The following is a 57,671-nucleotide window of genomic DNA, read 5'->3' as shown; positions in this document are numbered from 1 at the left end:
ATGCTTAAATCCGGCGGCTTTGATGTCATTGATGTGGGGGTTGATGCCAAACCGGAAGTGTTTGTGGACGCCTTAAAGGAATCCGGCGCCCCGATTCTGGCGTTGTCGTGTCTGCTCACCACCTGCTATGATTCAATTCTGAATACCGTCAAAGCCGTTGAAGCCGCAGGCTTGAGAGATCAGGTGAAAATTATAATTGGCGGCGGCCCGACGGATGAATCGGTTGTCAGCTATACCGGTGCCGATGCCGTCGGCGATGATGCCCAGTCGGCAGTGCGATTATGTAAGGAGATGTTGTAAGATGGCAAGTCAATTATATGAAGATCGATCACAGAAGATAAAAGATACGGTTAATTTTAAAAATGAACGTGTTACCACCTGTTTTATGGGACAAGCCGCACCGGCTGCCCACATGAATGTGAAAATGAAAGATTTTGCAATGGATGCGGACATTATGATCAAAACAACACTGGACTATATCAATGAAATCGATGCGATTACGCCAGTCGATTGCCTGAACATTGGTGTCAACGGAATGCGTTCAGATCATAGTCTGCCAATGGCTTGGCTGTCAAAGATAAAAATGCCAGGTAGAGAATTGCCGGATGATTCATTATGGCAAGTCGTTGAAACAAATGTCCTCACGCCGGAAGATTATGATGTGATCATTGAACAGGGGTTTGAAACAGTATTTAATCGGATTTTCCCGACTCTTGTGGATATGAATGAATTTCAGGAAAGCATCGCATATCAGCAGAAAAATGGACAGAAAAATGTTGAATTGTTTATAAATAGTGATCTTCCTGTTGTTAATAGCGGCTTTGCAAGTCCACCTTTTGAAGTGTTATGTGGTGGGCGATCCATGTCTCAGTTTTTTATGGACTGCTATAAAATGCCGGATAAAATTGAAAAAGCCATTGAAGTGATGTTGCCGGGTTCAATTCAAAGCATGTTGGCAAGCATCAATCCTCTGAGCGGGACCGGTGCCTGGGTTGGCGGCTGGCGGGGTGCCAGTGCATTGGTGTCACCAAAAATATGGAATCGACTGGTTTGGCCGGGAATGAAAGCCATGGGACTTGCACTCATTGAAACGGATAATATTGCGACCTTCCATCTCGACCAATGCTGGGATCGTGATATTGAGCGGTTTTTGGAAATCCCCGAAAAGAAATCCATCATCAATACTGATGGTATGACCGATCTGCGAAACGCCCGAAAAATACTCGGCGACCATGTGGCGATTATGGGCGATGTGCCAGCACCTTTGTTGGCAACTGGGACAACTCAGGAAGTAAAAGATTATGTTACAAAATTAATTGATGACATTGGTCCCAAAGGGCTGTTTATCACTGCTGGCTGTGATGCTCCGGCCAATACAAAATTTGAAAATATGGTAGCCATGTTTGAGGCCGCCAATGACTGGAAATAGATCGGAGACACCATGATATTTATCGGAGAAAAAATAAACGGCACCCGCAAAGCCATCCAGGAAGCTATCTTAAACCGGGATGCCGACTTCATCAAAAAAACAGCCCTGGATCAGGCCAATGCCGGGGCTGACTATCTGGATGTGAACGCTGGCACCGACCCCTCCCGGGAGCAAGCGGACATGCTGTGGCTGCTGGAGGTCGTCCAGTCCGTCACGGATACTCCCATCTGCATTGACAGTTCAACCCCGGAAGTGATCAAAGAAGCCATTCACGTCGTTAACAAGACGCCAATGATTAATTCCATCAATGGTGATCCTGCTCGTCTGAAGAGTTTTATTCCGTTTATTCGGGAACGGGATTGCGATGTCATCGCACTGGCATTGGATGAATCACAATCCGGGATGCCAAAAACCGTGGCCGAACGGATGGCAGTTTTGGAACGGATTTTTGAGGCCACCCGGGCAGCCGGGATCGCCGATGATAAAGTCTATGTCGATCCGTTGATTATGGCCGTGGCCACCGATCAGCAGGCGGGTCTGGTGGCCTTTGAATCGATCCGGGCCATCCGGGAAACCTATCCGCAAGCCCATATCACCGGGGGGCTGAGCAATATTTCCTTTGGTCTGCCCAACCGGGCCCTGATCAATCGCACCTTTTTGACTCTGGCGGTAGCCGCTGGCATGGACTCGGCGGTGGTCAACCCGGAAAACGTGGCGCTGATCGAATCGCTAAAAGCGACCGAACTGCTGCTGGGTCGGGATCGTTTCTGCCGACACTACACCACTGCAGCAAAAGTTGAATTCAGTAAAAAATAAATAGGCAGAGCCTGGCCCTTTTCCTGGTTACAGGAAGAGGGCCAAACTGCTTAAGCGGGCCAGCAAATGCCGGTAGGCTGATAAAAGCAAATGTGATATAATCATGAATACAAAGTGGAACAGAAGCGTTGAGGGGAAGAAATGAAGGAAAAACTGATTGAACTGATTGCCGACTTAAAACTAAATGAGGCCGAAGAGCTGGCTGACCAACTGATCAAAGAGGGGATTGCCGTCCAGGAGCTATATGATCTGGTGATGGAAGGTCTGGCTGAAATCGGAAAGAAGTATGAAAATGGTGAATGTTATATTGCCGATCTGATTGTTTCGGGGATGATTGCCAAAAATATTTTTGCGGCGGCGAATCTCAAGCAGGGGACCGGTCCAGCAGACAAATCGCTGGGCACGGTTCTGTTTGGAACGATTTTTGACGACATCCACGACATTGGCAAGGATCTGATGATCGATGCCCTGAAAAACCGGAGTATTCACGTTATCGATCTGGGGGTCGATGTGCGGGTGTCAAAATTTGTGGAAGCAGTCAAACGGCATCAGCCGGATATCATTGCCGTCAGCTGCGTCATGACCAATTCGATCCCCTATCTGCAGGAGTTGGGCAAGGCTCTGGAAGCGGAAAACCTGCTTGCCAATCGTCGGTTTTTGTTGGGCGGAGCGGTGGTCAATCAGGATTATGTCAAAATTCCGCAGATTGATTTCATGACCAATAACTTCTATGAGGGCATCCAGTATTGTGAGGTCTACCTGAAGGCGAAAAAGGGAGCGATGGAGGTATGAGTGATGTTTTGTATCTGGCGATCGTGGCCAGTTTAAAAGACAAAATTTTAAAAAGTCAGCTCAAACCGGGTGACATGCTCAATTCCGAAACAGCCCTGATGCAGGAATATTCGGCCAGTCGGATGACCATCCGCAAAAGCCTGTCACTGCTTTCCAACGAAGGTTATATTTATTCGGTTCCCGGCAAGGGTAATTTTGTCTGCAAGCCGGAAGTGGATATTTTTCAGTTCAAGTTCAACAAGTACGATGGCCTCAATATCCACATTGACAATGTCAAGCTGATTTCGGTTAAGGTGCTGCTGCCAGCCAAACAGATCGACCGGATTTTGAAGCTGGAGGACAATCAGAAAGCGGTGGAAGTTAAGCGGATACTCTATTCGGATGACCGGGAAATTGCCATGGAGATTATTTACCTGCCCTACGTTCATCACCAGCCGGTTATTGAAGACATGCTGAAATTTGCCAATTATATGAAGCCGGTGGAAGAAAAGCTGGCCTTCGTGCTGGATAAATCCCTTGACATCACCGTGGTTATGCCTAGTGACGAAGTCCGGGAAACCCTGAATCTGGGGCAAAATGAACCGGTCTTTGAAATCACGGAGCTGATTCGCAATGAGGCGACCCAGCAAATGTTGCAGTATGCCTGGTTTTATGTGAGTCCCCGATACTTGAGCATCAAGGCGGCTACTCCCAAAGACAGCGAAGACAAACGGATATTTTAGGTAGTATCAGCAACTGGCTGCGGCCGCATGCTGGCCAGTAGCCTGGCCTGCGCTTTAAATGCGGCAATTACGGCAGTAATTTAGAATCGAATCAGGAGGAATGAAATGAAAGAATATCTTAAACAGGGTGAATTTACTGAAATTGCAGCACTGAGAGATCGGTGTGACATTCAGATCACTGAAGAGGTCCGGGATCGCTGTGCCGACAATTACTGCGGGTTTTACGGCAAAAACCACATGTGTCCGCCAGCAGTGGGCGATCTTGATTATTACCGCCAGCTGATTGCCAGCTACGACCAGGGACTGGTCTTTTCCAAAGCCTATCCGGTGATGTCCCGAAACGATTACCAGGGGATGCTGGCTGCCGGGATGGCCTTTCGGGAGATCATTCAGGATATTAACCGGCAAGCTAAAGCCGATCATCAGGATTGTCTTTTTTTTACGGCCGGAACCTGCGGTATCTGTAAAAAATGTGCCATCCTCGATGACAAACCCTGCCGGTTCCCGGATCAGGCCATTCCCTCGCTGGAAGCGGCCGGAATTGATGTGGTGGGACTGAGTCGGGATCTGGGGATGAAGTATAATAACGGCGCCGACAAGGTGACCTATTTCGGCCTGGTTTTGTATCGGTAGCGGGAACTTTGACTGGCGGGATCACGCCCCAGTCTTTTGTAGAGGCCCTGAGCCGTCAGGCTGACGACGAAAATGATTGATAAAACTAAAAAACCATGCGATGATAAGCCTAGTAAAAGGATGGAGGAAAAAGTATGAGTAAATCAAAAGCAAGAAAGATCTGGTTTAACCGGGTCTTTCTTGCGTTTTGTGATCGCTTGATGATGAGGCGGTTTGAAGGATCAGTGGCTCAGCTTTGTTCATGATATGATTTAGTATAATCGATATAAATAAGAAAAGCTGTTACCATGGTAACACAGTTGGGATGAAAATAAGAAAAAATGACACACTTGACTTATTATCCAGCCCCGTAAGATTTTGATGTCCGGTTCGTTACAAAATACTGCGACCGTGATATAATAAGAATTAAATTTTGTTAAACGTTATAAAGCTCGACAGTGCGCAAATCAGGCGAAGGAATTCAAAAGGATAACGCTCAGGTTACGAGCGAGGGGAGAAAAAGATGTATAAAATAAGCGAGTTAACAGTCGACGATTATCTGAAAAAAATGGCAGTGTGTGATTTCCCGGGGCCAGCAGCCGGGAGTGCGGCGGCAACGGCCGTGGCCATGGCAGCAGCCCTGCTGGAAATGTCTTGTGATGGCAGTCTCAGAAAAAACGGCGATAATCCGCTGCTGGCAGAATCCATTGCCCTGGCGGCCGAGCTTCGTCAGGCTGGTTTAAACTTGGCTGATGTGGATATGGCCGCTTATGGCCGGGTGATCACCGCCGCCAAAAATAAAGCCACTGACCGGGAAGCTTATGAAACGGCCATGAAAGGCGCCACCGAGCCCTTCATGGCGATTCTCAGGCACTGTCACCGCCTCCTCGGGCAGATTGAAAAAGTGATCAAAGGCAGTTTTTCCAGAGTGCTGGGGGATTTGGTTGGCGGGGCCTATCTGGCTGAGGCGGCAGCAGCGGCATCCAAGTCAGGCATTGATGTCAATCTGATGCTGATTGGTGATCGCGCCTATCAAAGCCGCTATCAGACTGAAGCGAAAGCTCTTTATCAGGCCTGTGTCAGCCTGAAAGTGGAGATTCTTGGTCAGGTTTTTTCAGGGTCTTCGGCAGACCTTCAGCCTGAGGCCAAAGCGGTGCTGGATTTCTGGTTTGACCCCGCCAATCAGCCCTACTGGTTTTTGAAAAATGAGGCCTTCGATATGGTGATCAGAAGGCAGTTTTACGATTGTTGGGTGGCGGCTGGTAAGGGTCTTTTAGCGGACTGGCGGGACACCATCGAGGGACGGCTGGCCGAGATTATCCTGCTGGATCAGTTTTCCAGAAACTTAAACCGTGACGATTCCAGGGCCTTTGCCCAGGATGCCATGGCCCTGACGCTGGCCCAGGAAGCCGTCCGCCATCCGGATTATCAGCGACTGGATCCGCTCCGGCAGCGGTTTGTGCTGATGCCCTTTATGCATTCGGAGTCGGCTGGCATTCATCAGCTGGGGCTGCCGCTCTTTGAAGCCCTGGGCGATCCCAAAACCCTGGAATATGAAATCCGGCATCAGCAGATCATTGCTCAGTTTGGTCGTTATCCCCATCGCAATGAGGTCCTTAAACGGGAGTCTACAGCGGCTGAAATGGCCTTCCTCAAACAACCAGGCAGCAGTTTTTAGGCGCTTTAGCGGATCAGCTATTAGCAGCGGTCGCACCCCGCTGTGATTTAGCCAATGACAAAAATAGATGGCACTAATTCCAGGCCATTTTGACAATTACGATGCTGCGAAAAATAGCGGCGGAATGGAGAATATTTATGAAGCAATGCGATTTACCTGAAATTTACAGTAATCAGGATGCGATTTTAATGGCCGGTTTTTGTTACCAGACCTACCTTTTTTATGATCAACAGCAACTGGTGCTGCCAGTTGGTTTTGAACTGCGATCTTCATTTAAGGGGATGGCTGGCGTGACGGAAAAAACGCAAGAGAATTTTGGTTATATTGCGGAGTCGAAAGACTCCTTAGTGCTGGCTTTTCGGGGAACCGATTCAACCCCCAACCTGGATTCTGATCTGGATCTTTTTCAGATTCCCTTTCCTTATGTAAAAAATGCCGGACTCTGTCACCGGGGGATCACCCGGATCTATCAGTCACTCCGGGAGGAAGTGCTTGACCAGCTCAGCCAATTGCCTCAGGACAAAAAATTCTATATCACCGGCCATAGTCTGGGTGGTGATCTGGCCATTATGGCGGCCCTGGACTTGGCTGTCAATAGCAACCGAAAGGCCATCATTGCCTATACTTATGCCGCTGGCAGACCGGGTGATCGGGATTTTGCAGCGGCTTACAAGGCCCAGGTTAAAAACAGTTTCCGGATTTATAATGTCCATGATTTTATCCCAACCCTGCCAGCAGCCGAATATCCGCCGCCCTTTACCGAAACCGGTCTGGTTTATGAGCACGTGGATGTTGCAGTGCCGATTGCTTTCCAGATGAACAATCTGTTTTTAAATCATCGGATCAATTATTATTTCCAGAAGCTGGGCGAACAGGATCACAATTATTTCCGGCAACTGCAAAGCAGCAGCCCGGGTTTTGGTCCGGAGGCCATTGACTTGTCGGCATTGGCTGCGGCAATGGCTAATAATTAGGATAAGGCTTTAAAAAGGAAGGGAAAAACACATGCAGGATCGAATTACCTTATGCGGTGATAATTGTACCTATTGTCCCCGCTTCAATGCTGATACCGAAGAAGAACTGAAGCAGGTGGCCGAACTGTGGCATTACCTGGGATGGCGGGACCGGGTGGTTCCAGCCGCGGAAATGAAATGTCCGGGTTGCAATCCCGACAAACAATGTGCCTACGGTCTCATCGACTGTACCTGGGAACATGGGGTCAGACACTGCCAGCAGTGTGTAGAGTACCCCTGTCAGAAGATTGAAGCGATGCTGACAAAATCCCGAAAATACAAAACCATCTGTCAGGAAATTTGCAATGATCAGGAATACGCTGTGCTGGAAAAAGCCTTTTTCAAAAAGCACATCAATTTAAGTAAAAATGATAATTAACTAAAACCGCCCATGGTGCTGCTTTGCGCGCCATGGGCGGTTTTTATTCACTGGCTGTATCGTTTTAACCCCGGGGCTTAAAACGATACGCTGCCGATCTAAAGTAACCAGTTTACGGCTGGCTGATATCGGTAATCGTCCCATCGGCAGCATATTGCATCAGACGCACGGCTGAGGTATCCTTACCGGATTCAATCACCACAAAGGTCATATCGGCCCCCAGCAGATTTTTATCAATCCAGGTGCCGCTGTTAACATAGGTTTTCTCCCGGTTGTACCCTTGGCTAAAGGTGTTGTACACCGGCACATGGGTGTGTCCAAAGACAACGATATCAACCGTAGGATCGACATTGAAATACTGGGTCACCGCCTGCTCATCACAGAAGGTGGGATCCTGAGCCCGGGCAGTAGCTTCGGCATAGGGGAGTTTGACGGCAACGCCGTTGGCATCCTGGAGGGCATCCCAGCGTCGTTGAACGTTGGCGTATAAAGCGGCACTGATGGTGCCGTCAGCCTGAAGCGTTGGCAGCAAATCGGAAAGGGCAAAGCTGTCGTTGTAGCCATCGACATCAAGGTTGATAACCGGCTCAGTAAAACCGGCGTTGATCGGGAAGGTTTCGATGGTACCAGCCCAGGTCTGGTAATAGGCATAGGCACCCAGCTGATCAATGTTATCAGATGCTGGTTTTGCTACCTCGGGCAGCGTAAGCTTGGGAGCGGACTTACCTTCGGCTACCGAGGTGGCAGCGACCCGGGTAAAGAAATAGCCTGGCGGCAGAATCGAGGGATAAGCACCGGTGAATTCTTTATTGGACAAAGTATCCGGGGCACAGAAGGTGTTATAGCGGTGGCCATGCTCAATGACAATTTCCGAACGGGCGCCGGTTCGATAGGTGCCCAGACCAGCCACATCCCGGATCTGTTTAATCCCGGGGATCAGTTCGGCCAGCAGTTCATCGGTTAACAGCAGGTCGTGATTGCCGGGAACATAGGTCACCGTGACGCCGCTCTTGATCAGTGTTTCGAGGGCAGCAACGATCTCAGCATTATTTTCGGCAACTTTTTTAAAGAAGGCCTTCAGTTCGGTGGGGCCGGTATAGCTCACCGGAACAAACCACTGATCAAAAAGGTCGCCATCAATGACCAACTCATCAATCTCGCTGCTGTTTAATTGCCCCAGAAAGGACACCAGCGCCGCTTTGTTTTTAGTTGTTTCAGAAAAGCTGTCATCAATCCCCAGATGGAGATCGCTGATGACAACAACCCGGCTGGCGGTATGGGCGGCATCATTTTCCCAGAGGGGCAGTGAATCAGCCTGCCTGGTCGGCGTGGCGGCACAGGCGGCCAGCGAAACAATCAGTACAGGAACAAGGGACAGTAACAGTCCGGACTTTAATGATTTCATAAAGAATTCTCCCTTTTTTATTTTGCATCCTCTTCGCTCATTGCTCTTAAAATATAAACCCCGGCAGCGAAAAATACGCAATTGTTTGTTGAATTATAACAGAAATGGGAACAGTTGAAAAGTCATTGATTGTTATATCGAGCCAGGTTGTTTACGATCATGTCACCAGAATTAAAGAGAAAAGCCGTAAAAGCAGTAGCCCTTGTTTGGCTGTTGCGCTATAATACGGATAAAGGTGCGTTTTACAATGCCATAATGGCAGACATCAAGGAAGGCGGAGTAACACAATGGGAGGATTTTTAAAACTAGAGGGTAAGGCCCGGGATGATTTTTATCAGGCCAAGTACGATTATTACAAACGGTTCAATTTGGGAGTATTGTTTGCCTCGGCCTTTATGTTTCTGATTCTGTTTGTGGCCGACTGGCAGGTTGATGGGGCGGCGTTGGGGCGTTCTTTCCTGATTCGCAGCTCGGTGGTGGTGCCGATGTTGGTTGTTTTTTGGGCCTATCAGAAAATTAACAACTACAAAATTATGGGGATACTGACCTACCTGATGGTTCATGCGATGATCTGGGGCAACATCTGGGCGGGGTCGTATCTGGCGGATCAGTCCTATGTCAATGAGGGCTTTCTGATCATGAGTCTGGTGCTACTACTGGTCTCTTTTGCGGCACCGCCATTTGTGGCTATCATTGGCCAGCTGGGGCTGATCGGGGATATTTTGCTGGCAGATCATCTCTATCATTTTGAAAACATCAATGCCATTTTGACCTTTAATATCCAGGTCATTGTGCTGCTCTGTCTGGTTGATTTTATTATTGCAGGTTTTTATTACGACCACTACATCACCCAGCGCAAGCTGGAATTTGCCCTGTTTCACGACCCCTTAACCCAGGTCTTCAACCGCCGTCAGTTACACAAGATTATGGGAGAAGGTCATGATCTGACCTTTTTGAGTGACGCCATTGCAATCCTGATTATGGATATTGATCATTTCAAACTGGTCAATGACCGCTACGGCCATGACGAGGGAGATCGAATTTTGCAGTTTGTGGCGGACTGTATCCGTAACAGTTTGCGGGGGCCGGATATGGTGATGCGTTGGGGCGGCGAAGAATTTGTGGTGATTCTGTTTGACTGTCCGGCTGATCAGGCGATGGCGGTGGCGGAGCGGATTCGCAAGTCGGTGGAAAAATCGGTCAATGGTGTTTGTGCCATTACCATTTCCTTAGGGGTGGCCATCTATGCCGGGGGTGACTGCTTTGAGACCATTAAGCAAGCTGACAGTGCCCTTTATGTTGCCAAGCGACAGGGTCGTAATCAGGTGGTCAGCTATGAAGCACTGGATGAGAAACTGCGTCAGGAAGTGGCAAGAGCCCGGCAGAATGAGGTCTGAACGAACTTTATTGCCGTCTTGGTGCTGAAAGCGTTGACACAAAAATCAGGATGTAATATAATACACTAAATTTAACCGGTAAAGTTTTTAGATTCTTAATTTAATTTGCGAGAATTAAAAGCTGCGGATAAAAAGAAAAGAGTGTAGGAGAGCGTCTTGGAAAAGAAAAGAATTAAAATTGCGATTTTGTCGATATCATCACTATTGATGATATCGATGACTGCTTCAGCCATTCTGGCCGATATTCAGGCCTACTTTGTGGGGGTCGATCCATCCCTGATTTCGATGGTATTGACCATTCCCGCCTTGATGGGCCTGGTGTTTGCCTTTGCATCAGGGCCCTTGTCGTTGCGACTGCCCAAGAAAAGCCTGGTCATTTTTGGTCTGGTCTGCGGCCTGGCTGGCGGGATGATTGCTCTGCTGTTCGGGTCAACCAGTATTTATGTACTGTTGGCTTGCAGTTTGCTGCTGGGGATCGCTCAGGGGATGAACTCGACCATGTCGATGGCCTTGATTGCCGATTATTTTGTGGCCGAGGAAAGTGGTGCGTTGATGGGGCTGCAATCAGCCTTTGTTAATGGTGGCAGCATGGTGCTGCTGTTTAGCTCGGGGATGCTGGCCGGAATTTCCTGGCAGATGTCCTATCTGGTTTATCTGGTTTTTATACCGGTCATTGTGATTGTCATGAAAAATCTGCCCCGGGATCATGCTCCGGCACATGCTGCCGACACCCATCAGGAAAAAAGTGCCAGGCTGAATGGCCGGGTCTATTTTACGGCGCTGACCATGTTTTTGTTTGGGGTTTTCCTTTTTGTGTTTCAAACCAATGTGGCCATGTTTGTGGTCGGGAATGGGTTGGGGGATGCTTCTACCAGTGGACTGATCAACACCGCCATGTCAGCTGCCGGAATGCTCACCGGAATTTTGTTTGGCCGGATGCAGCGGGTACTTAAAAAACTGGTTATTCCGGTATCCTTACTGGTTGGCGGTTTGGGGATGCTGCTGATCTTTATGCTGGGTAGTCTGCCATCACTGTTTATTGGCGCCATGTGCTGTGGTTTTTGTCTGGCTACCATTAATCCGGCGGGAACCTTTCAGGCCGCCAACGCCGTCCATCCCTCCATCAGTTCGCTGGCCATTGCCGTCGTCACGGCATCCACTAGTGTCGGCATTTTTGTCTCGCCGATTCTGTCCAATGGGGTGGCCAATCTGACTGGCGGTGGCATTGAGATCAAGTTTTTGCTGGCGGCTGTCGGGCTGGCGGCAGTGGGATTGATGTCGTTTGTTGGCAATGCGATCATGGATAAAAAAGAAGCCTAAGTAACATTCATAGTGACCATAAAAACCTCCTGGATTTGATTGTTAATCCAGGAGGTTTTTGTTGTGTAACATTATTCAATTTGGAAATAAGGTTTAAAGGTAAAGGGCACCTGTTTGAGCACTTCTTTACTTTCGGCCAGAATGGCATCGATACGTTCTTTATCTACATTCATCAGGACAAAATTGAGCCGTGCGATATAATCCAGACAGTCTTCCTGGGTACAATTAAATTCGCCCCGGTCATAGGCCCACAAAACGGAAAAAGAGGCACCTCTGGCTGCATTGGCAATCATTGCAAGTTCATCCGTATCGGCATTAACGTTCAGATGATAACGGCGATCATGGATTTTATAGAGGCGGATACTTTCCTGACTGAAGAGATCTTCATATTTGTCATCGGCTAATTCTTTTAAAAAGCGCATCGCTTTGGGATCGGCCAGAAACATCTGGTTATAGAGCCGAATTTCTACGGCGGTGCTGACCTGCAGATCTGCTTTTCGTTCTTTAAAATAGTCGGTATAAAGTTTCAGAGCCACTTTATTCTTAAGTTCAAAGAGAAAGGTATCGCTGACGGCCCGGGCCAGACTGGATTTCGATTTATAGTAATAGGAAATCAGGGGCTTGGTAATTTCACAGATTGCGGCAATCTGATCCAGATAGGTTTTTTTATAGCCCTGTTCATAAAATAACTGGCTGGCTACCTGGAGGATCTGTTCTTTTTGGTTATTCATGGTCATCTCTTTCATAATGGTATTTTGGGGTATCATTTTATTTTAACACTTTTAATAAATAGATGCAAATAAATTATATTTAACCAGTTAAAATTAAATAAATGTAAAATGTATTGACTTTTCGTAAAAAACCGATTACAATACATTTATTGAACCGGTTAAATCAAACGATCTGGGACGGTAAGTCTTATAAAAACCTCATTAACATGAGATGGAAGCCGTTATTATGCGTTTCGACAGAAATGATTAGATTGTCATAAAAACGGCCAAAATTATCCAGATCTGCTTATTTCGTAAGAACATTGAATTCATTTAACGGGAGGAAGGGAGATGTAAGGTAATTGTGGGTGTGCCCCGGTTACACCGGAAGAGGCTGTTGACGTTGGTGCTGATGGTTACGCTCCGGATGCTGACAGTGCCGCAGCAAAAGAAAAAGAACTGGTAACAGCATAACGTTCACCGACAAAATAGATTTCAGTCAAGTTGACATCACGGAAATCGTAAACACGTAAATTTGTGGTTTTTTTAATCACTTGAATCACAAATAAAATTAAAAGGAGGAAAAAATGAAACAACAAGTAAAACCAATCTCTACCTTTACAATTTTGGCCATGGCGTTTTTCGGAATGGGTGTCGGAACCATTACTCCGGCTCTGAATGCAATTTTTGTACAATTCTCAGATCTTCCGATTACCACGCTTTTGCTGGTATCAACACTGCCCTCATTAACCGTAATTCCCGCAACCCTGATTGCTGGGTCGGTCGCTGGTAGCAAGGTTAAATACCGAACCCTGGCAGTACTGGGGATGACACTCTTCGTCCTCGGTGGGGTCGCCCCCTATTTTGCCACCGACTTCTCCGTTATCCTGATTGAGCGGGCCGTCTTTGGGATCGGTCTGGGGATCATGTCACCACTGGCCAATTCACTGGTTATGGGTGTTTATGAAGGCGATAAGGTCGCAACCATGACGGGTATGGTCACCCTGGCCATGAATATCGGCGGGATGGTTCTTCAATTTATGGGCGGCTATTTTGCCGGGATTGGATGGAATTACAGCTTCCTGCCTCATGCGCTGGGTATAATCTCACTACTGCTGGTTATTTTTTTCCTGCCAGAGCCTGCGCAAGCACCGGTTACCGCGGAAACCCAGAAAGCACCTAAAGAAAAACTGCCGGTTAAATTGTTTATCATCGTTCTGGTATATGGGATCTATACCCTGTCAGTTTATCCGATGCTGGTTAACATGTCGACCCTGATTGTCGAACGTGGCATGGGAACGACTGCCACCGCCGGTATTGTTCTGGCCCTTCTAACCATCGGCGGCATGGTCGCTGGTTCGGTTTTTGGCAAACTGTTTAAAATCTCCGGCCGCTTTATCATGGCGGTTGGTTATGCTCTGGCGGCAATCGGTTTCGCCCTGGTTGTTTTTGCCAGCAATATTGCGCTGTTGTCAGTCGGTGTTTTCATTGAAGGCTTTGCCATGTCAACGCTGATTCCGGCCAGTATGATGCTGATTTCAATGACCGTTAAACCATCGCAGATGGCTTTGGGAGTATCCTTCTTTATGGCCGGGATGAACCTCTTCGGTTTCCTGTCAACCTATTGGATTGGCGCCATTGCTGGTATTACCGGTGATGCGGTAACAGCGCCAATTGCCGTTAGTGTCGCTGTGACAACCGTATTCTTTGTGATCTTCCTGATTGTCAATCCATTAAAAGGTGGGGCACCAATGCCTGAGGCACCGCAACAGTCCTAAAGTAAACAAAAAAAATAAAAAAAGAGCCACTCATTTCGGTTATGAAAGGGGTGGCTTTCTTAAAGTCGTTGAAGATCGTATCAAACGCCTGGATCAAGGCGTTTATAAATAGTGGTCGTAGCTGGAATAGGTGCCCTTAATGGTGTCATCGGCAAAGTCATTCATGGCCAGATTATAGTTGGAAAGAAACAGCTGCTCATAGGCTGAAAGTTTGTTTTTGCTGGTATTGAGACATTCCCGGCACTGATTGTCGAGGGTTTCGGGAATTTCAATATCCGCCGTTTTGTGAACCTGGCTAAAATCGATGCCGGTCAGATTACAGTGGTTTTCGATGTTAATCTCCGTCCAGAGGCTCTTTAAATATTTCAGGCAGCTTTTCTGGGGCTGTTCAAAAAGGTATTTTAGCTGAGAGGGATTAATATGCTGAGTGATTTTGGTCATCGTCTTTTCCAGATCAGACAGGGTAAAAGCATTATTTAAAGTATATTGGTTCATGTTATTCTCCTAAAATATGTGATTAACCAAGCGGCTAAATCAGGATAAGGGACACTGATCAGTCAGTGGCCAAGTTATTTTTTTCAATCATCAGCAACTCCGTATTGTCATGTTGCCTGATTGGTATCTTAATCATAGCAGATGAATATGAACTTTATGTTAACAACAGATTACGATTTTATGAAGATTTAAGCGGCAACTGGTATGTGTTGTAAGAAATCTTCTAAGTACCCCCAGATTATTGGCGGGTGAGCAAAGTTGTAAACGCAAAGGGATAAATAAAAAGAACCATTTGGGAAGTTCGTGGTAGAATTGCCCAAATGGTTCTTAATTTTTGATGTAAAAATATAAATAATGGGGATTATTCCCTATTTACTGGAAAAAATTGCAATGGCATCGCTCATGAACTGGGCCAGGCCCTCGGCATGGCTGTCGATGTTTTCTTTGAAGCGCTCATCGTGAACATACATCAGCCCCAAGCCAGCCAGGATTTCTTTTGTACAGTCATAGTAGTGTCGGGTAATGTTGTCTTGCCACTGGGCAACCAGCTCCTGAACCACCGGGTCAGCGGCATCTTTATTCATATTGGCAACAAAGCCGGCATAGATGGCTTCTGTTTCATTGTGGATGGCTTCCCACTGATCCGGGCTATAGCCATTGGTTTTTTGCTGGCTTTGGCGGTAGGCGTCTGTTTTGCCCCAACGTGTTTTTACCTCGGTTTCGTATTGTTTCTTGTTCGCTTCAATTTCACTCATATCAAATGGTTTAAAATTCATGGTTTTTTCTCCTTCTAATTTTTGGTCCAGCAAGGCAATCAGTTTGTCTAGACGGTGTCGTTTGAGCAGCAGCAGGTGGCGTTGCTTTTTAAAGGCATCCATTTCGTCATAGTTGGGGTCGGCCAGAATCCCTTTGATTTCCTGGATCGAAAAATCCAGTTCCCGTAAGAACAGAATATTCTGGAGCTGGGCCAGATTGGCCGCGTCATAGTATCGATACTTATTTTCGGTGATCTCACAGGGAATCAGAATTCCTTCACGATGGTAGTAGTGAAGGGTGCGCACACTGACCCCGGTAAGCGTCGCCACTTCCTTAACCGTCATTTTCATTTACTTCTCCTTGCTGGTATTTGTCGGCTCGGTTTTCCCTGACCTGCTTCTATCATAAGCTATGACCTAAGGTTAGAGTCAAGCGGGAAATAAAAAAAGTTTTCGTCAGTCTGAAAATATTTGCAACCAGTGAGATTGATTGTATCTGGTTTATTGATCTATTTACAGCTTTATGTCATAATAGAGAAGAGTTTATTGAGATTAAGAAAGTGACAAAAAAGAAGGAGATTAAAATGGGTAAGACAATAGCTGAAAAAATATTTGATGCACATCGGGTAGACGAGCCATTTCCAGATACACATGTGTTAAAACTGGACCGGGTTTTCTGTCATGAAATCACCACACCAATTGCCATCACCGATCTGATGGCCCGGGGGATGGATCGGGTTTTCGATCCCGAAAAGATCAAGGCCGTGATTGACCATGTCACCCCCGCCAAGGATTCCAAAACCGCCGAACAGGGCAAAATCCTCCGGGATTGGGCCCGGAGACATGACATAAAGGACTTTTTTGATGTGGGCAGAAACGGCGTCTGTCACGCCATCTTCCCGGAAAAAGGATTTGTCCGACCCGGCTACACCATCATCATGGGCGATTCACACACCTGTACCCATGGGGCCTTTGGGGCTTTTGCCGCCGGAATCGGTACCACCGATCTGGAAGTTGGGATTCTAAAAGGAGTTTGCGCCTTTCATTTTCCTAAAACCATTAAAATTGTTTTAACCGGGTCCCTGCAACCAGGCGTTTATGCCAAGGATCTGATCCTCTTTATCATTAAAGAGCTGACTGTGAACGGTGCAACCAATATGGTCATTGAATTTACCGGTCCCGTTGTCGATGCGATGTCGATGGAATCCCGGATGACTTTGTGCAATATGGCCATTGAAGCCGGTGGCACCTGCGGGATCTGCTATCCGGATATGACCACCGTCGATTATCTCTGGGACTTCATCCAGGACGAATTCGCTACCAAAGAAGACGCTCTGGCCGATTATTCTAAATGGGTTTCCGATGCGGATGCCGACTACGAACGGGTGCTTACTTACAATGTCTCACAACTGCAACCGATGGTTACCGTCGGTTACAAACCCGATCAGGTCAAAACCGTGGCCGAAGTGTCCGGCACCAAAGTTGATCAGATCTATATCGGTAGCTGCACCAACGGCCGGATTGAAGATTTGCGGATCGCCGCGAAAGTTCTCAAGGGCAAAAAAATCAGCGATACCGTCCGCGCCATTGTCAGCCCGGCGACCCCAGCCATTTATTCGCTGGCTTTAAAAGAAGGCATCATCGAAATCTTCCAGGATGCTGGTTTCTGTGTCACCAACCCGACCTGCGGCGCCTGTCTGGGGATGAGCAACGGGGTCCTGGCTGAAGGCGAAGTCTGTGCCTCCACCACCAACCGTAATTTCAACGGCCGGATGGGTAAGGGCGGCATGGTTCATTTGATGAGTCCGGCCTCGGCAGCAGCGGCAGCCATTAGCGGAACCATTGAAAATTCCGACTTATACAAAGCTTAGAAAAGGGGGAAGGACATGAAGACATTTACAGGAAATGTATTATTTTTAGATCGTAGTGATATTAACACCGATGAGATCATCCCGGCCAAATATCTGACCGAAATTACCAAAGAGGCCTTAAAGCCCAATCTGCTGGAGGATCTGGTCTTGCCCGGCTTTTCCCGGGCTGATACCGAGGATAAGGCGGTCATTGTGACCCGGGAAAACTTTGGTTGCGGTTCGTCCCGTGAACATGCCCCCTGGGCCCTGGAAGTCAATGGCATCAACGTCGTGATTGCCGAAAGTTTTGCCCGGATTTTTAGACAGAACATGTATAATTGTGGGATGTTTGCCATTGAATTACCCAAAGCAACCATCGATGGACTCTTTAAAGACTATGCCGGGAAAGCCGTGACCATGGAAATTGATGTCGATGGCAGCCAAATTGTGATCCAGGCTGATGGCAAATCCGAAACCATTGATTTTGCCGTCGGCGAATTTGACAAAACCCTGGTCAAAGAAGGCGGCTGGGTTGGTTACGCCGATAAGAATTACTAGAATCAGCCGGTATTAAATTAAAAAAAAGTTTCATAGAAAATAATAAAAGACTGCCAAACCTTTGGGTTAGCAGTCTTTTTTGTGGTTAGTTACAAATTGATTAACAGTAAATGGCAGCTCTTAATGTAAGTTGCTTAAATTAATAAAGCACCATCATAAAGAAACCGACTTTTTTGTCGCCGCCGTTATAGGTCATTCCCAGTTTTCGTGACATCGTGACAATATCCATTCCGCTACCCTCTAAAGAATAACGGCGCTCGTCCGGAAAACGGCAGTCTTCGCCAGTTTTAGCCGAACATTCGGCACAGAGATTACAGCCGCCGGGACCGGCAATCATCACCGGTTCGTTCTCCAGTTTATCCCGGAGCTGATCAAGTAAGGCCAGAACCGCAAGGGTACTCGTTTCCATTTGCTCATAATACTCCCCCAGAAACATTATTTTATTGAGGATGATGGCGTGGTCGTATTTTAAAAAGCGGGCTTTATTTTCGTCCATGTCGCCGGAAAGCGGGGGACAGGAGTAATTCTGGCCGTAATTGCCACAGGTGTTGGCCTTGCAGCTGGCAAACACAGCGTCAGCAAAGATTATCTCAGCTGAGGTAATTTCCTGGTACTCGTCGAAACCGACTTCATTGATGGCGGTGATAATTTTGTCTTTTAACATTGTTCCTCCACAGATTATTTAGGATTAAAAATTGAATAGCTTGTTAAAAATGAATTACATTTAAATTGTTAATGCAATTTTATTACAAACCTTTCCTGTTGGCTATAAATAAGTCAATTATTTTTAAAAAAAGGCTGATAGTAAATATTTTTGTCTGAAGTCCGGAGCTTGTCCTGATCATGACATTGTTGATAAAGATTCATAATGGCAGCATTAGGAGGTTGGTTCAACTCTGATTGGAGCAGAGCTTTCAGATGCTGATAATGTTTCATGAAGGCATCATTATTTTTCTCGAAAATATAAATTTTTAAAAGCATTTCATGGTAGGTTTCGTTAAGAATGTCTAAATCGATGAGTTTGAAAATGATGCGACGGCAGGATGGGTAGTCATGAATTAAAAAATAATAGCGAGCCAGGGTATATAAAGTTCTTTCAAAAAGAGCACGGTAGTCAGCCCGTTGGGCAGCAGCCCAGAGATAATCATTTTCCTCAAGAAAATCCCCCCGATAAAGACGGATGCCAGCTTCGATTTTGCGAATTGATTTCTTGCTGAGTGATTCCACTACGTCTATCGTTTCCAACACCTGAACGATTTTTAGGACGTTCTGGGGGGTGACTTCCATCTTGATCATCGCCTTATATTCTTGTAGATCAGAAGAATAATCCGGAAGAGAAAAGCAATACGACCCATTGATCAGTTGCCAATCAAAGGCGATGTCATGAGCTTTGAGGTCCTTTTTTAAATTATAGAGGGTGGTATGCAGATATTTGGCAGCTTTATCGCCATCAGTTTCTAGCCAGAGGGCATCGATAATACTATTTCGGGAAACACATAGCTGATCATGTTGTAGCAGAAAAGCAAGCAGTTCTTCAGTTTTGGTGGTTCGCCATTTGACTGGAAGGGTAGAGCCGCGCAGAGTGACCAAGAATTTACCGAAAAAATGAATGATTAGTGCCGGCTGGGTATGTTGGCTCTCTTCCAATTCTCTGATCTTTCCCTGTTGGGTTAAGATAACGTTAAGAAGGTGGTTTTCATAATTTTTTCGTTTTGTTATATCCCGGGTAATACCGACGACTATCGCTCCAGATTGTTCATCGTCGCAGACAAGGTGGGTTGAAATTTCCACGGGAATGATGGAGCCGTCTTTGCAGTATTGTTCATACTCCCCCAGACTACTGACAATTTCAGGTCGACGGTCACCGGTGATGAAATGATGGTAGCGTTTAATTTCTTCATTCATTAGTTTCTGTAAACTTTTCGGGGAAAAGATTTTGTCAATTGGCAGATTCATCACCTCGTCGACGGTCCAGCCCAGTTGGGTAAAAACGGCCGGGCTGATATAAATAAATCGGGTCGTTGTGATATCAAATACCCAGAAACAGTCAAAGGGGTTGTCCAATAGAAATTTCAGCTTTTCAATGTTAAATGGTGGTGAATTATTCAAAATTTTATCCTCCATTGATTATTCGATAAATGACCAAAGTTGCTGTTGAGAATTTGTTGAGTCATCTATAGTATAATGCCATTTGCAATGGCTTTCAAGTGTAAATCGGAATTAATCCTAAAAATATTATTTTACTAACATTTTCTGATGATCGGTCGAAAAGAGTATTATCAGGAACTGTCGTGGAATTTATTTGCGTTTATATTAAGCTTATCTGCAAAACAACTACTCAAGAGAATTGTTAATTTTATCATGGGTCAATTATTAATGCTGAAAAATCTTTTTAAAAGGAGCAAAAAAATGAAGACAAAAAATCAAACACCAACAAACAATCACGATGGCCAAGCAAACTTCGTCGTAAAAACGCGCCTGTCAGTCAAGTTGATTCTAATGACGGTTCTGATTCTGACAGCAGCCATTATCACCCTGGCTATCCTGGTCATTAATACCGGGGCCAAGATCATTGACCAGGGTAGCGAAGCTGATGCTCTGGAATACGTGGAAGAAGCGGCCAATCACATTGGTCAGGCCATTGCTGGCAATCTGGCCACCTTAAATGAGGTTGCCCGACGCGAATCGATTACCAGTATGGACTTTGCCACTCAGGCGGCAGCCCTTGCCGATAGTATGGAACGGCTGGGTTACCAGGATATTGCCGTTATGGATTTAAACGGCCATGCCAAATATCTGGTTGACGGCGGCGAGTTTGATTCCTGGGGCGAATTCTGGTATGAAGAAGGGTTTTAAGGCAATAACAGTGTCTCCGATGTGGCTATCAGTAAGGTCACCAAGGAACCGGTGGTTTTTGATGTTGCGCCAATTATGAAGAATGGTCAGGTGGCCGGGCTACTGGTTGGTCGCCGGGATCCCACCTTTCTTAAGAATATCGTCAATAATCTGGGTGACGGAACCAATAAATATGGCATGGTGATCAGTGAGAATGGCGTAATGATGGCCCATCCCAACGATCAACTGATACTGGATCAGACCAACGTCTTTGACAACATCGAAAAAGATGGCCCCAACGCCATGGGCGCCCGGCTCAAAGAAATAGCGCCCCAAAGTGTGACCCATATCAGCTATGACTTTAATGGCGATACAAAGCTGGCCTACGTGGCCCCTGTGCCGGGAACCAGCTGGAACCTGCTGGTGACCGAATCGGAAGCGGTGATGTTGGCGCCGATTAATCAGCTGCGTAACACCATAATTATTTTAGGACTGGTGATCATGGTGGCGGGAGCGGCGGTTGCATTTGTTATTTCAAAACGGATCGTTAAACCAGTCCTGGCCGCCAACGGCTTGATCAAAGAAATTTACGACGGCCACCTCAGTCAACGTTTGGAGATCACGTCACAAGACGAAGTAGGCGAGATGACAGATTCCCTTAATCAACTGGCAGACACCCTGCAGTATGGGATTATGGGCCTGATGAAAAAAATCGCTGACGGAGATCTGTCGGCTGATATCATGGTAACAGATCCATTAGATGAAGTGAAACCAGTATTAAAGCAAACCGTTGAAACCATTCGGGCCTTGATTGCCGAAGCGACCATGCTTTCAACAGCAGCTTTAGCAGGTGACTGGAAAACCAGGGGAGATGCTGAGGCTTTTAAAGGCGGTTTTAAAGAAATTGTCGAAGGGGTCAATAACACCCTCGATGCAGTAATTAGCCCTTTGAATGTGGCGGCGGATTATGTGGATCAGATTGGTAAAGGACAAATTCCGGAAAAAATTACGGAAACGTATAATGGTGATTTTAATACCCTTAAGAACAGTATTAATGCCTGTATCGATGGCCTGGGGGCTTTAGTGGAAAGTAATCGGGTCTTGGCAAAAATGAGCCTCAACGACTATTCTGAAACCATGTCCACCAATTATCAGGGCATCTTTGCTGAAATTGGCCATTCCATCAATGATGTCCATACCCGCTTAACCCGGATCGTGGAAATTTCAACCAATATTGCCAATGGCGACATGCGCGATCTGGAAGTCTTGTCAAAAGTTGGCAAGCGTAGTGATAAGGATACCTTAATTCCGGCTCTGGTAGGGATGATTCAGAACATTATCAACCTGGTTGATGAAACCGAAAAAATGGCCAGGATTGCCATTGAAGGTAATTTAAGCAACCGTGGTGATGTCTCCGGATTCCCTGGCGAATACGGGAAAATTGTCACCGGCTTTAACCAGACTCTGGATGCCGTCATTGCTCCCATCGAAGAAGCCTCGGCGACCCTTACCCAATTGTCCCAGGGGAATCTGCATACCAAAATGCAAGGTGATTATCGTGGCGATCATGCTCAAATAAAAGAAGCATTAAATGGAACGATCACATTTTTAAGTGAATATGTTGAAGAAATAACGCATACGCTTGAGCAGATCGGTCAGGGAAATCTGGATCTGGAAATTACCAATGAGTATCTGGGAGATTTCCAGGCCATCAAAACCGCCCTTAATGATATTACCAGCAGTCTCAGTACAACCATGTCCGACATCAACGATGCCGCTGGTCAGGTCGAAGCAGGAGCAACCCAGATATCCGATGGTGGCCAGGCTTTGGCTCAGGGAACAACTGAACAAGCCAGCTCCATTCAGGAACTGACCGCATCGATGGAAGAAGTGGCTGGGGAAACCAAGCAAAATGCCAAGTTTGCCAATCAAGCCAATGAGCTGGCAAATAATGTCAAAGCAAAAGCCGAGATCGGCAACAGCCAGATGACCAATATGGTAGCGGCCATGGTCGAAATCAACGAGGCTTCCAGCAATATCTCAAAAATTATCAAGGTTATTGACGACATCGCCTTCCAGACCAATATTCTGGCCTTAAATGCGGCGGTGGAAGCCGCCCGGGCTGGCCAACATGGCAAGGGCTTTGCCGTAGTGGCCGAAGAGGTCCGGACCCTGGCTGCCCGCAGCGCTGAAGCTGCCAAGGAAACTACGGCTCTGATTGAAGGATCGATCAGCAAGACCGACGCCGGTACTAAAATTGCCGATGAAACAGCCGAAAGTCTGAAAGAAATTCTCAGTGAGGTGGAAACAGTCACCAGTCTAGTGGGGAATATTGCCCAGGCCTCTAACGATCAGGCTTCCGAAATTGCCCAGATCAATTTGGGAATTGAGCAGGTTTCGCAGGTGGTTCAAACCAACTCGGCGACAGCGGAAGAAAGTGCCGCTGCCAGCGAGGAACTTTCTGGTCAGGCTGAGTTGCTTAAACATAAGGTTGGTGCCTTCCGTTTAAAGGGAACGAACCCCGGTCGGAAGCCAACTATAAATCAGACAATTACAAAAAAACCAGAACCGGTCATTAAACCATCGATCGATATCATCCTTGATGATTTTGAAATGGATAAATACTGATTAATGGGGTATTATAAGACTAACACACAAGAGAAATCTGGGAGTTGATCCTTCCAGATTTTTTTGTCTATCACCATGACCGAAAAAAATGCCGGTTGGCTACAAGCAAGGGCTCGAATCAAAAAAAGGGGGACCAGGATATGACAGAAAAAAACAAGCACTTATTCATTGGGTTGATCATCATGTATGCGATTGCCTATCTGTTGACTTTCGCATTGGAATACCATCAACTGATGATACTTCTGAAACCCGGAGCCAGCCTTTTGGCTTGGGTATCGATGTACTATTTCACCACAATGATGAAAGATAATCAGGTTGTCAAAAAGCTGGTTGCCTATGCTTTTATGGCCTGGTTTATTGCTGACGTCATCGCGATGGTGGGGGAACTCATTATTTTTTCAGAAGGTTATAATCTCGTCAGTTTTTACAACCTGGAAGTCGTTCTATATGCTATCAGCCGGGTTCTGATGCTGATAATGATTGCAGCCTTGTATAGTTTCGTGACCAAAAAAACCAGCCAATTTCAGGTAATGGCAGATTTAATGACCTTGATCACTTGTATGGGAATTACCGTCTGGTTGGTTTTTTTCAAGCCTGTTCCCCAGCAGCAGTGGGCACTGATGATAGCTGGTGACCTGGTTAAGATCTTTTCTTTTTTCTATATCAGCCTCAGCCTCTTTATTCATGGCCTCTTGCTGCTAAACTGGTTGTACTTTAAAGAACGGGGGATTACCCTGGGTCATAAAATAGCATTGTCAGGTTTAGCCATCGTGATCCTGACGGATTTGATCAGTGCTATTTATCCCAGCTTGATATACCAGAGTGATACTATCGATCTGGTATATAAGATCGGTATTCTTTTAATTGCGATTGGCGGCGTTTACTTTAATCAAAAAGCGGTTACTCAGTTAAAAAACAAGAAAATAAAGAAATCTACAGAAACCTGGAAGAATGGTTTTTATTTCCTGGCCTATCCCTTACTGGCCTGGCATATCATCGGTTTTGATATTGATCTGATGATTTATTTGTTGGTGATTGCTTTTTATATGGTCAGTTGCTTATACACCAGACAGATTGAGGTGACCAAAGCGATGCTGGAGAAGGAAATCGCGTTCAACAAAGAATTAAAAAACCAGCATTATTTTACTACCCAGTTACTGGATGCCATGCCTGGTGGTATCTTTTATGTTTCCCGGGATGATCAGCTGCTGGGTATGAACAGTAAGCTTTCACAGCATTATGGATTGGACACCCAAGTCTATCTCAATAACAGTCTTTTAGAATTTCCCCCGATGACTGAAGCTGATTTTCGGGAATATTCAAGGATGAAGGAAGAAGTACTGTCAACCGGCAAGCCCTGTGTCCGGCAGTCTACTTTTCAAAGTGCTAACGGGAAAAGCGGGGTTGCTCTTTACAGTCTCAACGTTTATTATCTGGCAGATGGTTCTGTAGGCGGTTTTCTCGGGGTTTTTACAGATATCACTGGAATCAAAGAGAAAGAAAAGGAATTAGAGGTAGCGCTGAAAAATGCCAATGCCGCCACCGAGGCCAAGTCACAATTTTTGGCCAACATGAGTCACGAAATCAGAACACCGATGAACGCCATTTTGGGAATGTCCCACTTGGCGATGCAAACCCAGCTGGATGCCAGGCAGGAAGACTATCTCCGAAAAATTCACGGAGCCGCCACTTCACTACTGGGTATTATTAATGATATCCTGGATTTTTCTAAAATTGAATCCGGTAAGCTGGAAATTGAAACCATCGATTTTGACATTAAAAAGGTTGTCAATGATGCGATTCAGTTGTTTGCTGAAAGTTCAGCCTCCAAAAATCTGGAATTCATAGTCGATCTGCATCCGGCTCTGCCACAATGGTTCCGGGGCGATCCGCTTCGGCTGGGACAGATCCTGACCAACCTGGTTGGGAATGCCGTTAAATTTACCAAGCATGGGGAAATTATCGTCGCCATCGAGCAGGGAATAAGCCGGAATAATCAGATTCAGCTCAAATTTTCAGTAACAGATACAGGAATTGGCATAGTCCAGGAGAATTTAGAACGGCTCTTTGAACCATTTACTCAGAATGATAACTCCACAACTCGCCACTATGGCGGGACGGGATTGGGATTAACCATCAGCCGTAATCTTGTCGAGCTGATGGGCGGCGAGATATGGGCTGAAAGTCAACTGGGGTCTGGCAGCACCTTTAGCTTCAAGGTCTGGCTGGAAAAATCACACAAAACATTGACAACAGCTGAGCCCTTTTATGCACCGCTTGACCAGCCGCAGACACCACTTGCTGGCCTGCGGATTATGGTCGCTGAGGATAACCCTGTCAACCGCCAAATTGCCGAAGAGTTGTTAATCCAGGCTGGTGCCCAGGTGGACGCGGTGGAAAATGGTGAAGGTGCCCTCAATCGGATTATTGAGGCTGAATCAAGAGATTACTATGATCTTATTTTGATGGATTTACAGATGCCGGTAATGGATGGTTATGAAGCATCCCGAAAAATCCGGATCATCGATCCGATCATTCCTATTTTGGCGATGACCGCCCGAACCACGGTGGATGAGCGTGACGAATGTCTCAAAAATGGGATGGATGACCATATTTCCAAGCCGATTGACCCCCAGCTTTTGTATCATATGATTCGGCAATATATAAAACCACAAATTGTTGCTGAGCAGACAATGAGCGATTTGGAAATGACTGAAAAAGATAAGGAGAAATCGTCAGCAATGAAAAGACTAGAAACGAGCTATTTTGAAGCTGAAAAAATCAGTGAAATTGACTGGAAAACCCTGCAAACTCGACTGGGTAATAATCCGGACATCATAGTGACCCTACTAACGGTATTTGGTGAAACTCATGCTGACATGGCTAGTGAGATGATCTCCGCCTGTGATAGTAGCAATAAAGATTTATTGTTGCGAAAACTCCACACGGCCAAGGGCGTTCTGGGTAATATCAATGCTACCGGGCTATATCAACAGGTTTGCGAAATGGAAGCACTCCTTCTGGAAGCAGGCTCGAATGATCAGGTTTCTCAACAATTAGTCGCATTTAAAGAAGACTTTGACGACTTTTATACTGCCATCATGAATTTTATTAAGAGTCAGGCGGAGGAACAACCAGAATCATTGGTCAAAGCTGATCAGGCAATCTGGCATAAATTACTTGGCGAACTGCTGGAACTGCTCCAGGAAGGAGACAGCGAAGCACTGGAGTGTTTTGAAGAAAACCGGCAAATGTTTAGCAGGATGCTGAAGTCAAATGAATTTACGCAGCTGGCAGACCTGCTGCGCGGCTATGCCTTTGATGAAGCGGCGGGGCTACTTGAGGTCATCCGCAAGGAAAGAGGTGAGGACTAATGACACAGGAAAAACAAACCGTTCTGGTAGTCGATGATAATCCCGACAATATTGCCCTGATTAGCGGGTTGTTGCGCCAGCTGTATCAGGTCAAGGTAGCCATTAATGGCGCCAAAGCCATCGCCATGATTGCTAAAAACCCGCCGGATATCATCCTGCTGGATGTGGTGATGCCGGAGATGGACGGCTACGAGGTATGCCGCGCGCTTAAAAATGATATAGATTTCTGGGACATCCCAATTATATTTCTGACGGCCCAAAATGATATCCAAGCCGAGAGTAAGGGCTTTGAATTGGGCGCTGCAGATTATATCACCAAACCGGTCAGTCCGCCGATTTTGTTATCCCGGGTGAAAACCCATCTGGATCTGAAAAAAGCCAGTGATTTTTTAAAAAGCCAGAATCACTTTCTGGAGAAAGAAATTTCCCGGCGTACTCGCGAAGTTGCTCTGATTCAGGAGGTCTCAATTATGGCCATGGCGGCTCTGGCAGAAACCAGAGATTCTGAAACAGGTCTGCATCTGCAGCGCACCAAACTTTATGTCAGCGAACTCTGTGAAGAACTGGCCCGCCGGGAAGGCTATCAAAAAAGCCTGACCCGGGAAATCATCGACACCATTGTGGCTTCCGCACCCCTTCATGATATCGGTAAGGTTGGCATCCCCGATGCGATTTTGTTAAAACCGGGAAAACTGACAGAGACGGAGTTTGAAATTATGAAAAATCATGCCACCCTGGGTCGGGAAGCGATTCTGAAAGCCGAACTGATTATGGGGCGTCGCGAGACCTATTTAAAATACCCCAAAGAGATTGTCTCTTCCCACCATGAAAAATGGGATGGCAGTGGTTACCCCCAGGGTCTGTCGGGAGAACACATCCCCCTGTCAGCACGAATTGTGGCCCTGGCCGATGCCTATGATGCAATCACCAGCCAACGGGTCTATAAACATGCCGTCTCCCACGAGGAAGCGGTGGCGATTTTAAAAGAAGACTCTGGCCGGCATTTTGATCCGGCGGTGGTGGCGGCGTTTATCCAGGTTCACGAAAAATTTAAAGCGATTGCCCGCAAATACCGGGAGCCCGGTACCGCTGTTGCTCTAGGCGATTAGCGCCTTTAAAATTTTCAGGACCGCCTCCGGTTCTTCAAAAATGGGACTATGGGCGGAATCTTCAAAAAGATAAAAGTGCTTTTGGGGGGCCTTTATATCCTCGAGAAAGATTTCTGACAAGTGATGGTTGACGGTATAATCGTAGGCCCCGGAAAAAAACAGGACAGGAAGATCAAGCCGGGTAATAAGATCACTGAGATTGGCCTGGCGGAATTCCTCGTTCAGGGTCGAGCTTTGGGAAAAAGCCTTGCCCTGCCAGAGCTGAAACTTTTCTTTGAGCGTGTACTCGCGGTGTTTCATCACCGCGATAAATATACCGCTTACCACCGAGTACATTTTGTGGGTCGTGCCAATCCCGGCCTCATGCATCACTCGGTCGCGAATCCGCTCGTAGGCAGCGGTGCCGTAGGGAAATTTTTCAAGTTGCAGACGATTTTTTTTATCATCGCGATAGTATTCCAGCAGCCATTCATAGGCCAGTTCTTCCGATAGCGCCAGGTTGACCGATTGCGCCACCCCGATATAGGCGTGGTAGAGCTGCGGAGCCTGGACCGCCGCCTGAATGGCAAGATAGGTACCAAAGGAGTGGCCCATCAGGTGGATCTTATCCTGACGAAAGCGCTGACACAAATACTTTGTCACGGCGATGGTATCGGCTACCAGCTGGGCTGTGGTCATCGTCTCTGCCGAAATCTTGTTATCGTAGGACAGCCCGGCCCCGCGCTGATCCCACCAGACCACCGTAAACAGTTCGTCCAATTGGGCAGGATGGCTTTCGTTCAGCCAATATTCAGGCATTCCCGGACCGCCATGAACAAATAGCAGCACCGGTTTTTTGATATCCCGGGATTTAATAATCATCCCCATTTCGACGCCGTTGATGGTGACCCAGGATTTTTCGGCTAAACTGCCCGGCAGCACCTGACCGCTGGCATTGGTATAGGGAATCATTTTACCAGAAAATACAACTATCAACAGGGTGCTGATGATACTGAGCAAACCTAGAAGTACAACAAAAAATAGCGCCATGATGGTGTCCTTTCCCAACTGAATATGCTGCAGATCAGCATACGGTGAACTGCAATTTTAATGAATCGACTGGCTCGATTATATCGAATCAATCTGATCGCGTCAAGCAGGAAGGGCTGTTTCAGTGAATAGCTAAAAATCTGTGGCCGATCTTTGGGATTGGCCATAGGGCTTTGGATTGTTTAAAATCTGCTTATCAATTGCTGAGAATGATGCTATAATAAAAGACGCGTTATCAAAAATGAAGCAAAAAACTTTCGGTTGCAACCATGGCGATACCGGTTTAGTGGTGTTACACGTTGAATTAGACAATCGATGGTCAGGAGAATGCCAATGGAACCCTTGCGAAAAAAATACCGTCAGATTCTTGTGGTCATTATTTTAATCCTTGGCGGGCTCAGCAGTCTGGCCTTTTTGCTGATGTCATATCAGATCGAAATTGATCATCAAAAGAGTTTAGAAGTCAGTATCATCGATGTCAAAAAGACCTTTTTAAAAGATAATGTCGATAACTTGATCCTTACTATCGATCAGGAACGCCAGGCCCAGGAAACCCTCTTTGCCAGACTCAACCAGTTGGCTGAAGCGGCTTTGGATGGTTACAATACCTTTAACCCTGATGCTTTTTTGGAACAAGCCATCCTTTATTTTGAGGATCCAATCCGGCAGACTTATTTTACTGTACTGATTGCCGATTCAACTACCGGGAGAACGATCTATGCAGTTAACATCGCAGAGATCGATCAGAGTTTGTCATTTTCACAAAATACGGAACAACTATTGCCGTTGATGACTTCATCCGTCAAAAAGGATTATGGTTCGTACCAGGTTTTCTTTGGTGTCCGGCAAAGTCGGGTGGCAGAAATTGTGGAAGAGAATACCCGGGCGCTGATCCATGCATCCCGTTACTCTAACGATGCCTATTTCTGGGTCAACAAGGTGGTCAATTTTGAAGGTGGGGACAACTATGGTATCCGCCTGATTCATCCCAATTTAAAAGACACCGAAGGCCAGCCATTGTCGACCAGCATGACCGATATTCGGGGGCATTTTCCCTATCTGGAGGAACTGGAAGGGGTCAAGGCTGATGGTGAAATTTTCTACACCTATTTCTTTAAAAAAATGAATTCGGACGTGGTTTCCGAAAAGCTGACCTATGCCCGACTGTATCCCGAGTATAACTGGATTGTCGCGATGGGGGTCCATCTTGATGATATTAGCAGCTACGTGAGCAGCGCCACCGAAGCCAGTCACCAAAAAACCATCTGGATGCTGCTGGCCCTGACGGGGTTTATTGTTGTACTGATCGGAGTAGTAGTTATTGCCATGACTCGCATTGAAGGCTGGTATTACCGAAATTCAGAGCAGGAACTGAAGGCGGCCGTTTACATCGATACCTTGACCCAAACCTATAACCGCCGGGCCGGGAACGATTGTCTGGCAAAAAACTTCAAAACTTATAAAATTACTGGAACAAGCCCAGCCTTTATTATGATCGATATTGACGATTTTAAAAAGGTCAACGATGACTGCGGCCACGATGTCGGCGATCAGGTCTTGATCAGGCTGGCAACTATAATTAATCAGCACATCCGCAGCAATGATAAACTTTTCCGCTGGGGCGGTGAAGAATTTTTGCTGGCTTGTCAGGGGCTCAAAGAGGATGACGTTGAAGCTTTTACCGCAAAACTGCTGGATGTTGCTGCATCCTTTAACTATGACTGTTGCGGCCAACCGCGAAAGATCACGGTCTCCATGGGAGTTGCTTATTTCATTCCTGGTGACGGCGATGAAATAGCAGCCATCAAACGGGCAGATCAGGGACTCTATCAAGCAAAGAAAAGTGGTAAGAACCGCAGTTGCTTTATCCAAGTCTAGGTTAGTCGGGATCCACCGTATCGCTTGACTCCCAACGGTGGATTTCGCGAATGGCTGGTTTTCATCGTGAACTGCGATTGTACTCGGTTGATGAATGGGTTAAACTTTCTATAGAAGTGCTTTTTAATAGGCGCCGTAACCATTTCAATTAGCAGAGGAGTACAAAATGGGATTTTTTGATAAGTTTAAACAGGGTTCTAAAGATATGATTAAAAGCTACGATAAGGTCAAACTCAATCAAAAACTGAGTTATGAAGAACTGCACGAGATTATGAAGGCAGGAACCTATCCCTGTGGGGAACCCCAGCTGACCGGAAAAGGAATTATGCATTGCATTCAGTTTCCACCGGTAGACAAATATGTTATCCAGGTGGCTTTAAGCGGAACCACAGTGACGATCACCAAAATCTACAATGGCGTCGGCGGCATCCTCAAAGAAACCGTCGGCGATGCGGTGACCGGTGGCTGGTATGACGTCCTCAATGGCGAAAACATTGACCTTAATCAGATGACCCGGATCATCGGCGAAGAGCTGACCAGACTGTGCGGTGAAAAAGGATTGCTAAAAACTGCGTAAGCTGTCAGCGATAGTGAATAGAGCCAGCAAAAAAATGTCAAAACAATTAAGATAAAGCGTGATTCACCGTTCTGATAGACGTTTTAATTTTAAGCCGAAAAAACTCAAAAATCCCCCTGCTGCCGTATCGGGTCGCAGGGGGATTCTTTTAGGGATAAAACCGGATGATTTGAGCGGGACATTTGGCCACAGCTTCCTTGATGGCCAGACCGTCCCCGGGCGATAAAGTCTGGCTGGTGACGGTCGCTTTTTTGTCGACCATCTTAAAATGGCTGGGGGCGATTTTGGCACACAGGCCGCAGCCCACACAATAGTCCGAATTAAGAGCAAGGGGACCATCCAGAGCGGCGGCATCTTCATCGTCAGCGGGAAGATCCTCCGGTTTGACAAACCGGGAGGTGATATAGCCCATCAGAAAAATCGCCAGGGTGGTCAGAATCCAGCGGACGAGCATGAATTCGGGACCGAGAAATTTGCTTTCAGTGATCAGCATCGGGATTTTGATCACCGCCCAGGTGGACAGGATGATGACGATGTTGGCAATACTGGCGCCTTTGCTCAGCAGCATTTTACAGACCGGAAAGGCGGCGTAAATGGGACCAGCCGAAAAACTGCCCAGTAAAAATGCAAACAGCGATCCTTTAAGGCCCGAGTTTTTGCCAAAGGCATTTTCGATGGTTTCTTTTGGCACCCAGGCGGATATTAACGAGGTTAATAGCAAAATCACCGGCATAATCATCAACATTTCCTTGACATAATACCAGGTGTTACCCAGGGATGGTAGAAATTTGTCTGGAGCAAAAATGCCGACGGCCACATAAGCCAGGATCACAATCATCAGAAAGCGGTTGTTTTTGAGTTGGCTTTTTAAAAATGTCATAGGATCACCCCCATCGCCAGAGCAATCACCAGGGCAAAAGCAAAGCTCAGCGAGTTGCGAATCAATGTGAATTTCAGACCGAATTCTCTTTTTTCAAGCGGAAAGGTCACCACACCGACCATCGTCAGCGTGGTCAGAAAAGCGACAATCGGAACGATGCTGGCACCGGCGTCGACCAGTGAGGCCACCAGCGGAAAGGCGACAAAGGCGGGAATCAGGGTGATGCTTCCCAGCAGTGCAAAAAGTACCGTCGAAACAACTTCATTAGCCTGGCCGATGGTGGCTTTAATCGTTTCCGGCGGCACAAAGGTGAGGATCAGACCAATCAACAACAAGATGCCGAGGATATCCCCGGCGATCCCTTTCATCATCCCCCCAGACATTTTAATAGCCTTCAGGGTTTTGCTCTTGTCTTTTTTCAGCGAAAATCCCAGCCATACTAGGGTAATCACCCAGAAAATCAGGGTAAAAATATCCATGCTTTAACCTCCAACTTGATTATACGAATCTCAGCTTCAAAATTCGAATTTTCTATAGTATACTGTAGATCAGAGGAATAAAAAGTTACCACGGTCACACCTCAGGAGGTTATTTTATGAATCACCAGGATTTCATGACAATTTTATCCAGCCACAGCCTTTTTTCAGATTTTTCAGACGAAGCCCTGAATCAGGTTTTCAGAGCCCATTACTATGAGAAACGGGAGTATGAAAAAGATCAGGTGATTCATTTTCAGAACGAATGCTGCCGAACCATGGATCTGATTCTCAGCGGCCGGGTGGCAGTCCAGAATCTCGACCGCGAGGGGAACGTGTTGACTATTAGTATTTTTCAGGACGGTGATGTGTTGGGTGCCAATCTGATTTTCTCCAGTCGCAACAACTATCCGATGACGGTGCTGGCCCAGTCGCCGGTGGTGATCCTCCATCTTGATCAGGAAATGATTCTGGAACTGTGCCAGATGAACCGCACCTTTATGATCGGGTTGATGAAAGCCATCTCCGATAAAACGCTGATTCTCACCGACAAGATTAATGCCATCTCGATGAAAACAATCCGCCAGTGTATCATTGATTTTTTACGTTACGAGTCCCGGATTCAGAAAAGTCAGGTGATCCGACTGCCATCATCAAAAAAAGATCTGGCTCAGCGTTTTGGTATACAGCGATCCTCCCTGAGCCGGGAACTCAACAAAATGCGCCAGGATGGACTGATCGATTTTGATGCCAAAACCATTACCATCAAAGATTTATAGACCAGAACAGGTTGATAAAGGACCCGCTTATCAGGCGGAAAATAAATGGGGTTCTGATCGCCAACAGTAATATTTCATATCAACCCAAAAAAGAACTAGAACCGATTCCGCCATTTAACCTGCGAAACCGGTCTAGTTCACAATCTCAGTCGTCATCCGTTTGGACTCCTTCTTGTGTTTTATCAAAAACCTTCTTTTTCACTTTTCAGTTTAAACATTACACACTTATAAGGGGATATCCGGCGGTTAAAAAGATTTCGCTTTTTAATCGTTAGAAGATCTGACTTGTTGCAGATTGTTTTCCCGGCCTGTCAATCAATTATTTCATCATGGTCAAATTTTCACCTTCAACCTCGGGTCGGTACATTGATATCAGTGCCAGCGTCGTAATGGTTATTGAGTGGTTGACACTAGGATTCTTTCACTCGTTTCTGAAAATGATTGAGTTGATCTTTGATATGAACCTATTATACCACCATTTATCAGGAAGTAAATAGACAAACTGTAAACGTTTGTATAATAATCGTATACGATAATATACAGATTTTATCCGCTAATGTCCGGCAATCGCTGATAAGCAAAAAGCCTGCGATTTGATGGCAAAGATTTATCAGCAGCCGATCCAGGTGAGACAATTCTGCTGTTGCTGTTTAGGGAAAGCTCAAATGCGACTGTTATCATCAGGGAACATAACTGCAATAATAGCCATCAATATAAATTCCGTTGTCACCCATCGGGTTGCAATCAATATTAAGCTGATGATCACCAGAGTAAACGGTGCCGACGGTCCCATTGCTGCCGGTGGAGACGGTTGATCGGTAACTGTCATAATAGTAGTCGTTGCCGCCGTCAGTAATCAGTAACATCCCGCCACTGAATTGATAGTAGAGGGTGAAGCCACTGCTATCGGTCCACTTCCAGGTGCCGTTGATGTTGTTCTCAAATTGCTGCCATTCACTGGAAGCCGGGTCTGTGGTAGCCGCTGGGGTAGTTGTCGCCGGTTGTGGGGTAGCGGCCTGTTGGGGGAGGTTGATTACATAGGTAGCCGTTTTGATGCCACTATGATTGCCGTTTTTGTCTACCGCAATGCTTTTTAGGGTGGTGGTGGCATTTAAAACAATCGGACTGCTATAAACGCTGGCACTGACCGAAGGGTCGCTACCATCCAGGGTAAAATAGACGACGATATCCTCGCCGGTGGGTTTGTTGATTTCAACTTGTTGGGTGGCGGTGTAACTCCCTTCATTAAGCGAATAGGAGGGCGGTTCAATTGTCACGGATGTGGCCGTGTTCAGGCCATTAGGCTTGCTGACAAGCCCCCCGGAAAGATTGAACCAGATCAGCGTGCCGCCACCGATTAAAAATAGCGCACCCAATACCGCCGCTAAGATGATGATTGCTGTTTTCTGAGAGCCAGCCGGTTTTGCTTGTGGCGATGGGCTCAAGACCGGGGGGGCTACGGGGTCCGTTGCCGGGTTCTCGTGTGGATCTGTTGAAACTGGCGCTTCGGTATCATAACCGCATTGGCCGCAAAAGCGCTCATCCGGTTCAAGTTTGGTGCCACATTGCGGGCAAAAATGAAGGCGTTCCATAAATCTCATCTCCCTTCTATGGGTAATCTGTTTACGGTCTTTATACCCATTTGATGCGGCATCTATCATCATTGCGTTTGTTAAAGCAGCTGATGGCTATCAAGAAAATCCTCAACCACGGCATTAAAAACCACCGGATTATCGACATTGGCATTATGGCCGGCCCCGGGAATGATTTTTAGGGGATAACCGGTTTTGGCCGTCCAGGCCCAGTTGTATTGGGGCACCTTGCCGAAGCGGTCATATTCGCCCAGGGTCAGCAGCACCGGGAAATCAAAGGCCGTATCGCAGTTTTCCCGGAGAAAGCTGGTATAGGCGGTTCCCATGATTCGGCAGAGTTCCGCTTTGCCATAGGGAGCCAGCATTGCCATCATGTTGTCAAAGCCCCGTTTGGTATGGGTGGCTCCTTTGGCAATGGCTGTCACCAGTTTGTCGTGGGGGTAGCAGCGGGACAGCCATTCCACCTGCCGGACCCAGAAGCGGTCTGACCGGGAATAGTAGGAAGGGCCAAAGGGCGAGGTATCGACTCCCACAAAAGCCAGCACCTTGTCCGGAAAATCCAGGGCATACTGCTGACAGGCATAGCCTCCCAGTGACTGACCGATCAGCACCGCCGCCGGGATCTTTTCGTGATTCAAAATAGCATCCAGATCGGCAGCGGCATGGTGAAATGAAAAATCCGTATAGGGACGGGAAGCCCCATGGAGGGGTAGATCCCAGCTGATGACGGTGTAATGCTTTCTGAAAGAAGCCACCTGGTGATCAAACATCCGATGATTGGCAGTAAGACCATGGGTAAAGACCAGACAAGTTGCCTGGGGATCCTGATGCCGGGCGATCCAGTAGAAAACGGTGCCCCGGGGGGAGGTGATTATTTTTTCCAGCACGACGACGACCTTCTTTCGCAGATTTTCCCATTCTTGGTGGAATGGGTCTTTTTTAAAGTGTACCGATAAAAAGGAGGTTCGTCAATGGCAGAATTGTAAAGGATGGCCGAAAGAACCTGATTTACATAGCCATTTTTCATTAAACGGCGTATAATGATAGGTAAACGAAAAGAGGCTAAGCAATGCATTTATAAGATGTTTTCAACTAATACAGTCAGGATTACGATGCCAATCACCGCATCTCCTTTAATCAAACCGCCCCGCTCAATGACCAGATGGCCTGGCTCCTTGCAGAAGGTTTTTCCAAAGCTGATTGTATTTTCAAATATCTAAACTTTGCGGTCTTTTTTGCCGTAAAATAAAGCTTATAAGAAGAGGTCATTTCAGTCGCCTCAAAAACGGTTATAGCTCAGCTCATGCCAGTAGTCTACTGGTTATGGGCGTCACGTGCGGCAAAGACCTCTTTGGCAACGGCAACGGCGTTTAAAACTTTTGGAAATCCGGTGTAGGGGATACATTGAATAAAGGCTTCAATAATTTTCTCTGGTAAAAGCCCGACATTCAAAGCGCCATTGATATGAACATCCAATTGCGGTTCGCAGCCACCGGCGGTCAATAGGCTGGTGATGGTGATTAGTTCCCGTTCCTGAAGGGAGAGACCTTCCCGGGGGTAGATATCGCCAAAAGCAAATTCAATAATGTAGTTGCCCAAGTCAGGGGCGATTGTTTTCAGTGATTCGATCACCTTTTCGCCGCCAACCCCATCAATTTTTTTTAACTGTGCGACACCAATTTGATAACGTGTTTGATCCATTTGTGATTACCTCCAAATTTTTTATAATCCCAGTATAGTGCTTAGACTATGGTCTAAGTCAACCCATATTTTGAAAGGTTTTATGATGATTATTAGCGAAATGGTCCAACTGACTCAGATCAGTGAATATACCCTGAGATACTATGAAAAGAAGGAATTGATTGCCGTTTCCCGTGATGCCCGGGGGCGACGTAACTACGACGAAAACGATATTGAATGGATTCGTTTCATTCAGCGACTCAAAGAGACCGGGATGCCGCTGCGGAGTATTAAAAAATACGCCGATTTGAGAGCCAAAGGCGATCAGACCGTCCACGAACGACTGGAAATGCTTGAAGCCCACCGCATATTCGTTGTTGCCGAACAGCAGAAATGGGCCCAAAATCTTTATAACCTTGATGCCAAAATCGAGTATTATCGAAAAAAAGATTAAGGCTGGTTCAAGTCGTATTGCCTTGGGGAAAATTATCTGTGTTCGGAAAAAGAAAGTTTGGATAAAAAATTAACTTTATCAGACTAAAAGATTAAGGAGCGTTTAGCATGTTATTATTTGCGCAAAGAATAGAAGAATTGATTGTTGATAGCGGCGAAACAGTACGGGCTTTGGCAGAGATCGGCAAGATCGACCGGACAACCCTGCAGCGGGTAAAATCTGGCGAGCGTCTGCCATCTAAGAAGTTTTTTAGTGGTCTGTGCAAAGCGTTACGGATGTCGACAGCCGAAGAAGAGGAACTGAAAAATCTCCTGGAAATGGAAACCATTGGCCAACGAAACTATTATAACCGCAAAGCAATCGTCGGCCTGATCGAGACGATTGCTGAACTAACCGAACATACCATTCCCTTTTCTAAAGAAATCGGTTTAAAAAATGGTGCAGTTGTAAAAAGTTCGTTAATCGATGGCATGGAGATTGTGAGTGGATATACCAATGTACTGCGAATGGTCGAAAGCGCCATTGACTGCGAAATTTTTGCCAGTTCGACGCCACAAATCCGCAGGTCATTCCCTATGACTGGGATGCCGTCTATGATTACATTTTTCAGCAAATGATGGGCTCCGAAAAAAAACTTGTAGTACAGGATATCGTCAGTTTTCCTCAGAATTGCAGTGAAGCGGAGGCCGATCAAAGTCTGCTGGCCTTTAAAAAACTGGCGGCGCTTTCGCTGCTTGACAATGTCGATTACCAATCCCGTTTCTACTACCGACCATCCGACTGGCATCCAGTTGATGGTGGGATGTTCCCGTATTATCTGCTAACCTCAAATCGATTGATCACCCTGTCAAAGGATCTTGCCACCGCAGTTGTATATCGGGATGCGGGGCTTTATCAGGTCTATGATGGATATTTTTCAGAACTTTTAGACAATAGTGCTCCGTTTATTCATGGCAGTCGGGATCTCTTTGAGATATACGCCCTGGAGGATGCCCTTCCCACCAAACTTGTGATGCAACCGATCCCCTGTTTTTCCCGTTATTTCACCGATGAGATGATCGAAAAACAGCTAAACCGGGAGTTCCCATATTTTGAGGCCCTACTTGCGACAGTAATTCCTTTTTATGATAAATTCCGGGCCGATAATAAGGGGATGGTGGATGTTTTTTCCCTGAAATATTTGCGGCAATTCATGGAGGATGGCTACATCTATCTGCCGGAAGAGATGGTTCACCCTTTTGCGCCTGCAGAACGGCTGCAGCTGATTAAGCAACTGCATGCTGATTTGGTTGCCAGTGAAAGAAAATGCTATGCCATCAACGAGGACCGGCTGTTTATGAATTCGGCAGTGGAATTTTCCAATGAAGACCCGACGCTCCGGCTGATTCTTCATTATCAACGGGGTAACGAAACCATCTTTAAGCATCTGGCAATTAACGAAGTCAACATCATCAATGCCTTTGAAGAGTTCTTTAACAGCCTGCCCACCAGCGATTATGTTCTTGGCAGAGAGGAAACCATTGCCGGGATCGAGTCCATAATCAGGGAATATAGCAGCGATGAAAGTTGATGAAGTGAAACATAAAAAAACTGCTTGACAGGGTCAGTTAGGCAGAACACATACTTGTGAATGAAAGTGAGGGAAAATGGAAGCAGATGAAAACTACCAATTTAATGCCAAGGTCTACGATATATTAGATCGGACTTACTTTAGAAAGGCGGCCTCCAGTCCCCGCAATGCCGTCATTTCCGTATTAGGAGAAGAACCATTAAAAGTTCTGGACATGTGTACCGGCACCGGGACTAATGCCTTTGCCATTGCCGGGGCCAGAAGAAATGCCAAAGTGATCGGGATTGATATTTCGGCTGCCATGTTGCAAAAAGCCGTGGCAAAATTGGAACACGCAGGGCTATCCAACGTTAAGTTGCTTCATATGGATGCGGCCAACCTGCAATTTTCAAACGAGGAATTTGATGTGGTGCTGATATCGCTGGTGCTGCACGAGTTAAGCCTGGCTCTGGCGGGCAAGCTGCTTGGGGAGGCCAGAAGAGTCTTGAAAAATACCGGAAAACTGATTGTCGTGGAATGGGAGGAACCAGTCAGCCTGGTTCAACGGATTTTGTTTTATCTCGTTAAAAAAACCGAACCCGCAGGATTTGAGGATTTTCTGAAAGCTGAGATGGATCAGTATTTTTTTCGCTTTGGTTTTGAAATGACACAAACAATTCATTGTGATTACAGTAAGGTAATGGTCTTGCGCAAGAATGAGCACATCTAAAAACAAAACTTAGCTCTAAAATCAGAATATGAAGTTAATTAATATTTGCCGATCAGGAGGGTATGTTGTACAAAAAAGGAGATCTTTAAAATGTTTATTTCAAATTAGAACGGTGTTTTGGATCGATTGACAGCATTAATGCTGTCAGTCCTTTCCAAAAATCGGAGAGGATATGATGAAAGACTATACTATTCGGGAAATCAAACCAATCGAAATACCCTTGCTCGCAGATTTTTTATACGAGGCTATTTTTCAGCCGGACGAACAAAATCGGCTACCAAGGGATGTGATCGAGCAGCCGGAACTGCAGGTCTACATCGAGAACTTCGGTAGACCAGATGACCATTGTCTGGTTGCTGAGTGCAAAGATAAAATTGTTGGCGCCGTGTGGACTCGAAATATAGCCGGAAAGGTTCGGGGATTAGGAAATGTTGATGACAAAACACCGGAATTCGCCATCTCCCTTTATCCGGAATACCGTAACAGTGGCATTGGCACCGCACTCATGAAACGGATGCTGCAACATTTGAGTGCAAAGGGCTACCGACAGGCATCGTTAGCTGTCCAGAAAGACAATTATGCCTTGAGAATGTATCAGGCGGTTGGCTTTGTTGTGATTGATGAACTGGATCAGGAATACTTGATGATCTGTCAATTAGAAGGAGTGAGCAAAGATGAGCAGCGATAATAAAAATCAGGCCGATTTCGGGCAGATCCTGGCCACCCGCCATGATAATGGCGCCGATTTCTGGGCAACCCCGGACGGCCGCCTGGGGATTGAAAAACCGATCAGTACCCTGACCGCACTGATGATCATCAGTGAACTTAACGTGCCTCGCGATCATGAAGCCCTGCAAGGGGCGGCGGAGCTGGTTCTGAAAGCCATAAGAGCCGACGGTCGGGTGCGGATTGCCCCCAAAGGTGCAATCTATCCCTGTCATACCGCCCATGGGGTGGCCGGTCTGTGTCGCAATGGTTACGCCAGTCATCCCCGGGTTCAGGACGCACTGAATTATCTGCTTGCTGACCGCTACGATGACGGTGGCTGGCGCTGCAACAAATTTATCTATGGTCATGGCCCCGAAACTGATGCGTCAAATCCCAATGTGACCCTGCTGGCCTTGGATGCTTTTCGTCTGGCCGGTTTTCATGCGGGAGCGGCTCGCATCGTTGATCTTGACCGGGCAGTTGAAACCCTGCTGGATCACTGGACTGTGAAGACGCCGGTGGGGCCCTGTCACTATGGCATTGGCAAATTATTTATGCAGGTGGAATATCCGTTTTTGCGCTACAACCTGTTTTATTATGTCTATGTGTTGTCTTTTTACGAAAAAGCCCGGCAAGACAAACGCTTTAGCGAAGCCTTGGTAGCGTTACAGCAGAAGCTGGATAGTCAGGGCCGGATGATTGTCGAGCGTCCCAATCGCAAACTGAGGGGGCTTACGATCTGTCAAAAAGGCAAACCATCGGAAGCTGCCACGGCACGATATCAAGAGATTATTAAAAATATGGAGTTGGACTAAAATGAATTACATTATTACCAAAAACCTGAAATTGCGACCGTTAACCATGGCTGACACAGATGATGTTTTTACTTATTCAAAAAGCCCGAATGTTGGCCCGCGGGCTGGCTGGAAGCCGCATGATACTATCGAAGAAACAAAGGAGATCATGAAGACGATCTTTGTCGGCCAGGAAAATATCTGGGGAATTGAAAAAGACTACCAGATTATCGGCTCAATCGGATTAATCGAGGACCCTCATCGTCAGAATGACCAGGCCCGGATGCTCGGCTACGCGCTCAGTGAGGATTTCTGGGGGCAGGGCATCATGACCGAAGCGGCCAGAGCCGTGCTGGCCTATGGCTTTGATACCCTGGGTCTGGGTCTGATCTCAGTGGTGCATTATCCGGAAAACTTCGGATCCCAGCGGGTGATTGAAAAATGTGGTTTTCATTATGAAGGAACAATCCGGCAGGCGGACAAGATCTACACCGGTGAAATCCTGGATGTCAAAGCTTATTCGATCACCAGAGCAGAATTCCGGTAACGCCAGTGCTACGGTAACGCCAGTGCTGACAATTTATCGACGAACGAAAACCCTTTACCAATTATAAGCAAATGGTAAAGGGTTTATTTATATGCTTAGGTGTTTTGTCCAGTCGAGATTCGGGATCGTTTTGATCTTAGTATAAAGATGGTTTATCCCAAAGATTCAGATTAACCCCGATATTATGCTTACGGGCATAGTCATAAACCTCTTTACCCCAGGCGACATCTTCCACCGGCATCCCACCGACCGAGTAGAGGATAATCTGGTCGTCGCTTTCCCGGCCGGGCACCTTGCCGTTTAAGATGGCTCCTAAATCGTGGATATCGGTTTTGGCCAGTTTGCCATCATGGATCATGTCCATAAATTTGGAACCGAGGATATAAACGATATTATAGGTCGGGTAGGGATATTCTTCGGCCCAGGCTTCATATAGGGAAATGTTGTCAACCACCAGCTTGGTTTTATCGCTTTGGATAAATTCATCGGTAAAATCAGCCGCTCCAGGCAGACAGAACAGGGCACCGGGCTTAATCCACTCGGCATCTACAAAAGGATAGGCCGAAGGACCAGCACCCATTGGAGTTGAGGTGGCAAAGCTAAGAATATCAGATCCCCGAACACATTCTTCCAGGGTTTCGCAAACTATAATTTCGGTAAACTGCGGGCATTTTTCCTTAACGAATTCAATACAACGGTCGATGGAGGCCTGGCCCCGGCCTTTTATTTTAAGGGTCGTCAGACTTGGTCGTAGGGCGGCAAAGGTTTCGATGGCAGTGGAGTTGATGACACCAGGACCGATAATTGCCAGCACTTTGGCATCTTTTAGGGCCAGATTTTTGACACCGACGCCAGGAACGGCCGCAGTCCGGTAAGCACTGAGAAGATTGGCGGACATCAAGGCGAGTGGTGCGCTGGTATCCTTGTCGTTTAACATCATCATCAAAATCGAACGGGGCAGATTTTTATGGCGGTTTTTCACATTGGAACCGTACCATTTCATCCCGGCGACGTCAAACTTGCCACCGACATAGGCGGGCATCGCCATAAAGCGACGGTCTGGGCCGTTTTTAGGCATATTGGGGAATTCCGGTTCTTCCGGGAAGGTAATCATACAACCGTGGGAGTTGCCATTGTCACCACCCATCCGGTAGTCGCCCATATCGAGCAGCTTTAACAACTCTTCCATACAGTCAGTACAGGCCACAACATTGTTGACCCCCGCCTTAATCATATCGGCTTCATTTAAATACAAAAAATCAATGCCTGGTAATGTCATAATATAAACCTCCAAATAATTTTTATTTTTATGTTCTTGAATAAACAGGATGAATAAAGTTTTATTGTTTCAAATTCGGATAGCAGTGCCTTTAGTCAGGGATTTACGGTAATTTCCGGGAGAGATTCCCGTGAATTGTTTAAATTCCTTAAGCAGGTGGGATTGATCAAAATAACCCATATCTGCGGCGATGGTTGAAATATGCTGATCTTTCCCCAGCGCCAGCAATACATTCTGAAAACGGATAATTTTTGAGAAGGTTTTTGGCGGCAAGCCAATCTCCTTATTAAAAAGCTGGTTGATATAACGGGGCGTATAGCCGACTTTTTGGCTTAATTCATTGACATTGATAATTCCGACGACTTTGGTGATCTCATCGACCATGCGATAACTGAAAGGACGAACGCCCGGGCTGTAATAGTTCTGATAATCGGGAATATAGGCAGCCAGAAACAACTCAATTTGTTCTTTAAAATCGTTGCTGCAGGTGATTCCTTCCATCATGGCTTGATTATCGCAGATTTCCGGGAGTGGCACAGAGCTCTCAGTCAGGCTGCCAATCGGATAGCCCTTAGGTAAAAACGCTTTGCCAGGCAGAAAACGGATGCCAAAAATAGTATCGTTGAGATGAAAAACCGAAGCATACTCAATCGAGTGCATTTTTAAAACGGCGCCGTAGCAGGTTGCATCCAGATGATCCTGGCCGCAGCGGAAGACAATGTCGACGGTGCCATCAGGAACGATGGTGGCGGTTTCTAACATTTCCTGGGTAACCTGGAAGCGATAAAAGTGGGAGATACCATAAGCCCGGTAGTCAAAGTACTCATAACCCTGGGCGTGCTTGACCATCAAGGGTTGTTTTGGGATGATGATACTTTCCTTTTCTTGTGGGGATGATGCATAAGAGCCATACCGTTGCAATAGATCAATCATAGCTAAAACCGCAAGCATACGCTTTCCTTTCTGAACAAAATGGATAATTGGCACGAACCGGCATAAAAAAACAAGGACGCCGAAATTTCGATTTCGACATCCTTGTCTGAGTAGTTGTTGGTTTACTGCTTATTATGTATACAATATACCATAGTTCGAAAGAAAAGAATAGTAAAAATCGGCACTAAATTACATTTGCAATCATAGTTAAGAAAATTCTAATTTTCGTATTGAGCCTAGTCCAGGCTTATTGTTTGGGTTGAAAGCGGTCGTATCGGAGGGCTGACAAATCGATAGTGGAGTGACCGTCAGCAATCATTTCGGCGACGTTGTAGCCCACCGCCGGAGCAATCCCAAAGCCGTGGCCAGAAAAAGCGCAGGCGATATACAAACCGGGCACTTCTGCCACCGGGCTGATCACAGGAACATGGTCGGCACAGTCATCCAGCCAGCCAGCCCAGGCCCGGACGATTTTGGCATCGGCAAGTGCAGGGAAGTATTTAATAATCCCCCGGCAGGTACAGGAGGCGCCGATGCTACTGGAAATGGGGCTGCCATTGTCTTTGTTGAGGTGTTCAAAACCAGAGGATCCACCAAAAACAAAGGAACCATGCTTGGACTGATGGCCGTAAAAATCGGCATCAGCCGTACCGAGCATTTGCAGAAACATCGGCGGTTCGGCTTCGGTAACCAGACATTCCATTTTAAGCGGCATCATTGGCACATCGATGCCAACCGTTGCTAAAATTTTGCGGCTGTCAAAACCGGCCGCCACCAGCACCTTGTCGGCTTCATAGATGGCATCCGGGGTGACAACCTGACGGATCACACCCTTAATTTTTCGCAGTTCGAAACAGGGTGCTTCGGTAATAAAGCGGACGCCCAATTCCCGGGCTTTTTTATAGTAACCGAGGGTTGCTGTCAGCGGATTGGCATGGCCGTCGGTGGGACACCAGCTGGCACAGGTAACTTCGTCGGAAAGGTAGGGATTAATGGCCCGAATTTCATCGCCGTTGATCATCCGGACATCCAACCCGCAGGCTACGGCCTTATCCGTTAAGCCCTGAAGAATTTTTTGATGGGCCTCCGTTTTCCCCAGTCGCAGATTACCTTTTTGGGTGTATTCCACATCCACACCCAGTTCTTCGGACAGTCCCGGCCAGAGGTTTTTAATCCCCCACATCGCCAGCGGCAGTTCCCGGGTATCCCGGCCGGACTGGCGGACACCGCCACCATTTCGGGACGAACCACCAATGCCAATATCCTTGCTGGCTTCAAGAACCGTCACCGACAGGCCTTTTTTAGCCAGGTAGTAGGCGGTGGCATTACCGATGATACCGGCGCCAATAATAATCACGTCAGTATGTTTAGACATGGGTCACCTCTTCATTTCCTAATACTTTCATTTCCACCGGTCGCATGGGTGATCGGCTGGTGGCCGGATCCAATTGATCGGGGATGACGCAAAGCTCCCGGGCAATCAGGTTTTTAACCAGCTTACCGCAGGTTTGGCCCTGACAAAGCCCCATCCCAGCCCGCAGGTAACGCCGGATTTCATTAACGGTAAACATTCCGTCGTGAATCGCCTGCCGAATTTCGCCTTTGGTGATTTCTTCGCAGCGGCAGATGATGATGGTGTCGTCAGCCTGGGAAACGAAGGAACCGATATTTTGTGAACGATCATTAATAGATTTCATAGTCGTTTCTCCTTTTCTTATTGTCCGGCCGCATGGGTTGCGGGTTTAAAAAACCGGGCGGTCATGGCTTGCGCTACCGGTACCTTGATGGTGACCAGGGTGGTGTGGTCAAAGGCCTTGGCACTGCGAACATCGATGATTTCGGCGGTACCCAGTGGTTGACCGCTGCGGCTCAGGGCTGTTCCCAGTTGGCCCTTTTGGGGCAGGGGTAAAAATTCATAGGGTAGGGTTATGCTGGCGTAGCCCGGAGCGTAGTCTTCATCAACCAGAAAGATGGCCTGACCGGAACAGGAAGCGATACACAGACCACAGCCGGTGCAGATGCTGTTCGCATCAATTCGGGGCAGGGCGGTGATTGTTTTACCAATTTTTATGCAACCCTTGGTACAGGCATCCTGACAGGGATTGCAGGGAATGTTCTGAGTACATTCGATCACCGGACGGATACCGGATTTTTTATCAGTTTGATCAGATCGATGAAAAAAGCGCTCAAGATCAGTATCATCAAGATAGCCTTTTTTAAGCAGACTCTGAGAAACGGCAATCCCTTCGTCGGTTTTGGCAAAGGTTTGGCCTTTGCTGCCGGGGGCGAACATGCCCTGGTGCAGGCTATCGAGGGCGATTTCCAGGTCAGCCAGACGCTTATCTTTATCCTGCTCACTGAGAAAGCCCAGATAAGCTGCGGCTGCCAGACCGGACATCCGGCCACCAATCATGGCTGAGCTGGCTTCTTCGATGCCAGAAACATCCCCAGCAGCAAAGAGACCGGGAATTGAGGTTTCGCCATTTTCAGAAACCAAGGGTACCTGACCGCCGCGGCTGGGATCATCGACCATCGTGCAGCCGGCCATTTTCAGCAGCTGCGACATCGGTGAGAGACCGACAGCCAGACAGATGGTATCAACATCAAAGTGTTTCTCGGTGCCGGGGATCGGAGTGAACGCTTCATCAACCTCAGCAATCGTCACGCCTGTGACGCAATCAGTCCCATCAGCTTTAGTAATGGTATGAGATAGATAAAAAGGCACCCCACAGCGGGCGATTTTGGCGGCGTGAACGCCATAGCCGCCTATCCTGGGAGCAGCATCCACCAGGGCCACTACTTCACAGCCAGCCTGCATCAGCTGGAAGCTGACCACCAGACCGACATTGCCGCTACCCAGCATCAGTACCCGTTGACCGGGCTTGATGCCGTAAAGATTCATCATCGTCTGGGCGGCTCCGGCACCAATCACCCCAGGTAGGGTCCAGCCATCAAAGGTGACCATGTTTTCCGCTGCCCCAGTAGCGATAATGATGGTATCGGCCTTGAAGTGCGTCATTGCTTCACCGATTTGAACCAGCACTTCTTTGTCCAGATAAATGCCTGCGACGGTGGCATTGAGAAATACTTCAACCCCGGATTCATCAGCCTCGGCGAGTAGTGTTTCACCAATTTTGTAACCGCGAATCTTGGCCTGGTGTTCTTTTGAACCGAAAAATTTATGGATTTGCTTAAATAATTGTCCGCCGGGTTTGGCATTTTCATCAAAAACGGCAACCTTCATGCCGCATCGGGCGGCTTCAATAGCCGCTGAGAGTCCGGCAGGACCGGCTCCCACGACGATTAAATCATAACGTTTCATCGCTTACCTCCAGTGCTGTGACCCCATCCTGGGTCTGAATCTGCATCCCGGAAACTAATGGGGTAATACAGGTGCGGATATTGGGCACACCATCAACGATCATGACACAGTCGGTGCAGCGGCCAATGGCACAAAAAATCCCCCGGGGCTCATGATTTTTCTGGGTGTAGCGGTGAGTCATCACGCCGGCGGCTTTCAGGGCGACGGCAATGGGTTCACCAGCATAACCTTCCATCGGCTTGCCATCCATATAAAAGGACACCAGCTGGCCTTTTTCAGGTTCGCCAAGAATGGGATGTTCGTTGATCCGGTTCATCACTCACACCCACCTTCATCGGAAATGATAATCGCCGTCATTTCAATCTCACATAGTTGGGTGGGGCGGTTGAGCTCCGTTGTTCCCACTGCGGTAAAAAGCGGCCGATACTCTTTAAAAAACTCCGAATAAGCCCGGCCAATTTCACCGCAATCGGACATCCGGGTAGCATAACACATGACTTTGACAACATCGGCTGGGCTTGCGCCAGCCTGTTCTAAGAGTTTAACGTGTTTTTCAAAAATGTATTTGGCCTGTGCATAGGGATCGCCTTCGCCGTAAACACTGCCGTCCGGCTGAACCGAGGTGGTGCCACCGATCATAATCAGATTGCCGATTTTTACCATCCGTGAATAGCCGACTTTTTCTTCTAAAGGTGCTCCTGATGAATAATTAATTCGTGACATGGTATTACTTCCTTTCGCAATGAATTCAAATAGATTTTTTGTCTTGCCTTCAAAAAATGACAAAGACGCCGAAGATTTTTTTCGACGTCTTTGTCTCGATTTTTCTGTGGTTTTTCTAGGTTGAACATAATATATCACAGCAAAACAAACAGAAATAGTAACAATCGGAACAATTTACAGCGATTTTCAGGGAAATAATTTGCAGTTCATTGGTGGTCTGTCGTCTGGCTCTGGCAAAAAGTTTAGTTGCCTTTTTATTTGATCTGTTATAGAATAAGTTCAATAAAATAATAACCGACATTAGATGAGTGCAATGAAGCCGTTAACGCGGCTTTGTTGCGCTCATTTTTGTCTTTTTTGAAAGGAACTGGAAGAAATAAATCGAGTAAATGTTAAATGGATGTAAAAAATGTTTGGAGAAGAATCAACCCTTCAATTTTATGGTAACATCATGACAAAAGGTTTTAGGTCGGTCACACTACAAAAATATATCAACGAAGAAAGGACGAAAATGATATCGAGGATATCATAAGGAAAAGTGTATGAATCATAAGAGAGGTTTACTTGTTCGGATGCTACTGGGGATTGGAGTGCCAGTTGCGGTTATTTTCGCAGTTGTCGCTGGGATTGCCCTGTATGTGGTAGATCAGTCGATTGCAGAAATTAAGGTTAATGAATTATCAGCCCGGTCTGAATCGGTTTCCAATCAAATCGAAACATATTTTACAAAATATCTGGAGGATGCCAGTCAATTGTCAGCAAGTCCGGAAATTCAGAGTCTGTTCAATCAGGTCACACCGGGGGTGGGCATTACTTCAACAGCCAATTTTCCGGAAATCAAGCAGCATCTGATCAACGTTGCAGCGTCAGATCCCCAAAATATTCAGGTGGCCTGGATTGCTGACGTCGACTCCAGTCAGTTTACCCAGTCTGACGGAGTCGTGTCTGATCCGTCCTATGACATTAATGCCCGGCCCTGGTTTAAAGAACTGGTAGCGCAAAAAAAAGTTTTTATCTCGGAACCATACGTGGATATCACAACCCAGAAGATCATTGTCAGTGTGGTTGCCCCGGTATTTAAACCAGGAACTCAGGAACTGATGGGGGCCACCTGTGTGGATGTTTCCATTGACCGGATCAAAGAGATCATCGCTGAAAATAAAATTGGCGAAGACGGATTTTTTGTGGTTTCAACCAATAGCGGGATGGTTTTTGATCATCCCAATAAAGAGTACAGCAATGGCATGCTTGCCGATACGGATATGTCAGAAAATATCATTGCGGCACTGATGGATAAGACCACCGGCCCGATCACCTATACAACGGGGGGCATCGAAAGCCGGGGGTATGTCACCGAAATCGGTAATACCGGTTGGGTACTGGCGACTGGGCTTCCAACGTCAGAGTTTAGTAAAACCTTCTCAGGAATTCGTACAATGATGTTACTGATTTTTGGTCTGGGACTGATCGTGATTCTGGCAATCATTGTGGTTTCTACCCGAAATTTCATCCGGCCGATTACCCGGCTGGTGGCAGCGGCTGACTGTCTGGCCTTGGGAGACGTCAATATTGATAAAACCATGGCTGAAGGTGCCAAAGATGATGAAATTGGTGAGCTGACCCGTTCCTTTGTAAATATGGCTGAGAACATCAAGGAACAGTCTGAGACAGCCCAAGCGATTGCCAAAGGCGATTTATCGATTAACATCCAGCCAAAATCCTCAGAAGATGTGCTGGGTAGCAGCATGGTTTCAATTAAGGAATCGATCGGCAACCTGGTTTCTGATACTATTATGCTCTCCGACGCAGCCATCCAGGGAGATTTCACCCGGCGGGCAAGGGTGGAAAATCACTCCGGCGAGTATGCACAGGTGATTGCTGGTGTTAATCAGACTCTGGACACGGTTGTAGACAAGATGTTCTGGTATGAGGCGATCATCGATGGGATTCCCATTCCGGTTCACGTCACAGACAACGACATGAAATGGACCTTTATGAATCATGCATTTGAAGAGCTGATGATTAAAAATGGGGTAATTAAGGATCGAAATTCGGCGTGTGGGATGGATTGTTTCAATGCCGGAACCAGTATTTGTCAGTCTCAAGGCTGTGGAATCCGGCAACTGGTGGATCAGAGCGACTCCGAAAGCTATTCTGAATGGGTTGGTCGCAGCAATAAACAGGCGACTGCCTACTTAAAAAACAAAAATGGTGAGAACATTGGTTTTATCGAAGTGATCACGGATATCACACCGATGATTCGCGTCAGTGACTATACCAAAGCGGAAGTCACCCGTCTTGGTGCCAATCTGATGCGATTGGCCGAAGGTGATCTTGATTTTGATATGAATTGTATCGCCGCTGATGAATATACCAAAGAAGTCAGCGCTCAGTTTAGTGAGATCAATAACAGCCTGATGTTGGTTAAGGAATCCATTGGTACCCTTATTGATGATGCCAATATGATTACCAATGCTGTCATTGATGGAAATCTTCAGGCCAGAGCCGATGCCACCACCTTCCAGGGCGCATGGCGGGAAGTGGTTGGCGGCATGAATGCCATTCTCGAAGAATTGAACAAACCCTTGGGCGAAGTGAGAGACATCATGTCAGCAATTTCCAATGGAAATCTGCGGGTTCGAATCAGTGGTGATTATCGTGGCGATGTGGCCTTACTTAAGCAGAGTGTCAATTCCACGGCCACACTGCTGGAGGAGGTTGTTGGCGAAATCACTGAGAAGATCGAACAATTGTCGCTGGGAAATCTGGATATTGCAAATGCGCAACCCTTCCGAGGCGATTTTGTAACCATTTCCAATGCCCTTAATGTGATTATCGATTCACTCAATGCGGTCATGGGTGACATAAACATCGCCGCTGACCAGGTCAATGTTGGCGCCAATCAGGTGTCTGACAGCAGTCAGGCATTGGCTCAGGGCTCCACCGAACAGGCCAGCTCGATACAGGAACTGACCGCTTCAATTGCCGAAATTGCCGATCAGACCAAGAATAACGCCGTGGATGCCAACAAGGCCAGAGAATTGGCTGCTGATGTGATGGGCAATGCTGAAAAAGGCAATCAACAGATGACCGAGATGCAGCGTTCAATGGTGGAAATCAATAAATCATCTGAGGATATTTCTAAAATTATCAAAGTCATTGATGACATTGCGTTTCAGACCAATATCCTGGCCCTTAACGCCGCCGTCGAAGCCGCCCGGGCTGGCCAGCATGGCAAGGGTTTTGCGGTGGTAGCCGAAGAAGTTCGAACCCTGGCCGCCAGAAGTGCCGAAGCTGCCAAAGAGACGACCATTCTGATAGAAAGTTCAATTAGTAATGTCCAGGAGGGCACCAAAATAGCCAATGATACCGCTGGAGCACTGGACGAAATCGTCACAGGCATCAGCAAGGTTACCAGCTTAATCGGGAATATTGCTGGTGCTTCCAATGAACAGGCCACTGGTATTGCCCAGATCAATACCGGGGTTGAACAGATTGCTCAGGTTGTTTCGCAGAATTCGGCTACCGCCGAACAAAGTGCGGCTGCCAGTCAGGAGCTTTCCGGACAATCCGTGTTATTGAAACAGATGATCGATCAGTTTAAAATCAGGAAGGCTTAGCAAAAAAGTCATAGCGTAAATTGAATAATAAATCCTCAGAGACCACCTGGCAAAAGGTGGTCTCTGTAATTGTAAAACCGTTTGCACTGTGATAAACTGAGTCTATAACAACTGCAAGAGCAGTACGCGGCTAAGGAGAAAATGGTGAAAATAATATGTTTTGGTGACAGCCTGACCTTTGGTTATCAGGTGTCCCGGGAAGATAAATGGCATGTGATCGCAACGACAAAGACGGGTATTTCGCTGGTCAATCGCGGCGTCAGTGGTGACACCACCGTCGGAATGTTAAAACGGATTCAAAAGCAGGTCTTTGATGCAAAGCCTTATGGGATGATCCTGATGGCTGGTTATAACGATATCTTTTTTAACCGCAGCTGGGAGCAGGCTGCTAAGAATTTAGCTGCCATGGTTGACCAGTCCAGAGCGAAGGGGATTCAGGTTTTTGTGGCAATCCCGCCACCGATTCATCTGCCAGTAACCTTTAAAGAAGGCGGGGAGCTGGTAGACTTTGAAAAAGCTGCGGTGATGATTGCAGACTATTGCCAGTGGTTGCGGGATTATACCACCTCGTCCCAACTTTTCACCCTGGATTTCAGTGCTGCTGGCGACTGGTGTGACAACGATCTGTATCTGGATGGGATTCACCAGAGTCCGGCCGGGCACCGTCTCATGGCGGATCAGGTCATTGATTTTTTAGAAAAAACAGTCATCACAAAATAAATACGGAACAAGGAGAGCAATATGCTGGGTGCAATTATCGGGGACATTGTTGGTTCCCGTTTTGAATTTAATAATCATCGGAGCAAGGACTTTGATCTGTTTACCAGAGCCTGTGAGGTTACTGACGATAGCATCATGACGTTGGCGGTGGCCAAGGCGATCATGGAAGCAGGTCAAGCTGGCTGTTTGCCTCTGGATAATGGACTGGGAAATTACGAATACTATCGGCGGATAGAACGCTTAAGCCGACAATGGATGCAGAAAATTGGTCAAAAATACCCTCATTGTGGCTATGGTGGCCGGTTTGGGGATTGGGTTTTTTGTGACAATCCTCAGCCCTACAACAGTTACGGTAACGGAGCGGCGATGCGGATCAGTCCGGCAGCCTTTGCGGCACGATCCGAAACCGAAGCCCGGATGCTTGCGGAAGTAATTACCAGGGTTACCCATAATCATCCGGAAGGTTTAAAAGGTGCGGAAGCGACTGTTTTAGCCATTTACATGGCCCGCAATGGAGCCAGCAAAGCAGCCATTCGGGAACGGATTGATGGTTATTTCTATCACTGGAATTTTACCATTGATGAAATTCGGGACAGCTACCAGTTTAATGAAACCTGTCAGGAAACGGTGCCTCAGGCCATTCAGGCTTTTTTGGAATCCGCATCCTTTGAGGATGCCATCCGGACAGCCATTTCGGTGGGGGGAGATAGCGACACCCTGGCTGCGATCACCGGGGCCATTGCTGAAGCATATTATAGGGTGCCCCATGCGCTTAAAGAAAAGGCGCTTACTTATTTGGATGCAGAGCTTTGTCAGATTTATGATGAGTGGCAAGTTTATCTTAAAACCGGACCCCGACAGATGATAATCCGGGAAGCCACTCAGACAGAGCGGATGCTTTTATTCAAAGAAGCCTACCAGATCTGGCATAAAAATAGAACTCTGGCAGAGTATATTCATGACAACGCCAAAGAAGATGCCTTCGGAAAACGCTATGTCATCGATCGTGAGGGTGATCTGGTCAGTTCATTGATTGTTCTGACTTTAGAACCAGTGCTGGGGATAACTACCTATGGCATTGGTTCGGTGCTGACACCCGAACCGCACACCAGTAAGGGCTATGCCGGGATTCTGCTAAAAAGATGTATTCAACAGCTTGAAAAAGACGGTGAGGTGTTCATCTTCCTCTTTTCAGATATCAATCCTGATTTTTATAAAAAAATGGGATTCCGACTACTCCCGGAACATCTCCAGAAAAGCCTTACAAGCCCCTGCATGGTCAAGTGCGGTGAGGCAAGCTGGGAGCAACTAAAGGACGTTTCGGTAGCACTGCTTCCAGATTACTTTTGACGGTACGGTTCAGTACGCAAAATCACAATCGAGGTTATTGCAAAACTGGGCGTAAAACAATGCAGTGTTCGATGTTTTTTCATTACGCAATTACCTAAAGTCACAATCACAAGGGAGGGTACGATGAAATTCAACAGAAAAACGGCGGGTAAAGGCATTATTATTCTGAATCTGTTTACAATTGCGGTATTTTTACTCGTCATTCTCAAAATTCTACCTTATGAATCAATCAGCGGCGGTCAGCTGGATAGCTATGAAGCGGCGGTTCGCACGGCGACTACCAGCATTGTCATGATAATCTATGGCATTCCGGTAGTTGCGGCCGCTTCCGGGCTGGTTCGGGTCAAAGCTTATAAAAAATTTTATATCGGCTGGTTGATTTTTGCACTGATCTTAATGGCAGTACTCTTTTTTGAAGCGTCGATCATCGGCGTGATTGTGGTAAGCTTTGGCTTACCGTTAATTGCTGTAGCTGCAGGGGTGATTGAATATCGGCAGTTTAATTTGGCTTCAAAAATATATCTCTGGCTGTCTTTTTTCTTTGCTTGTTTAAATACCCTGGGTAATCTATTCGGAAGCACCTGGTTTGAAAAAATCATTATGGGTCTGGTCACCCTGATTCAGGCGATGCTTTATTTTTATCTGGCCCGAAGTAACCCTAAACGCAAGCATCGAAAAGGGTAGTGAACTGTAACTACCGGTAAAATCAAATCGTTGAATCAATTGTCAGTTGATTAGTAAGTTCGTTGGTCAGAAGATCACAGTTGGGAACAGCAGCAATCAAAATACCGAAAAGAAAAAATGCAGTAGTTGTCGTTACGGCCGAGGTAACGGCAACTATTTTTTATATAAATTTAATTAATATTATAGCTTGCAAAAAAAAATAGTAAAGAAGAGTATTATTAATAATATTACGAATAAAACAGAATTAATAGGAAATATATTGACATTAAAATCGTAAAATTATACAATGATATAAATTTAACCGGTTAAGTTACAAAATAATTAAACGCATTCAATTAGATTTTAAAGATGAATTACCAACTGAGGTAGTAGTTATTATACGAGTATTTCGTAAACTCGGCACCATGATGACGACACTCAGGTAGGTTTGTTTGCTGTGAAAACGTTTATTACCCTTCTTATCATCATGATCTTCGCAAGAAAGCTAATCGTTTGGCGCATCACTCAACATCCCGAACCGGGTAAAATTAATGACAATAAAATTTATTAGAAACTGGAGGCAAAATAACAATGAATAAAATACCATTTGATTCGAAAGAACTGCAGGTTGTTGCAGAAATACCAAATTTCTTTGGTACCACAGACCCCGTTTACAATTCGCCAGTATCGATGAAAGAAAATTACTTACGAACCATGAAAAAAGAACCGGTCTGGGAAAGTCTGGGAAACGAGTCGGCCTTGTTTTGTCCCAGTGTGATCCCGGATAATATTGCCAGAGCCTTTGTATTTGAAGCGAATATGATGCCGCCTCAGGATGGTATTGACATGTTCGGGATACCATGGGAATATGTTCCTGATGCCCAGGGTTCCATGGTGAGACCCGGCAATCATATTTTAAACGATGCCAACGACTGGAAAGAAGTATTACAGTTTCCCGACATTGATAGCTGGGATTGGGAAGGCAGTGCCAAAGCTAACAATGGTACTTTTTTGAATGGCAACGGGTTTGTGCTGGCATGGCAGATTAACGGATGGTGGTTTGAACGACTTATTTCGTTTATGGGATTTGAAAGAGCGGCAGAAGCTCTGATTGATGAAGATCAGACAGAGGCCGTCAAAGAGATTTTTGAGGCGACCACTGATCTGGCGTGTCGCATTGTGGATAAATTTGTAGAATATTATGATCACATTGATGGTTTTACCGTACATGATGATTGGGGGTCACAACGATCGCCGTTTTTTTCTGAAGCAACCGCTCAGGAAATGATTGTTCCTTACATGAGAAAACTGACTGACCATATTCATGCGAAAGGACTGTGGGCTGATCTTCATAGCTGTGGTCATATCGAATCCCGCATTCAGTGTATTCTCGATGCCGGATGGGACTCATGGAGTCCACAAAACATGAATGATACCCTACAGCTTTTTGAAAAGTATGGTGATCGGATATGTTTGGGAATGATACCAGAAATTTTTGATCCAGCCACAACCAGCGAGGATAAACAGCGGGAATATGCAAGAACATTTGCAGACAAAGTATGTATACCGGGTAAATCCTCGTTTATCAGTGTTTATGCAGTTTTGGGTGGGATCATGACACCAACGTTTAGAGAAGAATTATATAAACATTCTCGAATTCTTTATAGCAACTAAATGGGATCATGCTCCTTCTACAGTGTGGTGATTAAATTATTAATCATAACGCTGTGGAAGGAGTATTTTTATTTTAGAAATGGATATCTAAAGGATTCTTTGTAAAACACATACTTGAAATGATAGATAATGATTTGAAAAATGAAATCATCTTATCGTTGACAGGCTCAGGTTATTGTGTTAATATAGTTGCCAATTCAACAGTTGCAACGACAACAGATTAAATATCTGAGTGAGGTAATCAATGTTAATGAACAATCTTTCGATCATCGTGCGTCATAGCAAGGTGTTTTGTGAACGGCGCTTGCATAATTCTGGGGTGGGTTTTCCTGAACAGGTAATTCTGATGTATTTAGCTTCAAACAATGGGGTTAATCAGGATGCCATTGCCCAGCATTTTATGCTGGATAAAGGCGCAATCGCCAAAACTTTGCGAAAACTGGAGGAGAAAGGCCTGATTGAGCGCCATCAGAATCCTGAGAATAAACGGGAAAACCTGATATCGATTGCCCCGGCGGGGCAAAGTATCCTGGGAGAAATGGGAGCAGCACTGGAGGAGTGGAATCAGTCTTTTTTTGAAGGCTTAAGTGATGAAGAAATTCAACAATATCGCAGGATCACAAAAAAAATCGCTGACAATGTGGCCAGGATTAATGAAAAAGACTCGATCGACCACCAGTAAAAAAGGAAGGACTGCAAATCAAATGACAAATCAGAATAAAAAAATCAGCTACGGCATGGTCATGGTCGTATATCTTTTGGGGATTTTTATGGGCGCCCTGGATACCGGCATTGTTACCCCGGCCAGAACGGTGATTCAAACCAACTTAATGGTCGACGATAAAACCGGAATCTGGATGATAACGATATATACACTGGCTTATGCGGCCAGTATCCCGGTAATGGGCAAGCTGGCTGACCGTTTTGGCAGAAAATACATTTATCTTCTCAGTATCTTGCTTTTTGGTCTGGGTTCATTATTTTGTGGTTTAGCTCAGAATTTCGCCAGTTTTCCGATGCTGCTGGTGGCGAGAGCAGTTCAGGCCATCGGTGGTGGTGGCATCGTCCCGGTGGCAACTGCCGAATTTGGCACCACCTTTCCCAAAGAGAAGCGGGGCATGGCCTTAGGTTTGGTTGGTGGCGTTTATGGGATTGCCAATATATTTGGTGCATCCGCTGGCAGTGCCATTCTGGATTTGGCTGGAACTACCAACTGGCAGTATATTTTTTATATTAATGTACCGATTACGATTTTTATTTTGGCGGCAGGACTCATTTGTCTGCCAAATACCCGGATTGAAAATGTCAAAAAAATCGATATCGGCGGAATCACCATCGTCACCATCATGGTTCTCTGTGTCCTTTATGGTTTGAAGAACATCGATTTCTTTGATTTTGCCAATACCTTTCTCAGCACGGCAGTCTATCCATTCTTGATCATTTTTATGCTGTTGATGCCGATTTTTATTCTGGTGGAGAAAAAAGCTGAAGATCCGGTCATCAACTTAGCCTATTTTAAAAACAGCAATATTCTGATCACCCTGGTCTTGTCATTTATCACCGGGATGGTTATCATGGGGATGATTTTTGTTCCCCAGTTTTGTGAAAATGCGATGAAAACACCAGCTGGAAAAGGTGGTTACTATGTCATTATTCTCGGTCTTTTTGCTGGCGTCGGGGCTCCGTTCTCGGGCAAGCTTATCGATAAATTTGGAGTAAAAATAACCCTCGGATTTGGTTTTCTGGTTTCATGTATCGGTTCACTTTTTTTGATTTTTGTGACAACTAATTATCCCAGCATCCTGACGGTGGTGGTCAGTCTGATTTTGATGGGGTTGGGGATTGGCTTTACCATGGGAACCCCGATTAACTATATGATGCTGGACAACACCGAAGCGGCGGAGGCCAATTCGGCGCTGGCCACAGTCTCATTTTAGACTTTAGTCTGTTGAGCACGCAAAACGTGCGAAATAATAAACCACCTGCTATGCGGGTGGTGGGCAAAAGGGTTATACCCAAAAATCACCTTTCCATGTAAGATAGAGATGTTCAGGCTCTA

At 46.4% G+C, this 57,671-nt stretch carries 55 protein-coding genes (1 of these 55 running past the window's edge); 36 read left to right on the top strand and 19 right to left on the bottom strand.

Annotated elements, in window-relative coordinates; all coding sequences use genetic code 11:
* The 9 genes from BI182_RS13630 to BI182_RS13590 all read left to right on the top strand — a co-directional run.
* On the top strand, positions 1 to 300 hold the final stretch of the coding sequence (locus BI182_RS13630) for a cobalamin B12-binding domain-containing protein (RefSeq protein ID WP_286808646.1). Its footprint begins 318 nt before the window's first position; the window shows 300 of its 618 coding nt (coding positions 319-618); its start codon lies beyond the left edge, outside the window; it ends in the stop codon at positions 298 to 300.
* Between the two features lies 1 nt (position 301).
* Positions 302 to 1,429: a uroporphyrinogen decarboxylase family protein gene (locus tag BI182_RS13625; RefSeq protein ID WP_286808644.1), complete on the top strand. Its 1,128-nt coding sequence runs from the start codon at positions 302 to 304 to the stop codon at positions 1,427 to 1,429.
* A 12-nt stretch (positions 1,430 to 1,441) separates the two neighbouring features.
* Positions 1,442 to 2,245, top strand: a complete 804-nt coding sequence (locus BI182_RS13620) for a dihydropteroate synthase (RefSeq protein ID WP_286808642.1) — start codon at positions 1,442 to 1,444, stop codon at positions 2,243 to 2,245.
* A gap of 141 nt (positions 2,246 to 2,386) precedes the next feature.
* Positions 2,387 to 3,037, top strand: a complete 651-nt coding sequence (locus BI182_RS13615; RefSeq protein ID WP_286808641.1) for a cobalamin B12-binding domain-containing protein — start codon at positions 2,387 to 2,389, stop codon at positions 3,035 to 3,037.
* Positions 3,034 to 3,759 (top strand): GntR family transcriptional regulator, encoded by a 726-nt coding sequence (locus tag BI182_RS13610; protein WP_070372169.1) that lies wholly within the window; start codon positions 3,034 to 3,036, stop codon positions 3,757 to 3,759. Before BI182_RS13615 ends, BI182_RS13610 begins: the two co-directional genes overlap by 4 nt.
* A 105-nt stretch (positions 3,760 to 3,864) precedes the next feature.
* Positions 3,865 to 4,392, top strand: coding sequence for a DUF2284 domain-containing protein (locus BI182_RS13605; protein WP_286808638.1), 528 nt, complete (start codon positions 3,865 to 3,867; stop codon positions 4,390 to 4,392).
* A 502-nt stretch (positions 4,393 to 4,894) separates the two neighbouring features.
* Positions 4,895 to 6,049: a DUF924 family protein gene (locus BI182_RS13600; protein WP_207648659.1), complete on the top strand. Its 1,155-nt coding sequence runs from the start codon at positions 4,895 to 4,897 to the stop codon at positions 6,047 to 6,049.
* Positions 6,050 to 6,186: 137 nt separating this feature from the next.
* Positions 6,187 to 7,023, top strand: coding sequence for a lipase family protein (locus BI182_RS13595; protein ID WP_070372167.1), 837 nt, complete (start codon positions 6,187 to 6,189; stop codon positions 7,021 to 7,023).
* 31 nt (positions 7,024 to 7,054) lie between these two features.
* Positions 7,055 to 7,441: a DUF3795 domain-containing protein gene (locus BI182_RS13590; protein ID WP_286808635.1), complete on the top strand. Its 387-nt coding sequence runs from the start codon at positions 7,055 to 7,057 to the stop codon at positions 7,439 to 7,441.
* 112 nt (positions 7,442 to 7,553) lie between these two features.
* Here the strand turns inward: BI182_RS13590 and BI182_RS13585 are convergent, their stop codons facing one another.
* Positions 7,554 to 8,846: a metallophosphoesterase gene (locus tag BI182_RS13585; protein WP_286808634.1), complete on the bottom strand. Its 1,293-nt coding sequence runs from the start codon at positions 8,844 to 8,846 to the stop codon at positions 7,554 to 7,556.
* Positions 8,847 to 9,005: 159 nt separating this feature from the next.
* On the opposite strand from BI182_RS13585, the gene BI182_RS13580 reads away from it, so the two are divergent.
* The 3 genes from BI182_RS13580 (at position 9,006) to BI182_RS13570 (ending at position 11,563) form a co-directional block, all read left to right on the top strand.
* Positions 9,006 to 9,149, top strand: a complete 144-nt coding sequence (locus tag BI182_RS13580; protein WP_250935511.1) for a hypothetical protein — start codon at positions 9,006 to 9,008, stop codon at positions 9,147 to 9,149.
* Complete coding sequence (locus BI182_RS13575) at positions 9,134 to 10,243, top strand: GGDEF domain-containing protein (RefSeq protein WP_148637774.1); 1,110 nt, start codon at positions 9,134 to 9,136, stop codon at positions 10,241 to 10,243. Before BI182_RS13580 ends, BI182_RS13575 begins: the two co-directional genes overlap by 16 nt.
* A gap of 156 nt (positions 10,244 to 10,399) precedes the next feature.
* Entirely contained in the window at positions 10,400 to 11,563 is a 1,164-nt protein-coding gene (locus tag BI182_RS13570; RefSeq protein WP_286808631.1) for an MFS transporter, read from the top strand.
* Positions 11,564 to 11,634: 71 nt separating this feature from the next.
* Here BI182_RS13570 and BI182_RS13565 read toward each other — a convergent pair whose 3' ends face one another.
* Positions 11,635 to 12,294 carry a TetR/AcrR family transcriptional regulator gene (locus BI182_RS13565; protein WP_070372162.1) on the bottom strand — a complete coding sequence of 220 codons (660 nt, stop codon included), beginning with the start codon at positions 12,292 to 12,294 and terminating at the stop codon, positions 11,635 to 11,637.
* A 566-nt stretch (positions 12,295 to 12,860) separates the two neighbouring features.
* On the opposite strand from BI182_RS13565, the gene BI182_RS13555 reads away from it, so the two are divergent.
* A complete protein-coding gene (locus tag BI182_RS13555; protein WP_070372161.1) occupies positions 12,861 to 14,051 on the top strand; it encodes an MFS transporter in 1,191 nt (396 codons plus the stop codon).
* Positions 14,052 to 14,153: 102 nt separating this feature from the next.
* On the opposite strand, the gene BI182_RS13550 is transcribed toward BI182_RS13555, so the two are convergent.
* A complete protein-coding gene (locus tag BI182_RS13550; RefSeq protein WP_070372159.1) occupies positions 14,154 to 14,546 on the bottom strand; it encodes a hypothetical protein in 393 nt (130 codons plus the stop codon).
* 368 nt (positions 14,547 to 14,914) lie between these two features.
* Positions 14,915 to 15,652, bottom strand: coding sequence for a MerR family transcriptional regulator (locus BI182_RS13545; RefSeq protein ID WP_286808629.1), 738 nt, complete (start codon positions 15,650 to 15,652; stop codon positions 14,915 to 14,917).
* A 233-nt stretch (positions 15,653 to 15,885) separates the two neighbouring features.
* Here BI182_RS13545 and BI182_RS13540 point away from each other — a divergent pair, with 233 nt between their 5' ends.
* Together BI182_RS13540 and BI182_RS13535 are read left to right on the top strand one after the other, a co-directional pair.
* Complete coding sequence (locus BI182_RS13540; protein WP_286808628.1) at positions 15,886 to 17,172, top strand: 3-isopropylmalate dehydratase large subunit; 1,287 nt, start codon at positions 15,886 to 15,888, stop codon at positions 17,170 to 17,172.
* Between the two features lie 15 nt (positions 17,173 to 17,187).
* Positions 17,188 to 17,709: a 3-isopropylmalate dehydratase small subunit gene (locus tag BI182_RS13535; protein ID WP_286808626.1), complete on the top strand. Its 522-nt coding sequence runs from the start codon at positions 17,188 to 17,190 to the stop codon at positions 17,707 to 17,709.
* Positions 17,710 to 17,848: 139 nt separating this feature from the next.
* Here BI182_RS13535 and BI182_RS13530 read toward each other — a convergent pair whose 3' ends face one another.
* Complete coding sequence (locus BI182_RS13530) at positions 17,849 to 18,373, bottom strand: DUF2284 domain-containing protein (protein WP_286808624.1); 525 nt, start codon at positions 18,371 to 18,373, stop codon at positions 17,849 to 17,851.
* Positions 18,374 to 18,486: 113 nt separating this feature from the next.
* A complete protein-coding gene (locus BI182_RS13525; protein WP_286808622.1) occupies positions 18,487 to 19,818 on the bottom strand; it encodes a PAS domain S-box protein in 1,332 nt (443 codons plus the stop codon).
* A gap of 300 nt (positions 19,819 to 20,118) precedes the next feature.
* Here BI182_RS13525 and BI182_RS13520 point away from each other — a divergent pair, with 300 nt between their 5' ends.
* The 4 genes from BI182_RS13520 (at position 20,119) to BI182_RS13505 (ending at position 27,655) form a co-directional block, all read left to right on the top strand.
* Positions 20,119 to 20,565, top strand: coding sequence for a hypothetical protein (locus BI182_RS13520; protein WP_286808621.1), 447 nt, complete (start codon positions 20,119 to 20,121; stop codon positions 20,563 to 20,565).
* A 21-nt stretch (positions 20,566 to 20,586) separates the two neighbouring features.
* Positions 20,587 to 23,172, top strand: a complete 2,586-nt coding sequence (locus BI182_RS13515) for a methyl-accepting chemotaxis protein (protein WP_286808620.1) — start codon at positions 20,587 to 20,589, stop codon at positions 23,170 to 23,172.
* Positions 23,173 to 23,312: 140 nt separating this feature from the next.
* The gene (locus BI182_RS13510) at positions 23,313 to 26,546 is read left to right on the top strand and encodes an ATP-binding protein (protein ID WP_286808618.1); all 3,234 of its coding nucleotides are present in this window, start codon (positions 23,313 to 23,315) and stop codon (positions 26,544 to 26,546) included.
* The gene (locus tag BI182_RS13505; RefSeq protein WP_286808616.1) at positions 26,546 to 27,655 is read left to right on the top strand and encodes an HD-GYP domain-containing protein; all 1,110 of its coding nucleotides are present in this window, start codon (positions 26,546 to 26,548) and stop codon (positions 27,653 to 27,655) included. Before BI182_RS13510 ends, BI182_RS13505 begins: the two co-directional genes overlap by 1 nt.
* Here BI182_RS13505 and BI182_RS13500 read toward each other — a convergent pair.
* Positions 27,644 to 28,684, bottom strand: a complete 1,041-nt coding sequence (locus BI182_RS13500; RefSeq protein ID WP_286808615.1) for an alpha/beta fold hydrolase — start codon at positions 28,682 to 28,684, stop codon at positions 27,644 to 27,646. The two genes, BI182_RS13505 and BI182_RS13500, sit on opposite strands and share 12 nt — an antisense overlap.
* A 333-nt stretch (positions 28,685 to 29,017) precedes the next feature.
* On the opposite strand from BI182_RS13500, the gene BI182_RS13495 reads away from it, so the two are divergent.
* Positions 29,018 to 30,562 carry a sensor domain-containing diguanylate cyclase gene (locus BI182_RS13495; protein WP_286808613.1) on the top strand — a complete coding sequence of 515 codons (1,545 nt, stop codon included), beginning with the start codon at positions 29,018 to 29,020 and terminating at the stop codon, positions 30,560 to 30,562.
* Positions 30,563 to 30,728: 166 nt separating this feature from the next.
* A complete protein-coding gene (locus BI182_RS13490; protein ID WP_250935559.1) occupies positions 30,729 to 31,139 on the top strand; it encodes a hypothetical protein in 411 nt (136 codons plus the stop codon).
* Between the two features lie 148 nt (positions 31,140 to 31,287).
* On the opposite strand, the gene BI182_RS13485 is transcribed toward BI182_RS13490, so the two are convergent.
* Together BI182_RS13485 and BI182_RS13480 are read right to left on the bottom strand one after the other, a co-directional pair.
* Complete coding sequence (locus tag BI182_RS13485) at positions 31,288 to 32,019, bottom strand: permease (RefSeq protein ID WP_286808610.1); 732 nt, start codon at positions 32,017 to 32,019, stop codon at positions 31,288 to 31,290.
* Positions 32,016 to 32,498: a permease gene (locus tag BI182_RS13480; protein WP_286808608.1), complete on the bottom strand. Its 483-nt coding sequence runs from the start codon at positions 32,496 to 32,498 to the stop codon at positions 32,016 to 32,018. The genes BI182_RS13485 and BI182_RS13480 overlap by 4 nt, the downstream gene beginning before the upstream one ends.
* Before the next feature lie 116 nt (positions 32,499 to 32,614).
* On the opposite strand from BI182_RS13480, the gene BI182_RS13475 reads away from it, so the two are divergent.
* Positions 32,615 to 33,274 carry a Crp/Fnr family transcriptional regulator gene (locus BI182_RS13475; RefSeq protein ID WP_286808606.1) on the top strand — a complete coding sequence of 220 codons (660 nt, stop codon included), beginning with the start codon at positions 32,615 to 32,617 and terminating at the stop codon, positions 33,272 to 33,274.
* A 680-nt stretch (positions 33,275 to 33,954) separates the two neighbouring features.
* On the opposite strand, the gene BI182_RS13470 is transcribed toward BI182_RS13475, so the two are convergent.
* The 3 genes from BI182_RS13470 to BI182_RS13460 all read right to left on the bottom strand — a co-directional run bounded on the left by BI182_RS13470 (position 33,955) and on the right by BI182_RS13460 (position 36,567).
* Positions 33,955 to 34,866 (bottom strand): chitobiase/beta-hexosaminidase C-terminal domain-containing protein, encoded by a 912-nt coding sequence (locus BI182_RS13470; RefSeq protein ID WP_286808604.1) that lies wholly within the window; start codon positions 34,864 to 34,866, stop codon positions 33,955 to 33,957.
* Between the two features lie 80 nt (positions 34,867 to 34,946).
* Positions 34,947 to 35,753 (bottom strand): alpha/beta fold hydrolase, encoded by an 807-nt coding sequence (locus tag BI182_RS13465; protein ID WP_286808602.1) that lies wholly within the window; start codon positions 35,751 to 35,753, stop codon positions 34,947 to 34,949.
* Positions 35,754 to 36,180: 427 nt separating this feature from the next.
* Positions 36,181 to 36,567 (bottom strand): carboxymuconolactone decarboxylase family protein, encoded by a 387-nt coding sequence (locus BI182_RS13460; protein ID WP_286808600.1) that lies wholly within the window; start codon positions 36,565 to 36,567, stop codon positions 36,181 to 36,183.
* An 82-nt stretch (positions 36,568 to 36,649) separates the two neighbouring features.
* Between BI182_RS13460 and BI182_RS13455 the strand changes: the two genes are divergently transcribed.
* The 7 genes from BI182_RS13455 to BI182_RS13425 all read left to right on the top strand — a co-directional run bounded on the left by BI182_RS13455 (position 36,650) and on the right by BI182_RS13425 (position 41,328).
* Complete coding sequence (locus BI182_RS13455; RefSeq protein ID WP_353744777.1) at positions 36,650 to 37,000, top strand: MerR family transcriptional regulator; 351 nt, start codon at positions 36,650 to 36,652, stop codon at positions 36,998 to 37,000.
* Positions 37,001 to 37,107: 107 nt separating this feature from the next.
* Positions 37,108 to 37,617 (top strand): helix-turn-helix domain-containing protein, encoded by a 510-nt coding sequence (locus BI182_RS13450; RefSeq protein ID WP_286808598.1) that lies wholly within the window; start codon positions 37,108 to 37,110, stop codon positions 37,615 to 37,617.
* A complete protein-coding gene (locus BI182_RS13445) occupies positions 37,617 to 38,570 on the top strand; it encodes a hypothetical protein (RefSeq protein ID WP_286808597.1) in 954 nt (317 codons plus the stop codon). Before BI182_RS13450 ends, BI182_RS13445 begins: the two co-directional genes overlap by 1 nt.
* Before the next feature lie 76 nt (positions 38,571 to 38,646).
* A complete protein-coding gene (locus BI182_RS13440) occupies positions 38,647 to 39,279 on the top strand; it encodes a class I SAM-dependent methyltransferase (protein ID WP_286808595.1) in 633 nt (210 codons plus the stop codon).
* Positions 39,280 to 39,454: 175 nt separating this feature from the next.
* Positions 39,455 to 39,967, top strand: a complete 513-nt coding sequence (locus tag BI182_RS13435) for a GNAT family N-acetyltransferase (protein ID WP_228878840.1) — start codon at positions 39,455 to 39,457, stop codon at positions 39,965 to 39,967.
* On the top strand, positions 39,954 to 40,802 hold the full coding sequence (locus tag BI182_RS13430; RefSeq protein WP_286808593.1) for a prenyltransferase/squalene oxidase repeat-containing protein: 849 nt from the start codon (positions 39,954 to 39,956) through the stop codon (positions 40,800 to 40,802). Before BI182_RS13435 ends, BI182_RS13430 begins: the two co-directional genes overlap by 14 nt.
* Before the next feature lies 1 nt (position 40,803).
* Positions 40,804 to 41,328: a GNAT family N-acetyltransferase gene (locus tag BI182_RS13425; RefSeq protein WP_286808591.1), complete on the top strand. Its 525-nt coding sequence runs from the start codon at positions 40,804 to 40,806 to the stop codon at positions 41,326 to 41,328.
* A gap of 136 nt (positions 41,329 to 41,464) precedes the next feature.
* Here BI182_RS13425 and BI182_RS13420 read toward each other — a convergent pair whose 3' ends face one another.
* The 7 genes from BI182_RS13420 to BI182_RS13390 all read right to left on the bottom strand — a co-directional run bounded on the left by BI182_RS13420 (position 41,465) and on the right by BI182_RS13390 (position 47,585).
* A complete protein-coding gene (locus BI182_RS13420) occupies positions 41,465 to 42,607 on the bottom strand; it encodes a tyramine oxidase subunit B (protein ID WP_286808589.1) in 1,143 nt (380 codons plus the stop codon).
* A gap of 69 nt (positions 42,608 to 42,676) precedes the next feature.
* The gene (locus BI182_RS13415; RefSeq protein ID WP_286808587.1) at positions 42,677 to 43,558 is read right to left on the bottom strand and encodes a helix-turn-helix domain-containing protein; all 882 of its coding nucleotides are present in this window, start codon (positions 43,556 to 43,558) and stop codon (positions 42,677 to 42,679) included.
* 229 nt (positions 43,559 to 43,787) lie between these two features.
* Positions 43,788 to 44,915, bottom strand: a complete 1,128-nt coding sequence (locus BI182_RS13410) for an NAD(P)/FAD-dependent oxidoreductase (protein WP_228878762.1) — start codon at positions 44,913 to 44,915, stop codon at positions 43,788 to 43,790.
* Positions 44,908 to 45,237: a (2Fe-2S)-binding protein gene (locus tag BI182_RS13405; protein WP_070372136.1), complete on the bottom strand. Its 330-nt coding sequence runs from the start codon at positions 45,235 to 45,237 to the stop codon at positions 44,908 to 44,910. The genes BI182_RS13410 and BI182_RS13405 overlap by 8 nt, the downstream gene beginning before the upstream one ends.
* Before the next feature lie 17 nt (positions 45,238 to 45,254).
* Positions 45,255 to 46,862: an FAD-dependent oxidoreductase gene (locus BI182_RS13400; RefSeq protein WP_286808585.1), complete on the bottom strand. Its 1,608-nt coding sequence runs from the start codon at positions 46,860 to 46,862 to the stop codon at positions 45,255 to 45,257.
* Positions 46,849 to 47,178 carry a (2Fe-2S)-binding protein gene (locus BI182_RS13395; protein ID WP_070372134.1) on the bottom strand — a complete coding sequence of 110 codons (330 nt, stop codon included), beginning with the start codon at positions 47,176 to 47,178 and terminating at the stop codon, positions 46,849 to 46,851. Before BI182_RS13395 ends, BI182_RS13400 begins: the two co-directional genes overlap by 14 nt.
* The gene (locus BI182_RS13390) at positions 47,178 to 47,585 is read right to left on the bottom strand and encodes a Rid family hydrolase (RefSeq protein ID WP_070372133.1); all 408 of its coding nucleotides are present in this window, start codon (positions 47,583 to 47,585) and stop codon (positions 47,178 to 47,180) included. Before BI182_RS13390 ends, BI182_RS13395 begins: the two co-directional genes overlap by 1 nt.
* A 542-nt stretch (positions 47,586 to 48,127) precedes the next feature.
* On the opposite strand from BI182_RS13390, the gene BI182_RS13385 reads away from it, so the two are divergent.
* The 7 genes from BI182_RS13385 to BI182_RS13355 all read left to right on the top strand — a co-directional run bounded on the left by BI182_RS13385 (position 48,128) and on the right by BI182_RS13355 (position 57,549).
* Positions 48,128 to 51,205, top strand: a complete 3,078-nt coding sequence (locus BI182_RS13385) for a methyl-accepting chemotaxis protein (RefSeq protein WP_286808582.1) — start codon at positions 48,128 to 48,130, stop codon at positions 51,203 to 51,205.
* Between the two features lie 144 nt (positions 51,206 to 51,349).
* Complete coding sequence (locus BI182_RS13380; protein ID WP_286808581.1) at positions 51,350 to 51,925, top strand: GDSL-type esterase/lipase family protein; 576 nt, start codon at positions 51,350 to 51,352, stop codon at positions 51,923 to 51,925.
* Between the two features lie 21 nt (positions 51,926 to 51,946).
* On the top strand, positions 51,947 to 53,275 hold the full coding sequence (locus BI182_RS13375; RefSeq protein WP_286808580.1) for a GNAT family N-acetyltransferase: 1,329 nt from the start codon (positions 51,947 to 51,949) through the stop codon (positions 53,273 to 53,275).
* A gap of 123 nt (positions 53,276 to 53,398) precedes the next feature.
* Entirely contained in the window at positions 53,399 to 53,959 is a 561-nt protein-coding gene (locus BI182_RS13370; RefSeq protein WP_286808579.1) for a hypothetical protein, read from the top strand.
* 570 nt (positions 53,960 to 54,529) lie between these two features.
* Complete coding sequence (locus BI182_RS13365; protein ID WP_148637807.1) at positions 54,530 to 55,612, top strand: uroporphyrinogen decarboxylase/cobalamine-independent methonine synthase family protein; 1,083 nt, start codon at positions 54,530 to 54,532, stop codon at positions 55,610 to 55,612.
* Positions 55,613 to 55,856: 244 nt separating this feature from the next.
* Complete coding sequence (locus BI182_RS13360) at positions 55,857 to 56,294, top strand: MarR family winged helix-turn-helix transcriptional regulator (protein ID WP_070372126.1); 438 nt, start codon at positions 55,857 to 55,859, stop codon at positions 56,292 to 56,294.
* Positions 56,295 to 56,316: 22 nt separating this feature from the next.
* Positions 56,317 to 57,549 carry an MFS transporter gene (locus BI182_RS13355; RefSeq protein ID WP_286808578.1) on the top strand — a complete coding sequence of 411 codons (1,233 nt, stop codon included), beginning with the start codon at positions 56,317 to 56,319 and terminating at the stop codon, positions 57,547 to 57,549.
* Positions 57,550 to 57,671 lie beyond the last annotated feature (122 nt).

The organism is Acetobacterium sp. MES1 (genome assembly GCF_002237635.1).
Lineage (GTDB): Bacteria > Bacillota > Clostridia > Eubacteriales > Eubacteriaceae > Acetobacterium > Acetobacterium wieringae.
The sequence above is the reverse complement of the archived record's forward strand: the minus strand, read 5'-3'. Positions and strand labels throughout refer to the sequence as shown.

Excerpts from the sequence above, each read along its gene's own strand:
- BI182_RS13625 (WP_286808644.1), top strand. The coding sequence starts at position 302 with ATGGCAAGTCAATTATATGAAGATCGATCACAGAAGATAAAAGATACG.
- BI182_RS13620 (WP_286808642.1), top strand. The coding sequence starts at position 1,442 with ATGATATTTATCGGAGAAAAAATAAACGGCACCCGCAAAGCCATCCAG.
- BI182_RS13615 (WP_286808641.1), top strand. The coding sequence starts at position 2,387 with ATGAAGGAAAAACTGATTGAACTGATTGCCGACTTAAAACTAAATGAG.
- BI182_RS13610 (WP_070372169.1), top strand. The coding sequence starts at position 3,034 with ATGAGTGATGTTTTGTATCTGGCGATCGTGGCCAGTTTAAAAGACAAA.
- BI182_RS13605 (WP_286808638.1), top strand. The coding sequence starts at position 3,865 with ATGAAAGAATATCTTAAACAGGGTGAATTTACTGAAATTGCAGCACTG.
- BI182_RS13600 (WP_207648659.1), top strand. The coding sequence starts at position 4,895 with ATGTATAAAATAAGCGAGTTAACAGTCGACGATTATCTGAAAAAAATG.
- BI182_RS13595 (WP_070372167.1), top strand. The coding sequence starts at position 6,187 with ATGAAGCAATGCGATTTACCTGAAATTTACAGTAATCAGGATGCGATT.
- BI182_RS13590 (WP_286808635.1), top strand. The coding sequence starts at position 7,055 with ATGCAGGATCGAATTACCTTATGCGGTGATAATTGTACCTATTGTCCC.
- BI182_RS13585 (WP_286808634.1), bottom strand. The coding sequence starts at position 8,846 with ATGAAATCATTAAAGTCCGGACTGTTACTGTCCCTTGTTCCTGTACTG.
- BI182_RS13580 (WP_250935511.1), top strand. The coding sequence starts at position 9,006 with ATGTCACCAGAATTAAAGAGAAAAGCCGTAAAAGCAGTAGCCCTTGTT.
- BI182_RS13575 (WP_148637774.1), top strand. The coding sequence starts at position 9,134 with ATGGGAGGATTTTTAAAACTAGAGGGTAAGGCCCGGGATGATTTTTAT.
- BI182_RS13565 (WP_070372162.1), bottom strand. The coding sequence starts at position 12,294 with ATGAATAACCAAAAAGAACAGATCCTCCAGGTAGCCAGCCAGTTATTT.
- BI182_RS13555 (WP_070372161.1), top strand. The coding sequence starts at position 12,861 with ATGAAACAACAAGTAAAACCAATCTCTACCTTTACAATTTTGGCCATG.
- BI182_RS13550 (WP_070372159.1), bottom strand. The coding sequence starts at position 14,546 with ATGAACCAATATACTTTAAATAATGCTTTTACCCTGTCTGATCTGGAA.
- BI182_RS13545 (WP_286808629.1), bottom strand. The coding sequence starts at position 15,652 with ATGAAAATGACGGTTAAGGAAGTGGCGACGCTTACCGGGGTCAGTGTG.
- BI182_RS13540 (WP_286808628.1), top strand. The coding sequence starts at position 15,886 with ATGGGTAAGACAATAGCTGAAAAAATATTTGATGCACATCGGGTAGAC.
- BI182_RS13535 (WP_286808626.1), top strand. The coding sequence starts at position 17,188 with ATGAAGACATTTACAGGAAATGTATTATTTTTAGATCGTAGTGATATT.
- BI182_RS13530 (WP_286808624.1), bottom strand. The coding sequence starts at position 18,373 with ATGTTAAAAGACAAAATTATCACCGCCATCAATGAAGTCGGTTTCGAC.
- BI182_RS13520 (WP_286808621.1), top strand. The coding sequence starts at position 20,119 with ATGAAGACAAAAAATCAAACACCAACAAACAATCACGATGGCCAAGCA.
- BI182_RS13510 (WP_286808618.1), top strand. The coding sequence starts at position 23,313 with ATGACAGAAAAAAACAAGCACTTATTCATTGGGTTGATCATCATGTAT.
- BI182_RS13505 (WP_286808616.1), top strand. The coding sequence starts at position 26,546 with ATGACACAGGAAAAACAAACCGTTCTGGTAGTCGATGATAATCCCGAC.
- BI182_RS13500 (WP_286808615.1), bottom strand. The coding sequence starts at position 28,684 with ATGGCGCTATTTTTTGTTGTACTTCTAGGTTTGCTCAGTATCATCAGC.
- BI182_RS13495 (WP_286808613.1), top strand. The coding sequence starts at position 29,018 with ATGGAACCCTTGCGAAAAAAATACCGTCAGATTCTTGTGGTCATTATT.
- BI182_RS13490 (WP_250935559.1), top strand. The coding sequence starts at position 30,729 with ATGGGATTTTTTGATAAGTTTAAACAGGGTTCTAAAGATATGATTAAA.
- BI182_RS13485 (WP_286808610.1), bottom strand. The coding sequence starts at position 32,019 with ATGACATTTTTAAAAAGCCAACTCAAAAACAACCGCTTTCTGATGATT.
- BI182_RS13480 (WP_286808608.1), bottom strand. The coding sequence starts at position 32,498 with ATGGATATTTTTACCCTGATTTTCTGGGTGATTACCCTAGTATGGCTG.
- BI182_RS13475 (WP_286808606.1), top strand. The coding sequence starts at position 32,615 with ATGAATCACCAGGATTTCATGACAATTTTATCCAGCCACAGCCTTTTT.
- BI182_RS13470 (WP_286808604.1), bottom strand. The coding sequence starts at position 34,866 with ATGGAACGCCTTCATTTTTGCCCGCAATGTGGCACCAAACTTGAACCG.
- BI182_RS13460 (WP_286808600.1), bottom strand. The coding sequence starts at position 36,567 with ATGGATCAAACACGTTATCAAATTGGTGTCGCACAGTTAAAAAAAATT.
- BI182_RS13455 (WP_353744777.1), top strand. The coding sequence starts at position 36,650 with ATGATGATTATTAGCGAAATGGTCCAACTGACTCAGATCAGTGAATAT.
- BI182_RS13450 (WP_286808598.1), top strand. The coding sequence starts at position 37,108 with ATGTTATTATTTGCGCAAAGAATAGAAGAATTGATTGTTGATAGCGGC.
- BI182_RS13445 (WP_286808597.1), top strand. The coding sequence starts at position 37,617 with ATGGGCTCCGAAAAAAAACTTGTAGTACAGGATATCGTCAGTTTTCCT.
- BI182_RS13440 (WP_286808595.1), top strand. The coding sequence starts at position 38,647 with ATGGAAGCAGATGAAAACTACCAATTTAATGCCAAGGTCTACGATATA.
- BI182_RS13435 (WP_228878840.1), top strand. The coding sequence starts at position 39,455 with ATGAAAGACTATACTATTCGGGAAATCAAACCAATCGAAATACCCTTG.
- BI182_RS13430 (WP_286808593.1), top strand. The coding sequence starts at position 39,954 with ATGAGCAGCGATAATAAAAATCAGGCCGATTTCGGGCAGATCCTGGCC.
- BI182_RS13425 (WP_286808591.1), top strand. The coding sequence starts at position 40,804 with ATGAATTACATTATTACCAAAAACCTGAAATTGCGACCGTTAACCATG.
- BI182_RS13420 (WP_286808589.1), bottom strand. The coding sequence starts at position 42,607 with ATGACATTACCAGGCATTGATTTTTTGTATTTAAATGAAGCCGATATG.
- BI182_RS13415 (WP_286808587.1), bottom strand. The coding sequence starts at position 43,558 with ATGCTTGCGGTTTTAGCTATGATTGATCTATTGCAACGGTATGGCTCT.
- BI182_RS13410 (WP_228878762.1), bottom strand. The coding sequence starts at position 44,915 with ATGTCTAAACATACTGACGTGATTATTATTGGCGCCGGTATCATCGGT.
- BI182_RS13405 (WP_070372136.1), bottom strand. The coding sequence starts at position 45,237 with ATGAAATCTATTAATGATCGTTCACAAAATATCGGTTCCTTCGTTTCC.
- BI182_RS13400 (WP_286808585.1), bottom strand. The coding sequence starts at position 46,862 with ATGAAACGTTATGATTTAATCGTCGTGGGAGCCGGTCCTGCCGGACTC.
- BI182_RS13395 (WP_070372134.1), bottom strand. The coding sequence starts at position 47,178 with ATGAACCGGATCAACGAACATCCCATTCTTGGCGAACCTGAAAAAGGC.
- BI182_RS13390 (WP_070372133.1), bottom strand. The coding sequence starts at position 47,585 with ATGTCACGAATTAATTATTCATCAGGAGCACCTTTAGAAGAAAAAGTC.
- BI182_RS13385 (WP_286808582.1), top strand. The coding sequence starts at position 48,128 with ATGAATCATAAGAGAGGTTTACTTGTTCGGATGCTACTGGGGATTGGA.
- BI182_RS13375 (WP_286808580.1), top strand. The coding sequence starts at position 51,947 with ATGCTGGGTGCAATTATCGGGGACATTGTTGGTTCCCGTTTTGAATTT.
- BI182_RS13370 (WP_286808579.1), top strand. The coding sequence starts at position 53,399 with ATGAAATTCAACAGAAAAACGGCGGGTAAAGGCATTATTATTCTGAAT.
- BI182_RS13365 (WP_148637807.1), top strand. The coding sequence starts at position 54,530 with ATGAATAAAATACCATTTGATTCGAAAGAACTGCAGGTTGTTGCAGAA.
- BI182_RS13360 (WP_070372126.1), top strand. The coding sequence starts at position 55,857 with ATGTTAATGAACAATCTTTCGATCATCGTGCGTCATAGCAAGGTGTTT.
- BI182_RS13355 (WP_286808578.1), top strand. The coding sequence starts at position 56,317 with ATGACAAATCAGAATAAAAAAATCAGCTACGGCATGGTCATGGTCGTA.